This is a genomic window from Tardiphaga sp. GW821-FHT12E02 (assembly GCF_058807155.1).
Genome location: NZ_JBXAQK010000001.1, coordinates 4389431 through 4445399 on the forward strand (window position 1 = coordinate 4389431; position 55969 = coordinate 4445399).

54 protein-coding genes, 1 tRNA gene and 2 pseudogenes (2 of these 57 cut by a window edge) are annotated in these 55969 nt (G+C 60.5%); 30 read left to right on the forward strand and 27 right to left on the reverse strand.

Translation table 11 applies throughout. The annotated features are described in order from the left end of the window. The 4 genes from AC1RQ5_RS20875 to AC1RQ5_RS20890 all read left to right on the forward strand — a co-directional run. On the forward strand, positions 1-19 hold the end of the coding sequence (locus AC1RQ5_RS20875) for a BCCT family transporter (RefSeq protein ID WP_493201475.1). 1925 nt of this gene lie to the left of the window's left edge; the window shows 19 of its 1944 coding nt (coding positions 1926-1944); the start codon falls outside the window, past its left edge; the stop codon is at positions 17-19. Positions 20-143: 124 nt separating this feature from the next. Continuing rightward, complete coding sequence (gene thrS / locus AC1RQ5_RS20880; protein ID WP_493201477.1) at positions 144-2180, forward strand: threonine--tRNA ligase; 2037 nt, start codon at positions 144-146, stop codon at positions 2178-2180. Between the two features lie 3 nt (positions 2181-2183). After that, positions 2184-2396: a hypothetical protein gene (locus tag AC1RQ5_RS20885; RefSeq protein ID WP_493201479.1), complete on the forward strand. Its 213-nt coding sequence runs from the start codon at positions 2184-2186 to the stop codon at positions 2394-2396. Between the two features lie 117 nt (positions 2397-2513). After that, entirely contained in the window at positions 2514-3080 is a 567-nt protein-coding gene (locus AC1RQ5_RS20890; RefSeq protein ID WP_493201481.1) for a nitroreductase family protein, read from the forward strand. Positions 3081-3191: 111 nt separating this feature from the next. Here the strand turns inward: AC1RQ5_RS20890 and AC1RQ5_RS20895 are convergent, their stop codons facing one another. Both AC1RQ5_RS20895 and AC1RQ5_RS20900 read right to left on the reverse strand, forming a co-directional pair. Continuing rightward, the gene (locus tag AC1RQ5_RS20895) at positions 3192-5678 is read right to left on the reverse strand and encodes a putative bifunctional diguanylate cyclase/phosphodiesterase (protein WP_493201482.1); all 2487 of its coding nucleotides are present in this window, start codon (positions 5676-5678) and stop codon (positions 3192-3194) included. Positions 5679-5870: 192 nt separating this feature from the next. Further along, positions 5871-6935, reverse strand: a complete 1065-nt coding sequence (locus AC1RQ5_RS20900; protein ID WP_398474495.1) for an RgsD C-terminal domain-containing protein — start codon at positions 6933-6935, stop codon at positions 5871-5873. Between the two features lie 238 nt (positions 6936-7173). Here AC1RQ5_RS20900 and AC1RQ5_RS20905 point away from each other — a divergent pair, with 238 nt between their 5' ends. Both AC1RQ5_RS20905 and AC1RQ5_RS20910 read left to right on the forward strand, forming a co-directional pair. Beyond that, positions 7174-8238: a patatin-like phospholipase family protein gene (locus tag AC1RQ5_RS20905; RefSeq protein ID WP_398474497.1), complete on the forward strand. Its 1065-nt coding sequence runs from the start codon at positions 7174-7176 to the stop codon at positions 8236-8238. 452 nt (positions 8239-8690) lie between these two features. Further along, a complete protein-coding gene (locus AC1RQ5_RS20910) occupies positions 8691-11084 on the forward strand; it encodes a membrane-bound PQQ-dependent dehydrogenase, glucose/quinate/shikimate family (protein WP_493201485.1) in 2394 nt (797 codons plus the stop codon). 66 nt (positions 11085-11150) lie between these two features. Here the strand turns inward: AC1RQ5_RS20910 and AC1RQ5_RS20915 are convergent, their stop codons facing one another. Together AC1RQ5_RS20915 and AC1RQ5_RS20920 are read right to left on the reverse strand one after the other, a co-directional pair. Next, the gene (locus AC1RQ5_RS20915; protein ID WP_398474502.1) at positions 11151-11579 is read right to left on the reverse strand and encodes a CBS domain-containing protein; all 429 of its coding nucleotides are present in this window, start codon (positions 11577-11579) and stop codon (positions 11151-11153) included. Positions 11580-11813: 234 nt separating this feature from the next. Further along, the gene (locus tag AC1RQ5_RS20920; RefSeq protein ID WP_493203503.1) at positions 11814-12590 is read right to left on the reverse strand and encodes a rhomboid family intramembrane serine protease; all 777 of its coding nucleotides are present in this window, start codon (positions 12588-12590) and stop codon (positions 11814-11816) included. 240 nt (positions 12591-12830) lie between these two features. Here AC1RQ5_RS20920 and AC1RQ5_RS20925 point away from each other — a divergent pair, with 240 nt between their 5' ends. Beyond that, complete coding sequence (locus AC1RQ5_RS20925) at positions 12831-14636, forward strand: FUSC family protein (RefSeq protein WP_493201486.1); 1806 nt, start codon at positions 12831-12833, stop codon at positions 14634-14636. A 30-nt stretch (positions 14637-14666) separates the two neighbouring features. Here AC1RQ5_RS20925 and AC1RQ5_RS20930 read toward each other — a convergent pair whose 3' ends face one another. Next, complete coding sequence (locus AC1RQ5_RS20930; RefSeq protein WP_493201488.1) at positions 14667-14933, reverse strand: PepSY domain-containing protein; 267 nt, start codon at positions 14931-14933, stop codon at positions 14667-14669. A 132-nt stretch (positions 14934-15065) separates the two neighbouring features. Here AC1RQ5_RS20930 and AC1RQ5_RS20935 point away from each other — a divergent pair, with 132 nt between their 5' ends. The 7 genes from AC1RQ5_RS20935 (at position 15066) to AC1RQ5_RS20965 (ending at position 20358) form a co-directional block, all read left to right on the forward strand. After that, on the forward strand, positions 15066-15320 hold the full coding sequence (locus AC1RQ5_RS20935) for a hypothetical protein (protein WP_398474508.1): 255 nt from the start codon (positions 15066-15068) through the stop codon (positions 15318-15320). Positions 15321-15350: 30 nt separating this feature from the next. Next, positions 15351-15701: a PepSY domain-containing protein gene (locus AC1RQ5_RS20940; RefSeq protein WP_398474511.1), complete on the forward strand. Its 351-nt coding sequence runs from the start codon at positions 15351-15353 to the stop codon at positions 15699-15701. 3 nt (positions 15702-15704) lie between these two features. Beyond that, the gene (locus tag AC1RQ5_RS20945) at positions 15705-16370 is read left to right on the forward strand and encodes a response regulator transcription factor (RefSeq protein ID WP_493201491.1); all 666 of its coding nucleotides are present in this window, start codon (positions 15705-15707) and stop codon (positions 16368-16370) included. Then, positions 16367-17719 carry an ATP-binding protein gene (locus tag AC1RQ5_RS20950; RefSeq protein WP_493201493.1) on the forward strand — a complete coding sequence of 451 codons (1353 nt, stop codon included), beginning with the start codon at positions 16367-16369 and terminating at the stop codon, positions 17717-17719. The genes AC1RQ5_RS20945 and AC1RQ5_RS20950 overlap by 4 nt, the downstream gene beginning before the upstream one ends. 411 nt (positions 17720-18130) lie before the next feature. Further along, positions 18131-18688 (forward strand): PAS domain-containing protein, encoded by a 558-nt coding sequence (locus tag AC1RQ5_RS20955; protein WP_398474517.1) that lies wholly within the window; start codon positions 18131-18133, stop codon positions 18686-18688. Between the two features lie 129 nt (positions 18689-18817). Next, positions 18818-19432, forward strand: a complete 615-nt coding sequence (locus AC1RQ5_RS20960; protein WP_493201496.1) for a PilZ domain-containing protein — start codon at positions 18818-18820, stop codon at positions 19430-19432. A gap of 308 nt (positions 19433-19740) precedes the next feature. After that, on the forward strand, positions 19741-20358 hold the full coding sequence (locus tag AC1RQ5_RS20965; protein ID WP_398474521.1) for a transglutaminase-like cysteine peptidase: 618 nt from the start codon (positions 19741-19743) through the stop codon (positions 20356-20358). Between the two features lie 172 nt (positions 20359-20530). Here AC1RQ5_RS20965 and AC1RQ5_RS20970 read toward each other — a convergent pair whose 3' ends face one another. The 3 genes from AC1RQ5_RS20970 to AC1RQ5_RS20980 all read right to left on the reverse strand — a co-directional run bounded on the left by AC1RQ5_RS20970 (position 20531) and on the right by AC1RQ5_RS20980 (position 21758). Beyond that, complete coding sequence (locus AC1RQ5_RS20970; RefSeq protein ID WP_493201499.1) at positions 20531-20719, reverse strand: hypothetical protein; 189 nt, start codon at positions 20717-20719, stop codon at positions 20531-20533. Between the two features lie 235 nt (positions 20720-20954). After that, on the reverse strand, positions 20955-21308 hold the full coding sequence (locus AC1RQ5_RS20975) for a hypothetical protein (RefSeq protein WP_493201501.1): 354 nt from the start codon (positions 21306-21308) through the stop codon (positions 20955-20957). 147 nt (positions 21309-21455) lie between these two features. Further along, entirely contained in the window at positions 21456-21758 is a 303-nt protein-coding gene (locus tag AC1RQ5_RS20980) for a hypothetical protein (protein ID WP_398474527.1), read from the reverse strand. A gap of 104 nt (positions 21759-21862) precedes the next feature. Here AC1RQ5_RS20980 and AC1RQ5_RS20985 point away from each other — a divergent pair, with 104 nt between their 5' ends. Then, positions 21863-22147, forward strand: a complete 285-nt coding sequence (locus AC1RQ5_RS20985; protein ID WP_493201503.1) for a hypothetical protein — start codon at positions 21863-21865, stop codon at positions 22145-22147. A gap of 228 nt (positions 22148-22375) precedes the next feature. Here AC1RQ5_RS20985 and AC1RQ5_RS20990 read toward each other — a convergent pair whose 3' ends face one another. Continuing rightward, positions 22376-22906, reverse strand: a complete 531-nt coding sequence (locus tag AC1RQ5_RS20990) for a gamma carbonic anhydrase family protein (RefSeq protein WP_493201505.1) — start codon at positions 22904-22906, stop codon at positions 22376-22378. A gap of 82 nt (positions 22907-22988) precedes the next feature. After that, positions 22989-23318 (reverse strand): DUF6949 family protein, encoded by a 330-nt coding sequence (locus tag AC1RQ5_RS20995; protein ID WP_398474533.1) that lies wholly within the window; start codon positions 23316-23318, stop codon positions 22989-22991. Between the two features lie 238 nt (positions 23319-23556). On the opposite strand from AC1RQ5_RS20995, the gene AC1RQ5_RS21000 reads away from it, so the two are divergent. Next, positions 23557-24261 (forward strand): hypothetical protein, encoded by a 705-nt coding sequence (locus tag AC1RQ5_RS21000; RefSeq protein ID WP_493201506.1) that lies wholly within the window; start codon positions 23557-23559, stop codon positions 24259-24261. Positions 24262-24323: 62 nt separating this feature from the next. On the opposite strand, the gene AC1RQ5_RS21005 is transcribed toward AC1RQ5_RS21000, so the two are convergent. The 5 genes from AC1RQ5_RS21005 to AC1RQ5_RS21025 form a co-directional block, all read right to left on the reverse strand. Next, positions 24324-25253, reverse strand: a complete 930-nt coding sequence (locus AC1RQ5_RS21005; protein WP_493201508.1) for an exonuclease domain-containing protein — start codon at positions 25251-25253, stop codon at positions 24324-24326. Positions 25254-25375: 122 nt separating this feature from the next. After that, positions 25376-25594, reverse strand: a complete 219-nt coding sequence (locus tag AC1RQ5_RS21010) for a DUF3126 family protein (protein ID WP_211909241.1) — start codon at positions 25592-25594, stop codon at positions 25376-25378. A 175-nt stretch (positions 25595-25769) separates the two neighbouring features. Next, on the reverse strand, positions 25770-26597 hold the full coding sequence (gene cysE, locus AC1RQ5_RS21015) for a serine O-acetyltransferase (protein ID WP_398474537.1): 828 nt from the start codon (positions 26595-26597) through the stop codon (positions 25770-25772). Positions 26598-26830: 233 nt separating this feature from the next. Continuing rightward, positions 26831-27583, reverse strand: coding sequence for an alpha/beta fold hydrolase (locus tag AC1RQ5_RS21020; RefSeq protein WP_493201511.1), 753 nt, complete (start codon positions 27581-27583; stop codon positions 26831-26833). Positions 27584-27633: 50 nt separating this feature from the next. Beyond that, positions 27634-28812 carry a hypothetical protein gene (locus AC1RQ5_RS21025; protein ID WP_493201513.1) on the reverse strand — a complete coding sequence of 393 codons (1179 nt, stop codon included), beginning with the start codon at positions 28810-28812 and terminating at the stop codon, positions 27634-27636. 225 nt (positions 28813-29037) lie between these two features. On the opposite strand from AC1RQ5_RS21025, the gene AC1RQ5_RS21030 reads away from it, so the two are divergent. Together AC1RQ5_RS21030 and AC1RQ5_RS21035 are read left to right on the forward strand one after the other, a co-directional pair. Next, the gene (locus tag AC1RQ5_RS21030; protein WP_398474544.1) at positions 29038-29283 is read left to right on the forward strand and encodes a zinc-finger domain-containing protein; all 246 of its coding nucleotides are present in this window, start codon (positions 29038-29040) and stop codon (positions 29281-29283) included. A 9-nt stretch (positions 29284-29292) separates the two neighbouring features. Beyond that, positions 29293-30459, forward strand: a complete 1167-nt coding sequence (locus AC1RQ5_RS21035) for an FAD-dependent monooxygenase (protein WP_493201515.1) — start codon at positions 29293-29295, stop codon at positions 30457-30459. A 10-nt stretch (positions 30460-30469) separates the two neighbouring features. Here AC1RQ5_RS21035 and AC1RQ5_RS21040 read toward each other — a convergent pair whose 3' ends face one another. Continuing rightward, positions 30470-30874, reverse strand: a complete 405-nt coding sequence (locus AC1RQ5_RS21040; RefSeq protein WP_493201517.1) for a twin-arginine translocation pathway signal — start codon at positions 30872-30874, stop codon at positions 30470-30472. Between the two features lie 127 nt (positions 30875-31001). Between AC1RQ5_RS21040 and AC1RQ5_RS21045 the strand changes: the two genes are divergently transcribed. Both AC1RQ5_RS21045 and AC1RQ5_RS21050 read left to right on the forward strand, forming a co-directional pair. After that, positions 31002-31087, forward strand: a tRNA-Leu gene (locus AC1RQ5_RS21045). A gap of 87 nt (positions 31088-31174) precedes the next feature. Further along, complete coding sequence (locus AC1RQ5_RS21050; protein WP_493201519.1) at positions 31175-32293, forward strand: DUF6538 domain-containing protein; 1119 nt, start codon at positions 31175-31177, stop codon at positions 32291-32293. Between the two features lie 376 nt (positions 32294-32669). Here the strand turns inward: AC1RQ5_RS21050 and AC1RQ5_RS21055 are convergent, their stop codons facing one another. Next, a complete protein-coding gene (locus AC1RQ5_RS21055) occupies positions 32670-33929 on the reverse strand; it encodes a cytochrome P450 (RefSeq protein ID WP_493201521.1) in 1260 nt (419 codons plus the stop codon). A 917-nt stretch (positions 33930-34846) separates the two neighbouring features. Between AC1RQ5_RS21055 and AC1RQ5_RS21060 the strand changes: the two genes are divergently transcribed. Beyond that, the gene (locus tag AC1RQ5_RS21060) at positions 34847-35791 is read left to right on the forward strand and encodes a fatty acid desaturase (RefSeq protein WP_493201523.1); all 945 of its coding nucleotides are present in this window, start codon (positions 34847-34849) and stop codon (positions 35789-35791) included. On the opposite strand, the gene AC1RQ5_RS21065 is transcribed toward AC1RQ5_RS21060, so the two are convergent. Further along, positions 35765-36208, reverse strand: coding sequence for a DUF4440 domain-containing protein (locus tag AC1RQ5_RS21065; RefSeq protein ID WP_493201525.1), 444 nt, complete (start codon positions 36206-36208; stop codon positions 35765-35767). The two genes, AC1RQ5_RS21060 and AC1RQ5_RS21065, sit on opposite strands and share 27 nt — an antisense overlap. A gap of 107 nt (positions 36209-36315) precedes the next feature. Here AC1RQ5_RS21065 and AC1RQ5_RS21070 point away from each other — a divergent pair, with 107 nt between their 5' ends. Continuing rightward, positions 36316-38133, forward strand: a complete 1818-nt coding sequence (locus AC1RQ5_RS21070; protein WP_493201527.1) for a prolipoprotein diacylglyceryl transferase family protein — start codon at positions 36316-36318, stop codon at positions 38131-38133. Positions 38134-39254: 1121 nt separating this feature from the next. Continuing rightward, complete coding sequence (locus tag AC1RQ5_RS21075; RefSeq protein ID WP_493201528.1) at positions 39255-39425, forward strand: hypothetical protein; 171 nt, start codon at positions 39255-39257, stop codon at positions 39423-39425. A gap of 129 nt (positions 39426-39554) precedes the next feature. Here AC1RQ5_RS21075 and AC1RQ5_RS21080 read toward each other — a convergent pair whose 3' ends face one another. After that, positions 39555-40478, reverse strand: coding sequence for an AEC family transporter (locus AC1RQ5_RS21080; protein WP_493201530.1), 924 nt, complete (start codon positions 40476-40478; stop codon positions 39555-39557). Then, entirely contained in the window at positions 40475-41644 is a 1170-nt protein-coding gene (locus AC1RQ5_RS21085) for an aminotransferase-like domain-containing protein (RefSeq protein ID WP_493201532.1), read from the reverse strand. The genes AC1RQ5_RS21080 and AC1RQ5_RS21085 overlap by 4 nt, the downstream gene beginning before the upstream one ends. Before the next feature lie 87 nt (positions 41645-41731). Between AC1RQ5_RS21085 and AC1RQ5_RS21090 the strand changes: the two genes are divergently transcribed. Continuing rightward, positions 41732-42622 carry a LysR family transcriptional regulator gene (locus AC1RQ5_RS21090; protein WP_493201534.1) on the forward strand — a complete coding sequence of 297 codons (891 nt, stop codon included), beginning with the start codon at positions 41732-41734 and terminating at the stop codon, positions 42620-42622. 8 nt (positions 42623-42630) lie between these two features. Here AC1RQ5_RS21090 and AC1RQ5_RS21095 read toward each other — a convergent pair whose 3' ends face one another. Beyond that, positions 42631-43521, reverse strand: coding sequence for an MBL fold metallo-hydrolase (locus AC1RQ5_RS21095; protein WP_493201536.1), 891 nt, complete (start codon positions 43519-43521; stop codon positions 42631-42633). After that, positions 43518-44843, reverse strand: a complete 1326-nt coding sequence (gene hutI, locus AC1RQ5_RS21100; protein WP_493201538.1) for an imidazolonepropionase — start codon at positions 44841-44843, stop codon at positions 43518-43520. Before hutI ends, AC1RQ5_RS21095 begins: the two co-directional genes overlap by 4 nt. 392 nt (positions 44844-45235) lie before the next feature. On the opposite strand from hutI, the gene AC1RQ5_RS21105 reads away from it, so the two are divergent. The 6 genes from AC1RQ5_RS21105 to AC1RQ5_RS21130 are packed head-to-tail and all read left to right on the forward strand — an operon-like array spanning position 45236 to position 50429. After that, entirely contained in the window at positions 45236-45937 is a 702-nt protein-coding gene (locus AC1RQ5_RS21105; RefSeq protein WP_493201540.1) for a TetR family transcriptional regulator, read from the forward strand. Continuing rightward, complete coding sequence (locus AC1RQ5_RS21110) at positions 45934-46701, forward strand: ABC transporter ATP-binding protein (protein WP_493201542.1); 768 nt, start codon at positions 45934-45936, stop codon at positions 46699-46701. Before AC1RQ5_RS21105 ends, AC1RQ5_RS21110 begins: the two co-directional genes overlap by 4 nt. Then, positions 46698-47408: an ABC transporter ATP-binding protein gene (locus AC1RQ5_RS21115; RefSeq protein ID WP_398476812.1), complete on the forward strand. Its 711-nt coding sequence runs from the start codon at positions 46698-46700 to the stop codon at positions 47406-47408. Before AC1RQ5_RS21110 ends, AC1RQ5_RS21115 begins: the two co-directional genes overlap by 4 nt. Continuing rightward, a complete protein-coding gene (locus AC1RQ5_RS21120; RefSeq protein ID WP_398476810.1) occupies positions 47405-48265 on the forward strand; it encodes a branched-chain amino acid ABC transporter permease in 861 nt (286 codons plus the stop codon). Before AC1RQ5_RS21115 ends, AC1RQ5_RS21120 begins: the two co-directional genes overlap by 4 nt. A gap of 5 nt (positions 48266-48270) precedes the next feature. Next, a complete protein-coding gene (locus AC1RQ5_RS21125) occupies positions 48271-49194 on the forward strand; it encodes a branched-chain amino acid ABC transporter permease (RefSeq protein ID WP_493201545.1) in 924 nt (307 codons plus the stop codon). A gap of 11 nt (positions 49195-49205) precedes the next feature. Further along, positions 49206-50429, forward strand: a complete 1224-nt coding sequence (locus AC1RQ5_RS21130) for an ABC transporter substrate-binding protein (protein ID WP_398476805.1) — start codon at positions 49206-49208, stop codon at positions 50427-50429. A gap of 1111 nt (positions 50430-51540) precedes the next feature. Here the strand turns inward: AC1RQ5_RS21130 and AC1RQ5_RS21135 are convergent. The 5 genes and pseudogenes from AC1RQ5_RS21135 to AC1RQ5_RS21155 form a co-directional block, all read right to left on the reverse strand. Next, positions 51541-51819: pseudogene (locus AC1RQ5_RS21135) on the reverse strand (tyrosine-type recombinase/integrase); the annotation flags it as partial. Positions 51820-52026: 207 nt separating this feature from the next. Continuing rightward, positions 52027-52619, reverse strand: a pseudogene (locus tag AC1RQ5_RS21140) (tyrosine-type recombinase/integrase). Positions 52620-52848: 229 nt separating this feature from the next. Next, positions 52849-53883 (reverse strand): D-alanine--D-alanine ligase family protein, encoded by a 1035-nt coding sequence (locus tag AC1RQ5_RS21145; RefSeq protein WP_493201547.1) that lies wholly within the window; start codon positions 53881-53883, stop codon positions 52849-52851. Beyond that, the gene (locus tag AC1RQ5_RS21150) at positions 53880-54647 is read right to left on the reverse strand and encodes a putative zinc-binding metallopeptidase (RefSeq protein ID WP_493201549.1); all 768 of its coding nucleotides are present in this window, start codon (positions 54645-54647) and stop codon (positions 53880-53882) included. The genes AC1RQ5_RS21145 and AC1RQ5_RS21150 overlap by 4 nt, the downstream gene beginning before the upstream one ends. Positions 54648-55274: 627 nt before the next feature. Then, on the reverse strand, positions 55275-55969 hold the 3' portion of the coding sequence (locus AC1RQ5_RS21155; RefSeq protein WP_493201551.1) for an ABC transporter substrate-binding protein. The gene runs 502 nt beyond the window's last position; 695 of the gene's 1197 nt are visible here — the last part of the coding sequence; the start codon falls outside the window, past its right edge; it ends in the stop codon at positions 55275-55277.

The following is a 55969-nucleotide window of genomic DNA, read 5'->3' on the forward strand; positions in this document are numbered from 1 at the left end:
GCAAGATATGGTATTGTAAGGATGGCGCTTCGGCCGGGTCAAAACCTTGCCAGAGTGGTGTTGCAACCTGCGAATCGGCTGCTATACCGCTGTTCCCCGCTTACCTGCGCCCGTGTGCAGGAGTGAGCCACAGGAGAGAAGATATGACTGAGAATGAAGGCTCCGGATTCAAGTTCGGCCTCGCCAACCTCACCCCCGCCGACCAGAGCAGTGCTCATCTGAACCTCACCTTCCCGGATGGCGCCGTGCGCCAGTATCCGCGCGGGACGAGTGGTTTCGACATCGCCAAGGGCATCTCGCCCTCGCTCGCCAAGCGCACCGTCGCCATGGCGCTGGATGGCGTGGTCACCGACCTTAACGATCCCATCGAGCAGGATGCCAAGCTCGAACTGATCAATCGCGACGATCCGCGCGCGCTGGAGCTGATCCGGCATGACGCCGCGCATGTGCTCGCCGAAGCCGTGCAGACGCTGTGGCCATCGACGCAGGTGACCATCGGCCCGGTGATCGAGAACGGTTTCTATTACGACTTCTATCGCGAAGAGCCATTCACGCCGGAAGATTTTGCCGCCATCGAAAAGAAGATGCGCGAGCTGATCCAGCGCGACACGCCCTTCACCAAGCAGGTGTGGGACCGCGAAAAGACAAAACAGGTATTCCGCGACAAGGGCGAGGCCTTCAAGGTCGAGCTGGTCGATGCGATCCCCGGTAACGAGCCGATCAAGATCTATTACCAGGGCGACTGGTTCGACCTCTGCCGCGGCCCGCACATGACCTCGACGGGCAAGATCGGCAACGCCTTCAAGCTGATGAAAGTGGCCGGCGCCTATTGGCGCGGCGACAGCAACAACCAGATGCTGACGCGCATCTACGGCACGGCCTTCGCAAAGCAGGAAGACCTCGATGCCTATCTCAAGCAGATCGAGGAAGCAGAGAAGCGCGACCATCGCAAGCTCGGCCGCGAGCTCGACCTGTTCCACTTCCAGGAAGAAGGCCCGGGCGTCGTGTTCTGGCATCCGAAAGGCTGGACGATCTTCCAGGCGCTGATCGCCTATATGCGCCGCCGCCTCGACGGCGACTATCAGGAGGTCAACGCACCGCAGATCCTCGACAAGGGCCTGTGGGAAACGTCGGGCCATTGGGGCTGGTATCGCGAAAACATGTTCGCGGCGCAGTCGGCCGGCGACGAAGCGGAGGACAAGCGCTGGTTCGCGCTGAAGCCGATGAACTGCCCGGGCCATGTGCAGATCTTCAAGCATGGCTTGAAGAGCTATCGCGACCTGCCGCTGCGGCTCGCCGAATTCGGCGTGGTGCATCGCTATGAAGCCTCGGGCGCGATGCACGGATTGATGCGCGTGCGCGGCTTCACCCAGGACGACGCCCATGTGTTCTGTACTGAGCAGCAGCTGGCCGATGAGTGCCTCAAGATCAACGACCTGATCCTGACCACCTATTCCGACTTCGACTTCGGCGACATCGTGGTGAAGCTCTCCACGCGTCCGGAGAAGCGCGTCGGCACCGACGAGATGTGGGATCATGCCGAGCGCGTGATGGCCACGGTGCTGTCGACCATCGAGGCGCAGTCGGGCGGCCGTATCAAGACCGAGATCTCGCCGGGCGAAGGCGCGTTCTACGGGCCGAAGTTCGAATATGTGCTGCGCGATGCCATCGGCCGCGACTGGCAGTGCGGCACCACGCAGGTCGACTTCAACCTGCCGGAGCGTTTCGGTGCGTTCTACATCGATGCCGACGGATCGAAGAAGGCGCCGGTGATGGTGCATCGCGCGATCTGCGGTTCGATGGAGCGCTTCATCGGCATCCTGATCGAGCACTATGCCGGCAACTTCCCGCTCTGGCTGTCGCCGACGCAGGTGGTGGTCACGACCATCACGTCGGAAGGCGACGAATATGCCAAGGTGGTTGCCGCTGCGGCCCGCAAGGCTGGTCTCCGTGTCGAGATCGACCTGCGCAACGAGAAGATCAACTACAAGGTCCGCGAACATTCGCTGGCCAAGATCCCTGCGCTTCTCGTGGTCGGCAAGAAGGAAGCCGAGAGCCACTCGGTTTCGGTCCGTCGTCTCGGCAGTGAGGGCCAGAAGGTGATGTCCACCGACGAGGCCATCGCCGCGCTGGTGGACGAAGCGACGCCGCCCGACGTGAAGCGTGCGAAAGCGAGCTGAGCCATGAGCGACAATGACGAGATCGAGATCGAAGCCTATCCGCTTCGATCCTATCAGTTGATCCCGGACCCCAACCGGCCGGATGTGGTGGCGCTCGCCCTCGAGACCGAGCAAGGCCATAGCCTGTATCTGGCATCGCGGGCCGTATTGGAGGATCTCGGTCGGGATCTTCTGGACCGGGCCTCCAAGATGCCGGAGCACAAGACGGCCAGTTAGCGATCTGGCTGACGATCACAATCCGTCTAAATGGGGAAGGCCCGCCTCAACGCGGGCCTTTTCGCATGGTAAGCGGTCAATCCAATCCTGCACGTCCTCATTTGCGAGACATTGCCCGTGACCGACACCATCGAATTTCTGAAGACCCGCCGCTCCGTCAAGCCGCGCGAGATGTCGGGCAAGGGCCCCTCTTCCGCCGAGCTCGACACCATTCTGACCATCGGCGCGCGGGTGCCGGATCACGGCAAGCTGGCCCCGTGGCGCTTCATCGTATTCGAAGGCGACGCCCGCAAGCGCGCCGGCAATGTGATCGCCACCGTCTTTGCCCGCAAGAACCCGGATGCGCCGCATGAAACCGTCGAGGCGGAGAAGCAGCGCCTCACCGAAGCGCCACTGGTGATCGCTGTGGTGTCCTCGCTCAAGCAGCACCCGAAGGTGCCGGCCTGGGAGCAGGAACTGTCTGCCGGCGCGAGCTGCATGAACATTGTCGCGGCGACCACAGCGCTTGGTTACGGCGCCAATTGGCTCACCGGATGGTACGCCTTCGATCGCGACGTGCTGACGGGTCTGGGTCTGACGGCCGACGAGAAGCTCGCCGGCTTCATCCATATCGGCGGCAAGCCGGACCGGGTGATCGAGGATCGCCCACGGCCGGCGCTGAAGGATCTCGTGACGCGGTTCTGAAATGCCGTGCCGTAGGGCGGATCAGGCGAAGCCGTAATCCGCTGCGGAGTTTCAACCATGAATTCGGCCGGCGGATTACGCTTCGCTCATCCGCCCTACGGCTAAATTGTCTCACGCTGCCTGCGTGGCGCAGCAGCCGAATTTCTGCAGCAACTGATCCAGTTCGCCGGCCGGCTTCGCGGCACTGAACAGATAGCCCTGCACTTCGTTGCACCCCTCGGCGCGCAGTTGTTCGAGCTGCGCCATCGTCTCGACGCCTTCTGCCGTCGTGGTGATGTTCAGGCTGCGACCGAGCCCCGAAATCGCGCGCACGATCGCCATGCAATCCGGGCGCTCGACCAGATCCTTCACGAAGGAGCGATCGATCTTGATCTTGTCGAACGGGAAGCTTCTGAGATAGCTCAGCGATGAATAACCGGTGCCGAAATCATCCATCGAGATACGGACGCCGAGTGCGCGCAACTGGTGCAGCGTGGCGATATTCGCTTCGGTCTCGGCGAGGAACACGCTTTCGGTGATCTCCAGCTCGAGCCGACGCGGCGACAGGCCGGAATAGGCCAACGCGGCGACAACGACCTGCACGAGATTGCGGCTGCGGAATTGCACCGGTGAAAGATTGACGGCGACCTTTACATCGTCCGGCCACTTCGCAGCTTCCGCGCAGGCGCTGCGCAGCACCCACTCGCCAAGCGCCACGATCAGGCCGATATCCTCGGCGACGGGGATAAAATCGGCCGGCGAGATCATGCCCTTGTCGGGATGCTTCCAGCGCAGCAGCGCCTCGAAACCGACGATGCGATCGGCGGCGATGTCCACCAGCGGCTGATAGTGTAGCTCGAACTCGCCGTCGACATAGGCGCTGCGCAAATCGAGCTCCATGTCGCGGCGCTTCTGTGCCTGACGGTCCATTTCGCGTTCGAAGAAATGATGCACGCCGCCGCCTTCGGCCTTGGCGCGATAGAGCGCCATATCGGCGTTGCGCATGAGTTCTTCACTCGTGGTGCCATCGCCGGGTGAGATTGCAATGCCGATGCTGGCGCCGATCACCACTTCGAGATCGTCGCCCATCTCATAAGGTGCGCTGATAACCCCAATCAGGCGCGCAGCAAATTCATTGACCTCGTTCAGCGTCACGTCCGATGTCAGCACGACGGCGAATTCGTCGCCGCCAAGCCGGGCAACAAGGTTGTTCCCACGAACCTCACCGCGCATGCGCTCGGCCACCTGCTTGAGCAGGCGGTCACCCGTCGGGTGACCGAAGCTATCATTCACATTCTTGAACAGGTCGAGATCGATACACAACACCGCGACATGGCGCTCGGGATCGTTGTGATCCAGCGCCTGAGCGAGACGCTCCTGATAGAAGACGCGGTTCGGCAAATCGGTGAGCGCATCATGATGCGCCATATGGGCGACACGGGCTTCGGCCTTGCGACGCTCGGTGATGTCGACGACGGCGACCAGGAATCCCTCACGGCCGTCGAATGCCACGCGGCGCCCATAAGTCAGCACCTGGATCTCGCTGCCGTCAGCCTTGATATGCCGCCAATTGCGCTCGGACTGATAGCTGTCGTCGAGCTGCGTGATGGCGCGCGTATGCGCGTCCCACTCGTCACGCGGCCAGATTTCCTTCAGCTCCATGCGCAGAAACGCATCGCGCTCATAACCGTAATGCGCCACCGCAGCATCATTGACGCTGATGAAGCGCATAGTCTCGGCCTCGAACACCCACATGGGCATCGGATTGCCGTCGAACAGCAAGCGGAACGAAGCATCGCGGCGCTTGATTTCTGTGACATCAGACACGGTCAGCGACACCAGATCGCCGAACGCGGTTGCCGTCAGACGCAGATTGCGATCGTCACTGTCGATCTCGAGCTGGCCGCTGGCTTCCAAGCCGCTGGCCTTCTTCGCAATCATTGACAGCAGCCAGCGCGTCACGTCCGGCAGACACAGTGCGTGTCCGCCTTCGCTCAGCCTGCGCCACTGCAGATCGGGGAGCGCGACCCGGAGGAGACGCGCTGCGCCCTGATTGTGATGCACGATCTGGAAATCAAAGGCCTGGTTTTCCGAATTGCGGATGGCCGCCAGCGAGACAATGCCCTCGTCCGTGGAGGAGAAGATCGCATCCACCAGATTGTAGCGCGGCCCCTGCTCGTTGATATAGGCGCCCACAAGCTTGACGCCCCAGCGCGATGCGGTTGGCAGCGCCAGAATGTCATAGGTCTGCACCAGACCGTCGCGCACGCAATGCGCAACGGCGAGATGTGGCCGTCCCGTCTGCAGCGCGCAGTTGGCGGCCTCGGTCAGCGCCCGCGCGCAATCCGGCGGAACCACGTCGAGCGGAATGTCCCAACGTTCGTCGCCGAGCCACTGCTGGACGTAGCGCCCGCTGCGCGACACCTCATAGCTGTCGCCCTGGGATTTCAGCAGCACGATGTGATCGGCCATACGGCCGAGGCTGCCGAGCATCACCTCTTCATAGCCGGGCAGCACCTGCCCTGGCCGCACGGCCGCCTGCCATTTGCGTTGAAGCGCCGGGATGTCGTCGAACACTTTGATGTCCGCAGTGGCGGAGAGCTTCTTGGCCGCGATCACGACGCATCCTTGCGAAAACTTGTACCTGTCTTCGCTATTCAGGCTTCGCCGATTAATGCCGTGTAAATGTTTGCAGGTCGCAGGCCGCTATGTCGTCACCCCACGGCGCAAAGTCGCGCGATGGTTAGTTCGCGATTCACAACAATGACATGGGGGTGACAATTCGCCTGCATTTTAAGCGAATGCAGGCGCTCAGCGTGCCACGACCTCGATCTCGCCATCGACGCCATTGACGACGTTGAATGGCTTCTCGAACACCTTGCCTTCGTTCTTGGCGATGGCGCGATACTCGCCTTCGGCTAGCGTCACTTTCGGGAAAGCACCGATGGATTCCTTGATGACATCGCCGGCCGGCGTGATCACGGACCATGCCGTATTGGCCAGCGCCTCGCCGCCCTTGTCACCGACCAGTTTCATGGTGATGACAGCGGCGCGATGGGTGACGGTGACGTCGGTGAGCTTGCTCGCCTGCACGCGGATATCTGAACGCACCACCGAATTGGCGTCGCCATAATTCGAGATGATGTAGTAGGTGCCTTCCTGCAGCATCACCACATCGCCGGCGGCGACACTCGGCAGCAGCGGCGTGCGCTCGCCGCCGTCGAACTGGCTGCCTTTATAGATGCCGAACGAAATCTGGTTCGGCGGGATCTTGCTGGAGCCGACGCGGCCCTCGATGCGCAAACCGCCGGCCGGAAGCAGGAACGCCTCGCGATCGACGTCGGACTTGATGGTCACGGGCCTGACGGCGCTGACGAGACCGAGCGCCACATGGACCACATAGCTTCCAGGCGGCAGCGGGATATTCGGCGTGGCCGTCCGGTCCTCGCGCAGCAGCTTGAAAGCGCCGGTTTCGTCCGGACGGTCGGAATAGACCCGCCACACCAGCCCGCCATTGATGGCCGGCAAATCCTTGCCATAACGCGCGCTCAGGGCCAGCGCGCCCTGTGCTGGCGCGGCGGGGCTGGCCTGGACCTGGGGAGGTGCCTGCAGCGGCACATTGGCCACGGGCGGCTGCAGCAGCGGCGCAGGTAATGCCGGCGCGGCGGCCGGCCCCGACGGCGGCGCCAGACTGATGGCCGGACCCGACGGGATGTCGGGGATATTGGCGGGGGGAACCGGCGCCGGGCGGTCGCTGAAAAACTGGGCGAAGGCGGGTTGGGGCACCAGCGCCGCGTGCGTCAGCACGAGCGCTAGCACCAAAGCCAGCCGCCCGCCCCGGCCGGATGTTTGCAAATCAGGACCCCACGTCTTCATCGCAATGCTTTTCAACGAAAACACGGCAAATTCAAGCCTTGACCACGATACCGCGACGTTCCGCAGGGGCCGCCCACAGCCTCGTGACAGCCTTGGCGTGAATAGTCGTTGAGACGTCGATATGCAGTCATATTCGACGCCTAAGTGTCGGATACATCGCGTAAATGATGAATAATCGATCGTCTGGCATGATGGCTGTCCCGCGCGTATTATGTCTGGAAGCGTTAGGAGCTTTCGTTTGCTGGAGTTATTGATGGGGCGCAGCCAGAACGGCGCGAATGGCCGCGACAAACCTGGCCTTGGTAGTGTCCGCCGTCCCGTGGTCGGCCTCGCGCTCGGCGGCGGTGCGGCCCGTGGATTCGCCCATATCGGCGTCATCCGCACGCTTCTGGCCAATGGCATCGTCCCCAATGTCGTGGTCGGCACCTCCATCGGTGCCGTGGTCGGCGGCTGCTATGCCACCGGCCATCTCGATACATTCGAGGAATGGGCGCGCGGGCTACAGCCACGCAACATCTTCGGTTACCTCGATATTCGCCTCAACGGATCCGGCCTGATCGGCGGCAACAAGCTTGCCGCCCAGCTCGAGGCCTCGATTGGCAATCAGTTGATCGAGGACCTGCCGGTCAAGTTCGCCACCGTTGCGACCGAAGTTCGCACTGGTCACGAAATCTGGCTGACCCATGGCCGCGTCGTGGAAGCCATGCGGGCGTCCTATGCCCTGCCCGGTATCTTCTCCCCCATCCTGGTCGGCGACCGCTGGCTGGTGGATGGCGCGCTGGTCAATCCGGTTCCCGTTTCGGCGGCGCGTGCGCTGGGCGCCGAGATCGTCATCGCGGTCAATCTCAGCAATGACGTGTTCGGGCATTCGATCACCATTTTCGACCATGGCAGCGGCCCGGAGCCGGCCGAGCCCGCTGTCGAGCCGGAAGAGCCGGCCAAGCCGAAGCGCGGCTTCACCAGTTTCTTCTCGGCCGAGCGCACGGTGAAGCGCGAGTTCTTCGGCAGCAGCGAGCGGCCCGGCATCTCCACCGTCATGATCGATGCCTTCAACATCATGCAGGATCGCATCACCCGCGCCCGCCTTGCCGGCGATCCGCCCGACATGCATATCGCGCCGCGCGTCGGCCAATTTGGCTTGTTCGATTTTCATCGCGCCGACGACATGATCAAGCATGGCTCACGCGCCACCGAACGTGCCATCGAAGGCATCCAGGAAGCCATCGAAATGCTGGTGCCCGAGGCTGCGCGATCACCTGCTCCCGCCGTAACTCAGAAGAAGCCGGCTGCTTCGTCGGATTAGCAGACGGTGCATCATGCTGTCCTCGCGACGCGCTCTTGCGTCGTTGTCGTGAGCAACGCCGCGGATGGATTCGCTGCAATCGCGCTTCCCCGGCACGTTTAGAATCTCACTAGCGCGCATCAAAGTGAGGCGACCAATCTGGTCCCGCGCAAGTCTCGATACTTGGTTGAGCGCATCGTCTTCACTGCGATTTCAGCAGAATTTCCGCAGCAGTCGCGTGAAAAATGCATTCGCGCCGCAGAACACTGCACGCCTGAATTGTTGATGCAGCTCAATGCTTATCGACATTTAGATATGACGGCTCTTCCGAAACGCTGTAGCTCGCGACCTATCAAATTGGGCAGCAATGTGATCCACAGGGCGCGGGGGGAAACTGTGCGCGTTGCATGCAGTCGATAACAAACAGTCGATCGCGTGTTTCTTGGAAACGTTACAGTTTTGGAGCTGAATTCGTGAAAGACGTAAATGTTGGCTGGGGGAGCAAAGCATTGCTCGCCTTGCTTGGGCTGTTGTTCGTCGCCTCTGGCATTGCATTCATCTGGGGCGGCGGCGTCCTCATCTCGCGTGGCGGTAGTTACTATTACCTGATCGCCGGCCTCGCACTCGCAGGCGTTGGCATCGGTGTCGCCCTCGGCAAAACGTTCACGCTGCCGCTTTACGCCGTGTTGTTCGTGGCGACTGCCGTCTGGGCCGTTTGGGAATCCGGCTTCGAATTCTGGCCGCTGTTCGCGCGCCTCTTCATCTTCCTTGCCGCAGCTTTCGTCCTCGCGCTTGTGACTCCGTTGTTGCGCGCACGTGCAGGCCTTCCGCGCGCTACCGGCAAGAGCATGGCGGTTGCCGCCGTATTCCTGGTGGCAATGGTCGCAGCCCTCGGCGGCATGTTCGTCGATCGCACCGAGACTTTCGCCGCCGTCGATACGGGCAAGGTCAAGGTCACGCCTGAGACCGAGCAGAAGAACTGGGACAACTGGGGCAACAATCCCGGCGGCGAGCGTTTCGCTGCGCTGGACCAGATCAACCGCAGCAACGTCAACAAGCTGAAGGTCGCGTGGACGTTCCAGACCGGCGACATCGCCGACAATGACGAAAGCGGCCTCGGCTCGGAAGACCAGCAGACCCCGATGCAGGTCGGCAGCACGGTCTATCTCTGCACGCCGCATAACAACGTCATCGCGCTCGATGCCGACACCGGCAAGGAGAAATGGCGCCAGGTCATCAATGCCCGGCACACGCGCTGGATGCGCTGCCGCGGCCTCGCTTATATCGACCTCAGCGGCCAGCAAGCCAATCGCGGCCAGTCCGCAAACCTGACACAGGCGACCGACGCATCCGGCACCGCCTGCACCCGTCGCCTCTACACCAACTCGGTCACCGGGCAGCTGATCGCTCTCGATGCCGATACGGGCAAGTTCTGCGAGGGCTTCGGCGATAATGGCCGCGTCGATCTGCTGGCCGGCCTCGGCAAGACTCCTCCGGGCGTCTACAAGGTCACCTCGGCTCCGACCCTCGCGGGCGATGTGATCGTCCTCGGCGGCTTCGTCGCCGACAACCTTGCGGTCGATGTGCCCTCGGGTGTCATCCGCGCCTACGACGTCGTCACCGGCAAGCAGCGCTGGGCTTGGGACGCCGGCAATCCCGCGATCAAGGGCCCATCCACGACCGAGCTGGCCTACACCCGCGGCTCGCCGAATTCGTGGGCCCCGATGTCCTACGACCCGAAGCTCAATCTGGTCTTCGTGCCCATGGGCAATGCGTCGCCTGACTTGTGGGGCGGCAACCGCACGCCGGAAGCCGAGAAGTATGCTTCTTCCGTCGTCGCGCTCGACGGTTCGACCGGCGACGTGCGCTGGACGTTCCAGACCGTGCACCACGACCTCTGGGACTTCGACGTCCCGATGCAGCCGACGGCAACGGACTTCCCGAATGCCGATGGCAGCAAGACGCCGGCGATCGTCGTCGGCACCAAGCACGGCCAGATCTTCGTTCTGGACCGCGCAACGGGTAAGCCGCTGACCAAGGTCGAGGAAGTGCCGGTCCCGGCGGGCAACCTGAAGGGTGAGCGCTATTCACCCACGCAGCCGCTGTCCACCGGCATGCCGGAGATCGGCCGTAGCACGCTGACCGAAGCCGACATGTGGGGCGTCACGCCGTTCGACCAGCTGCTGTGCCGCATCGAGTTCAAGGGCTATCGGCATATCGGCCTGTTCGACCCGCCGACCGCGGATCAGTGGCAGCTGCAGTATCCGGGTTCGCTCGGCGGCCTGAACTGGGGCAGCATCTCGGTCGATCCGGTCAGCAACCTGCTGTTCCTGAACGACATGCGCCTCGGCCTCTGGCAGAAGGCGTTCGAACGCAAGGAAGGCGAGAAGATCCTGCCGGGCGCCGTGCCGATGACGGGCGCGCCTTACTGGATCTTCAAGGATCGCTTCCTCTCGGCGCTTCGCGTGCCCTGCCAGAAGCCGCCTTTCGGCACCATGACGGCGGTCGACCTGAAGACGCAGAAGATCGTCTGGCAGAAGCCGATGGGCACGGTGCAGGACACCGGCCCCGTGCGCCTGAAGATGGGCCTGCCGATCCCGATCGGCATGCCGACGATCGGCGGTTCGATGGCCACTCAGGGCGGCTTGGTCTTCTTCGCCGCCACCCTCGACTACTATCTGCGCGCCATCGACAGCGCGACCGGCAAGGAACTCTGGAAGGGCCGCCTGCCCGTCGGCAGCCAGGCGACGCCGATCACCTACAAGTCACCGGCGACGGGCAAGCAGTATGTGCTCATCACCGCCGGTGGCGCGCGCCAGTCGCTCGACCGTGGTGACCACGTGGTCGCCTACACGCTGGGCGACTAAGCAATAGCGACACAACGACTGAAAGGCCGGGCATCATGCCCGGCCTTTTTCGTTGCATGTTAAAATTCAAGCGGTGCCGATATATTCGCGCAGCGCTTCCTGTTCGTGCTCATATTCGCTGACGCGCGACTTCACGACGTCACCGATCGAGATCAGGCCGACCACGCGGCCATCGTCAAGCACGGGCACGTGGCGGAATTTGCCATTCGTCATGCGCTCCATGATCCAGCCCACGGTATCGGTCGGCGAACAGGTCACGACCTTGCGCGTCATCACAGCGCCGACATCTTCATCCAGCGCGCCGGCACCGCGCTCAGCGATCACGCGCACGATATCGCGCTCCGAGATGATGCCGTCGATCTGCTGCTTGGTCATGACCAGCACCACACCGATTTTCCGCTCGGCTAACAGCTTGACCACCGAAGACACTTTGTCACTCGGCGCGACACTGACGATGTGATGGCCCTTACCATCGAGAATTGCACTAACCAGCATTTGTCGCCTCCTCACTGACCAAAGCCCCTGAAAGGAGCGCGGTCTTTCGTTCTTGTTGTGAACAAGCGGATCCGGAGGCGTAGCTCGATGGTCTTGAGGTAGGGGTGATCGAGCCAAACCACCGCTCACGCAGAACGGATTCGGCCTCGAGAGCCGAACCTGCCGGCGTGAGTCACCTGTCTTATTCGTAATGATGGGGGAAGTGCAGTGCACCCGCAAGGTGCGTGCGCGCGGTCAATGCAAGTCCGGCATGTCCGCAGGAGATGGCTCGGTATCCCGTCGCGTCCCGCGCGGAATCGGATCAAAGAGCGAGAACAGCAGCAAACCCGCAACGAAACCGCCAATATGCGCCTGCCATGCCACCGTCGCGCCTTCGCTGCCAACAGCAATCGAACCGACGCCGAAAATGATGTTCACGCCAAACCAAACGGCGAGAAAGCCGATGACCCGTGGGTCACGCAATGCGCGGAACAGCGGCAGAGCGGGAACTCGCGCGGCCTGATCGGCATCGCCACGGTTGAAAGACAAGAAACTGCCGCGCACGAAGGCAAAACGGATCGCCGCCGCCATGGCACCGGACACCGAAGCCGATGCACCAATCATCGGTGCGAGTTCATGCTCATGAGTGGCGAGATGCGCGGCTGCGCCACCGATCGCCGTGACTGCCATGAAAAGGAAGAAGCGGACCGCACCGAAGCGCCGTGCCAGCGCACTGCCGAAAGGCAACAGCCACAATATGTTGAAGCCGATGTGGCTGAGATTGGCGTGCAGCAGCGAATAGGTGACGAAGGTCCAGATATCCGCGCCAATCCCGCCGGGGAATGGCATCGACAGCAGTGTCTGGTCGTAACGTTTGGGGATGAACCCGAACAGCTCGATGGTCCAGTATTCCAGATCCACGGGCAGCAGCACGCGGATCACATGAATGACCGCCAGCAGCCCGACATAGGCCGTCAGCGCGCCCGGCAGGGTCAGGAGCGGTTCGCGTGGGGGATTTTCAGAAGGATCCAAGGCGGCACGGTCTGTAACGGCTCTGGCGAGCGATGCTCCAGATAGGCGGTATTGGTGCCGCGATGCAAGATAGCAGCGGTCCCACGGCCACTGCCCGCAAGCAATGCTTCCAACGCACGCGGGCTCCGCAAACTTGGCTATGTTGCATCGCAACAAATTAGGTCAGCATCACTTACCAATCACTCCCCGCGTGTGGAGGACCACATTCCTTCTTTCCGCCGATCCGTTCTGGCTGCCCTGATGCCGCTCGATGCCGGGCTGTTGCAGTTCACGGCAGCCCTGCGCACCAGTCTTGCAACCGTGGCCAGCGCGCTGCTGATCGTGCCATTGCTGCTGCATTTCGGACTGCCCCTGATCGAGGCTTCGCCGGCGATCCTGTTCGTGATGCTGTGCATGCTGTTCACGCGCGACGCCACGCTGGCGAAACGCCAGGGCACCGTGGTGATGGCTTTTATCGCCGGCATCGCGCTGTTCGTGATCGCCAGCGCGCTGGCACACTGGCCGCTGCTCGACGTCGCCGGCTTGCTGGTGCTGCTGGCGGTGGCGACGCTGCTGCAGACGCGTGGACCGCGCGTGGTGGCGATCGGACTCGCGGCGTTGATCGGCTACTATCTCGGCGTGTTTCTGCACCCGCCGCTGCCGAACCAGGGCGTGATCGTCGCGCTCACGATCCCTGCCCTCGCCATCTGCCTCGCAGTGCTGCGCCTGTTTCCCGACAATCCATCCGACGTGGCGCAGCTGATGCTCGCCAGCATCGCCGCACAGGCCGATCGCGTCATACGTGAGGCGCGGCAGGCAAAACCGAATCCGCACCGGATCGAACGGCATCTGCTGCAACTCAACCGCGCCGTCATGGCAGCACAGAGCCAGCTGGCTCTTGGCAATCTGGAAGGTCATGACAGTGCGATTGCGGCGCTGACCGCACTTGAGATCGCCGTCACGCATGCCGTGCTGCAGACTGAGGACGATGCTCGCTGGCGCTCCGCGCTGGCTGCGCTGGCCCATGCGGCAGCAACGCTGCAGCGCCAGCAAAGCACCGCCACCGCGGTCGAAGTCCCACCTGCGGCACCGGCACCGCTGGCCTGGCGACCGGCCTTGCGCGCTGGTTGCGCCGCGGTGATGGCGGCCGTGGTGGGCTATCCGCTATCGCCGGAGCACTGGTATTGGGCAATCATCAGCGTATTCGTGATCTCGCTCGGCACGACTTCGGTCGGTGATACCTTGCAGAAAGGCACGCTGCGGATAGTGGGCACCGCCTGCGGCGCACTTGCGGGGCTATGCGTCGCGGCTTTCGTGCCCGCGCATCCTGCGCTGGTGCTGATCGGCATGACGATCTGCCTGATCGGCTGGAGCTATTATGTGCTGTATAATTACGCCGTCGGCATCTTCTTCCTGACGCTGCTGATCGGTCTCGTCTATGGCGTGCTCGGTGACGACTTGCCGTCAATCGTTGGCCTGCGCCTCGTGGAAACAGCGATCGGCGCTGCGGCGACCTTCATCACTGCGTTGTGGATCGTGCCGCTGCCGACCTCGCATCACGTCCGTGCCCGCGCTTTGACATTGATGGCGCGGCTGCTGGACGTCATCGACACCAGCCGCGACGCGCTGTGCGGCAAGACGGCGACGCCGCTCCTGGCGATGCGCCGTGCCGACCTCGCGATGCAGGAATTGCGCGTCGCCTTGTTGCCGATGCTGGCAGCACGGCAGGTGTCGTTGATCCCGCGCACGGATGCGTTGCCGGATCTCGTCGCCTGCGTGCACTGGGTCCGCGTTCTCGCCGTCAGCGCTGCGGCACATCCGCAGCTCGATCCTGCGGAACGCGATCTGCTGCAGGATCGCCTGATCCGGCTGCGCGACCATGTCAGCGCCTTCGGCAATAGCGACGCGGCCCTGCCGGCCGCCGAAGCCTCGGCCGCGATCATCGCTCACAGCGCCCCCGGCCGCCTCATCGCCGACGCAGCCGACCGTATCGAAGCCGTGCTGCGCAAACTGATCGCCCGCCTCGGCGCTACGCCGCGCGAATTCACCGCTTCATTGATACGATGATGCCGCGCGACGCATGCGATACTGTCACACCTAGCGCCGCACGATCTCGCCGGTGACCGGATCGAGCCGTATCCCGATTTCGGCACCGTTACGGTCGAAGCCTTCGACCTCCCAGCAACCTTTGTCGCGTTTGGCCTTCTTGACGGTGTAACCAAGCGCCAGAGCCTTTTCGATCGCCTTGTCGATCGACAGGCCCTGCCCGTTGGCTGCGGATTTGCAAGCGACGTCATCGGCATGCGCGATCGATGTGGCGAGACCAAGCGATGCGACGATCAAGGCGACGGGTGCGTATTTCATGAGGTAATCCTTTGCATGGGTGGGCGGCCTTGGTGTCACAGGGTGCCCACCAGCTTCCTGACACCGTCTGTCAGGAAGCCGTCAGCGAGACATCGGTAGATTCGGGACATGTTCAATCCACGGAGATGTCCCATGTTGCCCGCCATGTTCCTGCTTGTCGTCACCCTGCCCCTGATGGCTGCGGTGGAATTGCCATTCGACACTTTCGTGATCGTGATGATTTTGGTCTGTGCCGTCGCCGGCTTGACGGCACCGGCAGGTGGAGGCCACGTTGAGGCCAAGCGGCGCCGGCCGATGGACGCCCCCATCGACCCTGCCAGCGAGACTGATGACAAACCACTCACGAAGCCGGCAACGCGCATGCGCGAATCCGCGCTGGTTGGATAAGCGACGAGACGCCATGCCCCGGAGCACGCGATGACCATGCGCGCCAGCATCATCACCCGCAACGCGTTGCTGATTGGCAGCGTGCTCGCCGCGCTGATCGCCAGCAGCGGCAATACGCATGTGGCTGTTGCAAAAGACGACAAATCCAACTGCAAGAAGGAGCAGGACTGCGCCTTGCAGGCGCTGAAAAGCGGCGAGATTCGCCCGCTAACCGACGTGCTGGCAGTCGCTCGCGAGAAGCTGCCCGGCGAGGTCATCAAGGTCGAGCTCGATCGCGACGATGGTGTGTGGGTCTATGAGATCAAGGTGCTCACCGAATCCGGCAAGCGCCGCGAGATCGAGATCAATGCGCAGACCCTTGCTGTCATCAAGATCGACTGACCCATGCGCATTCTGGTGGTAGAGGACGAGCCACGCATCGCAGCAGACATCCGCCGCGGGCTGGAAGCTGCAAATTATGCAGTTGAAACCGTCGCCGATGGCAAAGAGGCTTGGTTCAAGGGCGAGACCGAAGACTACGATGCTATCGTGCTTGATCTCGGATTGCCCAAGCTCGACGGGCTCTCGGTACTACGCCGGCTGCGCGAAGCGGGCATCGTGACGCCGGTGCTGGTGCTCACCGCGCGCGACGGCTGGCGCGACAAGGTGGAAGGCATCGATGCCGGTGCCGACGACTATCTGGCGAAACCATTTCAGATGGAGGAGCTGCTGGCACGTTTGCGGGCGATCACCCGCCGCGCTGCGGGTCAGGCGTCCGCGCTGATCAAGGCCGGCCCGCTCGAGCTCGACACGCGATCGCAGACTGCGACCATCGATGGCCGCGCGCTCGCACTCACCGCCATGGAATATCGCCTGCTGGCCTATCTGCTGCTGCATCGCGGGCGCACCATGTCGCAGGGCGAATTGCTCGAGCACATTCATGCTGGCGATACCGACCGCGATATCAACGCGATCGAAGCCATTGTCGCACGGTTGCGCAAAAAGCTTGGCTTTCCGCTGATCGAGACCCATCGGGGTCGCGGATATTGCATTCCGGCGGAGCCATCGTGAATACGCGTTCGCTGTCATTCCGACTGAGTTGCGCGGCTGCACTGGCGATCGCAATCGCGTTGAGCCTTGCCGCATTCGGGCTTCGAAGCATCTTCAACCAGGAGATTGAACGCCGCGCCGCATCCGAACTCGGTCAGATCGTCGTGGCGCTTGCGGGTCAGGTGAAGATCGACGCGAACGGGACGCCTTCGCTGGAAGCGCCGATGTCCGATCCGCGCTTCGAGAAACCTTATGGCGGCCTCTACTGGCAGATCAGCAATGGCGACAACCGCGCGCGCTCGCGCTCGCTCTGGGACTATTCGCTCACTGTCCCCGCCGCGCAGCATGGCGACACCCGCTGGACCACCGATCTCGCCGGCCCCGATCATGCGAAGCTGCTCGCTGTCGTGCAGACCATCGCGGTGGCATCGCCGTCGGGCTCCGATGTGCGTCTGCAACTCGTCGCGGCGCTGGACAGGACCGACCTCGCCAAATCTCAACAGTACCTGTTCAGATTGCTGTTGCTGTCGCTGAGCGCCCTCGGCCTCATCCTCATTGTCGCGATGTCGATCTTCATCCGCCTCGCTCTGCGTCCTTTCGACGAATTGGGGCGCGGGCTGCGGCGCATCCATGCGGGCAGCAGCCGCTCACTCGACGGCCGCTTTCCGAACGAGGTTCAGCCGGTGGTGAATGATCTCAACCGGCTGATTGCGTTCCAGGATGCAGCGCTGGAGCGCGCGAAAACGCATGCTGCGGATCTCGCGCATGGTCTGAAAACACCGCTGGCAGTTCTTGGCGCAGTAGCGCGACAGGCCCGCCATGATGACAGCCACGAACTGGCCGACCCTATCGACGAACAAATCTTGTTGATGGGCAAGCAGGTAGACCGCGTGCTCGCACGCGCGCGCGCCGGTGTCTCGGCCGCCCTGAGCCGCGGCGCCATTCCGGTCGCGCCCGTGGCCAACAAGATCGTTCGCGCGCTGCGCCGCCTGCCCGATGATCGGGGCCTGCAATGGGACTGCGATGTCGCTGGAGACGTCAGTTTCCCCGGCGATGAAGGCGACCTCACCGAGATCCTCGCCAACCTGCTCGACAATGCCCGCAAATGGGCGGCGACACGCGTGAGGCTCACCGTGATGCAGACCGGTGATCATACCTTGCTGCGCGTCGAAGATGATGGGCCCGGCTTGCAGACAGAGCAGATGCAGACGATCGGGCGCGGACAACGCTGGGACGAGACATTGCCCGGCACCGGCTTAGGTCTCGCCATCACCCGCGATCTCGCCGAAGCCTATCGGGGGCGGATCGAACTGGAGCGCTCGGCGCTCGGCGGGCTTAGCGTCGCGGTGATCGTGCCGCGGCCGGCCTGACAACGATCAGGCAAAGAAAAAGGGAGAGCCTCTGAGAAAGGCTCTCCCTGGTCTGATCGATCTTCTCGCGCCGGGCGACATGTATCGACCGCAAGGCCGACATCCCCACCCCTCCCCGCGCGGTGACCGTCTTGTTTGACGACAACCCTGTATATCGAAGCGCGCGAAACGAACCGCTGGAGACAGCCCGCTCCGCTCTGGAGTGCAGCCAGAATACTAGTTGTCCTCCGAACCGCAAGAATATGGTGAAGATAACGTTAACGCGGAAAAGCCAAAGCGACTCAGTGGAAAACGCGGTTTCGGCATGGACGCTGCAATGACCTCTCTGCACAACATGTAGCGGTCGGTATTGGATGGATTCGGGACAGACTTGTCCCTGTTCGCCTGCTGGCCGGGTCAGGATCAGCGCGCATGAAACATCCTTCGAACCGGAAGTTTTTCGCCTATTGGGACGAAAAGCGCGGTTTTGCGCGTGCGCCCGATCGCAGCGAGATCGAGCCCGGCCCGATGCGCGAATTGCTCGGCGACATCTTCGTGCTCGGCTATGACAAGGCCGCCAATTTCCCGTTCCGTGTCGCCGGCACCAGAGTTTGTGCCCTGCTCGGCCGCGACCTGAAGAACAAGCCGTTCCCAGAACTCTTCAGCCTCGCCGGTCGTAGCGAGATCGAGGAGATGGTCACCGTCGTTTCCGAGGAATTGCTGGTCGCCGTCGCCGGCGTCACGGCCCACACCGAATTCGGCGACAAGGCCCATCTGGAGCTGCTGCTGCTCCCCTTCGCCGCCCGCGCGCATACGCCGATCAGCCTCACCGGTCTCCTGGCGCCAATGACGCCGTTCAACGGGCGCCTCGGCCCGATGCAGGTCACATCCTATCGCTATCTCGCCCATCAGCCGCAGCGCTTTGCGCCGCGCGTGATGCGCAAGCTGCAGGCCGCGCGTGGCCTGATGGTCTATGAAGGCGTGAGCTGAACGACCTCTACGCGACCAACTCTTAGACTCACCCCAAAGGGTTGCGGAAAAGTGGTATATGTAACGCCGCATTAACCTTGTGCGCCGTACGGTCAGTGCGAATTTCTCCGCAGGACCGGCCTGACACCGATGGCGCTCGCCCAGACAAAATCGATTCTTCCTTCTCCTGAAGAACGGCGACGCTTCCAGCGCGTGAAAGTCCATCTTCTCGGCCGCTATATGCTGCCGGATCGCCGCGAATTCCCCTGCCAGGTCATCAACATGTCTCCCGGCGGACTCGCGCTGCTCGGCCCCGGCATCGGCCAGGTCGGCGACCGCGTCATCGCCTATCTCGACCATATCGGCCGCGTCGAAGGCAAAATCACGCGCATTATCGACAATGGCTTTGCCATGACCGTGGGTGCCACCCCGCGCAAGCGTGACAAACTGGCGGCGCAGCTGACCTGGCTCGCCAATCGCGACATTCTCAATCTGCCGGAAGATCGCCGCCACGACCGTATCGTGCCGCGCAACCCGATCGTTGTCCTCACGCTCGAGGACGGCATCCAGATGAATGTCCGCATCATCGACCTGTCGCTGTCCGGCGCCGCCATCGCGGCGGAGAAGCGTCCGCCGCTGAATGCCCAGGTCATGCTTGGCCGCATCTCCGCGCGCGTCGTCCGTCACCTCGAAGACGGCTTCGCGCTGGAGTTCGCGCATGAGCAGTCTCCGGAGACACTGGAAGACAGCGTCAACGCGCGGTAAACGCGACAGCGCACCAAATCCCGATTTTGCAGTGTTGTGAGTGTGCTATCTGCACCAGCAGATACCGCACGCGCGCGGTCAGGTTAATCGCCGCAGTTAACACGCGCCAAGACGCGTCGCGCCCGGTTCCTTGTTTTCCAGCATTTCGACGATTAACACGCGCGATTTTACGCAAACCCGAATGCATAAAATTTGAATCAATTTTTCCGCGTGTTTGAATTGTAGTCGTCTCAATTGCACTTCGCCGACTTAGCGGCGACGAAAATCCTTCCTGCCAATGATGGTCCCAACAAGAACGGGGGCCAACAATGGCTGGTAACACGGGGCGTATCACTGGATTTGTCGTTGCGGCAATCCTGTGCGGACTTTCTGCGACAGCGCATGCTGCTGGCGAAAAACTTTATGCAAGTCTCGGCGACACGACACGTGCGCCGATTGGTTGGGTCGAATTCTGCTCGGAGAATCCGGGCGAGTGCCGCGGTGGTGCCACGCAGCCACGCGACATCGTAATTACGCAGACGGCGTGGAAGGATCTGGTGCGGGTCAATCGTTGGGTCAACGAGACGATCAAGCCGATCACCGACATGGATCATTGGGGTGTGATCGAGAAATGGTCACTGCCCGACGACGGCTACGGCGATTGCGAAGACTACGTCTTGCTCAAGCGCAAGATGCTGATCGAGGCCGGTTGGCCGCGTGAAGCACTGCTGATCACTGTGGTGCGCGACAAGAAGGGCGACGGCCATGCCGTGCTCACCGTGAAGACCGACAAGGGCGAATACGTGCTCGATAATCAGAACGAGAACGTGCTCGCCTGGACCGAGACCGGCTACCGCTTCGTCAAGCGTCAGTCGCAGAGCGATCCGAACCAGTGGGTGTCGCTCGGTGACAACCGCCCGGCCACCGCGACTGCCAGCGCTCGCTGATCACAACAGGAATTGGAGACACGCGACCCGGTCACATCCCCACCCCTCCCCGTCCCAGACCGGATCGCGCGCGGCCGAACCTCCCCCAAGGTTCGGCCGCAACTTTTTGGGATCAGACGAAAGCACGAGCGCAGCGCACCAGCGCCTCATAGCGATCGCATCATGCAGAGAGTTAGCCGCGGCGAATTCTGTTGGGGTCGCGCGTACCATCAGCCCGGTAACCGAAGCGCGCGAGCGCTGTCGCCGCGATGCGCTGGCCGAAGCGGCGCTCCAATTCGCAGAACATCCAGACAAAGGCCGTCGCGAGCGCGCACACAATCGCCACGAAGAGAAGCGTGAGGTGAGAAATGTCAAAGGTCATGATCATCTGCCCGGATCTGCAAGCCGAAACCTGCAATTGACGAACCAGCCGACCTGACGTCCCCTCGCGCTTATCGGGCTGCGCAAACCTCAAGCGACGCGCAGCACAGAGATACCGCAACAGCGCCCGATTGCGACTTTAGTAGCATAATCGCCGCCCACCTTTAAGCGCCGTGAGCGAAGCGCTCCCCTACGCCGGGCGCATAAGGGCACTCGCGCTGCACGGATCAATTTACCTATTCGCAGACTTCAACGCGGCGAACGCGCCAGCCTTTGGCGGTGCGAACCCGCTGATTGGCCAAGCGACAGCCGCCGAGATCCTCGTAGCGATAGATCGAGGGGTAGCCATAGCCATACCCGTAATACGGGCCGTAGCCGTAATAGCCGGGGTAACCCAGACCGAAGCCGAAACCAGCGCCGCGGTAGAAACCGCCACGATAGAAGCCACCGCCATGGAAACCACCGCCGCGGAAACCGCCTCCATGAAAACCACCACCACCATGGAAGCCGCCGCGTGCAGAGGCCACCGACGGCACCGCAAGTGCAAGCGTTGCAACCGCGACTACTCCCAACATCACCTTGCGTAACATAGCCACTCTCCACCAGCGCCTATCGCGCCACCGTTGGTAGCTATCTAACCCATGACGGAGGGCTTGCGGAATTCAAACACCGTCACTTGTTCGCGACCGGTTGTGATGGTTTTTCAATATTAAAAATGCGGCTCCGCCCCCTGCGGATCAACAGCCCTTGCAGATATTCTTCACCTTGCGGTCGACGTCGCGATCCTGCTTGTCGACGAGATCGTTGCCGGTGCTCGGCTTGCCATCAAGGGACTGCCCGGTGCCGCTGGCACCGGTTGTGATACCGGCTGGCGCGCGGCCTCCGCTTGAATTCGCGGTGCCAGCACTATTTGTGCCCGCAGCGCCGCCAGTTGCACCACCACCGCCTGCTCCGCCGGCGCTGCTCTGCGCAAAGGCCAGTGTCGATGACATCAGCGTAACAGCGGCAGCGATTGCGATAAATTTCGATGTGTAAGCCATCGGAGATCTCCCTTTCGAGGGCAACGACAGTTGGACGCACCAGTTCCCGCATCCGGAACGAATCCGCCATGCGAGGCTTGATTCGCACAACACGGATTCATGCCATGCGAAAGCTGATCGGCTTCGACGACGACACGCTGGACAAGCTCACCCAGCTCGGCCGCGATCGCATGGCAACGATCCAGGAGCTTGCCGATGAGGCTTTCGCCGATCTTCTCAAAAAGCACGGCGTGCCGATCGACCTGCCGGATGCGCTGCGCAAGAGCGTGAAAAATGCCGGTCAGCCGCCATCACCGCGCCGGACGAAAGTGCGTGCAAGCAAGTCACCCGCAACAAGGAAGCGACCACATGCCAAACGAGCCGCAAAAAGATCCGTTCGTCGAGGGTGAAGGCGCCGCGGAAAAGAATATCCCCGCCGAAGCCAATCCGTATCAGGAAGGGACTGAGGACTTCGCACTATGGAGCGCCGGCCATGAGCGTGTGGCCAGCGCGATAGAAGCGCGGGAGTCGGAAGGCACGTAACATGTAGGGTGGGCAAAGGTGCGCAGCACCGTGCCCACCGTCTCATGTTCGGGCGAATGGTGGGCACGCGTTGCTTTACCACCAACCGATGTGCTTCAGCCGATTTTTTTCATGCCCTGCTTGAAGCGTGGACCGTTGGCCGCATAGAAGCGCGCGGCGCTGCCCATGGCTGTCACCTGCTCGGGGGACAGCGTGCGGATGACGCGTGCGGGCGAACCGATGATCAACGAGTTCTCCGGAAATTCCTTGCCTTCGGTGATCACCGAACCGGCGCCGACGATGCTGTTCTTGCCGATGCGCGCGCCATTCATCACGATCGACCCCATGCCCACGAGCGCACCATCCTCGATAGTGCAGCCGTGCAGGATCACGTTGTGCCCAACGGTGCAGTTCTTGCCGATGGTGAGCGGAAAGCCCTTGTCGGTGTGGCAGGTGCAGTTGTCCTGCACATTCGAGCCTTCGCCGATCTCGATCCATTCATTGTCGCCACGCAACACCGCGCCGAACCAGACGCTGGCCTGCGATTTCAAACGGATCTTGCCAATTACATCGGCAGTATCGGCGATGAAGTAATTTCCGTCGGCCGGAAGGTCCGGGCCCTGCCCGTCGAGTTCGTAAATTGCCATGAGTGCTTGGTCTCCCTATGCGGATCACACTGCCATGAAGCAGCATGCGGAGACCAGTGCGCGTAAACGCGAAGGTTTATGCTCAGGCGATGATACCGAGGGCCTGCAGCGTCAGGACGATGAAGGTGCCCGACATCAAGCTCCAAAATCCGGCAAGCACTGTCGCAATCATCACGAACTGGATGCGATGCTGATCCGGCGCACCGGAACGCAGCGTGTTGCGCATGATGATGAAGGGCGCCGTGAAGACCAGCAGCGGCACGGCTGCAAAACCTTCCGGGGTCGGACCCTGCTGCAGCAATGCGAAGCTCGGCGGCCGGCTGACAAAAGCCTGGTAAGCGCTGGCGATCGCACCGGCGATTGCAAAACCGATAGCGAGCTGAAGGAAACAGTTGAGTGCAATGGGAGACATAAGAAAATCTTCTGGGTCGATTTGTTGTTCTCTCTCGCAATGCACCATATTGCGACCGAACGCCACAGTTACGTTAAAAAATCGTTAACGCGATCTCTTCAATTTTACGTGGAGGAAAAGAGTACGTCGGTTCCACTCAGCGAACAGCGAGGCGTTAACCATTCAAGTGCATGTTCGACCGGTTGATTCGCCCATGGAGACGCCGTGGGTCTGTTGAGTGGTAGCTGCTTACGCGCGCATGTCCTTGTTGTTTCCTACCCACCCGACGACCCGGCCACGCCGCCAGCGTCGTCAAAGCCATCTCGTGCCAATTCTGTTTGGTGTGGCTCTCGCCGCCCCTGCCGTGGCGGTGGTGGCCTATCTGTTATGGCCGACCTGGCAGAGCCAGAAGGCTGGAGATCCCGACCGCATTCCGGTGAGCGTCGGCTCCACGCTGTTCAACGTCCAGACCCATGCATTCCGCCGCAAGGTGCAAAAGCATTCGGGCCCGCAGGAGCGTGTCGATCTCAGCTATGTCTATCCTTCGCTGGAAGCGAGCGAAGCACCGCGTCATGTGACCGTGGAGAATTTCGACGAGCATGTGCAGCCGATCGACCGCATCTTCCTGTCGATCTCGGCGCATCACAATGCGACATCGCCGGATGCGCGGCTGCGTACGATCTATCCACTCTATGCAGATCAGGCGTCACGCAGTGCCGACGGGCTGACCATTCAGCCCTTCTATGACAACACGCCCTATGCGAAGGAAGACCTCTTTCTGGGCAGCGCGCCGAAGTTAGCCGCGCGTTGCACGCGAGATGGGGCCACTCCAGGTATGTGCATGAGCGAACGCCGCATCGGCGGCGCCGATCTCATCTTCCGCTTCCCACGCGCATGGCTCGACGACTGGCGCACAGTCGGTGAGGCCATGGACCGTCTGTCGACACAGTTGGGCGGACAGTGAGCGAGCTGCTCCTGACTGGACGTCCCAGTCATCGACTGGGACACCTGCTTTACGTTGATGCTTTATCCAACCATCTGCAGAAATTCGCTTTCCCCGACGATGCGGACAGACAAGCCCTCCGCGATCATCTCTTCGACCTTGCGATGTTTCCTGCTCTTCACGTTCCCGCGTGTCAGCCTGAGATCCTGATCGCCAACGACCAGCACTGTGACCTTCCTGCTGACCGTATCGACGACATTGCAGCCTGCCTTTGCGGCGAGGCTGGCCGCCTCGCTTCGATGCATCTGTAGAAAACCGGTGAACAGGACCGTTTCACCGATGAGCAGTCCATTACGTTCACCCGGCTGCGCATAACGCGCAAAGGCCTCATTTCTTCGCGGCACAACCACGCGCGGTGCGTCACGGACAGTGCGCCTGGCAGCCTGTCCGACCACACCGAGCCAATCCTCCAGATCGAGCCCGGAATCCTCAAGCGCCTTGAGCATGATCAACCCACACGCCCGCGCGTCCTCTTCTGCCTCGTGATGACGGAATTTGATCTCGAAGGATCGGCTGAGATTGGCGAGACCGAAACCGCCAGCATCCGCAAATTCGCGCCATGTGCGCCGCGCAACAGCCAGCGTGTCGAGCCAGAAACACTCCAGCTCGGTAACGCCATAACGGGCGGCTGCGCTTGCGAAGGCGCGACGATCGAACGAGCTGTGATGAGTAACAATCGTCCCGTTCAGCGACTGCGCAAGAACGGGAAACACCTGGGCCATTGTCGGCTTGCCGACGACATCGCTCGGGCGAATACCGTGAATGGCAATATTTCCGGGATCAAAGGGTCCTTGCGGATCCACAAGGATCGTCAGCGACTTGAAGATCTTTCCGGCACGAAAGTGCACCAGCCCGATCGAGCAAATGCTGCCCACATCGGCGTTGGCCGTCTCGACATCCAAGGCAATGAAATCGGTAACGCGTGCCATCCCCATCCCCTCGCTGAGGATCACTCAACTTCGGGGCGATCGCAAGCATACTCGCACGCGAAACAGCTTGTGTTCTGCAACTGCATGGCCGGCATCAAGCCGGCCACAAACGCGTAACTGCCCGCACTTGCGGACAGTCGTTCGCTTTACTCGCTGTCGGCGAGATCTTCTTCCAGGATCGCCATCTGGAACTGGAACGAGCGATCATCGTCTTCGTCATCGACAAACAACACGCCGACGAATTCTTCACCGATATAGACTTCGGCGGAGTCGTCCTTCTTAGGGCGTGGCACGACGCGAATCTTCTGGTTGCCGAATACGCGCTTGAGATAGGCGTCGAGTTTTCTGACTTCCTGAACGTCCACAGGCGTCTCCAATGCAGGTGATGTGGGATGGGCTGATGGAGAAACGTTTAATCCGAGATGACGCGTACGGCTAGGCCGTTTGTCGAAAATTCACGTCATCCACCGCGCGAATGAGACGCGCATTTTGCTTGCACATGCGTCGGAATTCGTATTCCGGCACAGACCGCCGCAATGCTTACAAACCGAGTGCGTTGAGCATCTGATTCATGGTGCGCGACGGCTCCGAACACCCCGCCTCGCCCACGATTTTCGCCGGCACACCAGCCACCGTGACATTGTGCGGTACAGGCTTCACGACCACCGAGCCCGCAGCGATACGCGCGCAATGGCCGACTTCGATATTGCCGAGAATTTTTGCGCCCGCGCCGATGAGAACACCGCGACGAATTTTTGGATGGCGATCCTCGTTTTCCTTGCCGGTGCCGCCGAGCGTCACACCATGCAGGATCGAGACATCGTCTTCGATCACAGCCGTTTCACCGACGACGAAGCCGGTGGCATGATCGAGGAAAATGCCTCGACCGATCTGGGCTGCTGGATTGATATCAGTCTGGAACGCGCTGGACGCGCGGCTCTGCAGATACCACGCAAAGTCCTTGCGACCTTTGTTATAAAGCCAATGCGCAAGACGATGCGACTGGATCGCGTGAAAGCCTTTGAAATAAAGCAGTGGGTCGATGAAGCGCGAGGTCGCGGGATCGCGATCGAACACGGCGACCAGATCCGAACGGAAGGCATTGCCGATATCAGGGTCGTCGCGCAGAGCTTCATTATAGGTCTGGCGGATCAGGTCGCCGGACAGCGCCGCATGATCGAGGCGCTCGGCGACGCGATGCACCACGGAATCTTCAAGGCGATTGTGATGCAGCACCGTCGAATAGATGAAGGATGCAAGCTCAGGCTCGCGATGCACGATATCCTCGGCCTCACTGCGGATTCGATCCCAGATCGGGTCCAGAGTTGCGAGTTTCGCAGTGATAGGAACGGTGCTCTGCACGGCCATGGCGGACTCGCAAATTCATCAATTGGGCAGGGACTATAGCACAGTGCCCGACGCTGTCGTAACGGGCCTCATGCCATCGTGAATGCCGGCTTACCCGGTAATTGCGCGTTAACCCTTTGGATTCGCGTGACTTACCAGGAACGATCCAGCACGCCCAATTACCGGGCGTGCGAAAGAAGTGGGCGGTCCTGCGGTGGAATCAAGGCCCCGCATCGCCGCCGGCGATGACGTGATCAGTTCTGCCGCGACAGGAAGTCGAGCACGCCTTCCTTGTAGACGCGGTCCCCAACCGCCCGCATGTGGTCGCGGTTGGGGATATCCAGCACTTCTGAGCCCGGAATGACCTTTTCGAGATCATGCGCGGAACCGGAGACATCGTCGGTGGTACCGACCGCGATCAAGACCGGCACCTTGATCGCGCCAGCCTCTTCATAGGTCATCAGCCGGCGTGAGCCCCGCAGGCACGCAGCGAGGGCGCGGCGGTCCGATCGTGTCTGGTCCGCGAAAGCACGGAAGGTACGGCCCATGGGATCGGAGACGTCATCGAGCGACGCTGCCTCAAGGGCAGTGGCGACATTTTCGCCGGGACCACCGCCCTTGATCAGACCGATGCCGATGCCGCCGAGGATCGCACAACGCAGCACCTCCGGATGGCTATAGGCGATATAGGCGGTGATGCGCCCGCCCATCGAATAGCCCATCATGTCGGTGCGCTCGATATTCAGATGCTTGAGCAGCGCACGCACGTCGGCAGCCATGGTACCAATGCCGTATTGTTCGGAATCGTAAAGTTTGGTGGAATCGCCGTGGCCGCGATTGTCGAGCGCAATGACGCGGCGGCCGTGCTTTTTCAACTCGGACACCCAGGTCGGATATACCCAGTTGACGTTCTTGCTCGAGGCGAAGCCATGCACGAGCACGATGGGCTCGCCCTCGCCTTCATCGAGATAAGCAATTTCGACTGCGCCGTTGTGGAAGCTCGGCATCCAGGATTCCGTATGATTGAGACATGCAATGTGGGTGGGAAGCGGCGAATTTAGCCGTGTGCGAGGACCGGCGCCAGTGCAGGAGGTGACACGTTAGCGCGTGTGGCCATGTTCTGAAGTAATACGTCCTGACGTGCGGCGAGCTCGCGCTTGATCCGGCGGAGCTTGGATCGCTGCAGATAGGACCAGGTGATGCGCTCGGTGGTTGCCTTGATCGAGATGACGAGCCCGATCAGCATCCACAGCGCCCAGAACAGCCATAGACCGAGCTGGAAAGCGCCTGCTGCGAGGGCGACTGCGCCGCGGCCAAATAATTTGATGATCGCCCGCGTCTGACCGCCTTTGGCGACGGCAAGCTTCGATGCACGCGCCACATCCTTCGGCCCTTGCGCGATGCGCAGCGTATCCAGCGCGCCGCGTGTACCCGCCTTCTCGCCAACACGGCCAACATCCTTGGCAAAGCGAACAATGTCGCCCGCTTTCTCGGCACGGAACGCGGTCTTGATCGCAGCCACTGTTTGGCCTGGCCGAAACACCGAGGCGTTCGCCATCGCATCCTTGAGCACCGGCCCATCCACCATGCCGCGCGCCGAACGCGCTGCCCATGTGGTGAGCCCCTCGCCGATCCGCCCGACCTTTCGCGCGTCTTTCACAAGTGTCAGCCCAGCCCGCACCGGCGCGACACCGCCCGCACTGGCATAAGTTGCTGCAGTGACGGCGAGGCCTGCCGCCGCAAGGCCCAGAATCAGGTGATCGGTCTCCTCGCCGAACGCCAGATGCTTGCCTTCCCGGATCGCGTCGCGGATATCGCCGAACACGAACAGATCGCCGGCGACTGTTCCCGACAGGCTGCCGATGTCATCGGCATTGCCGGTCACGAAGCCCGTCGCAAAGCGTTTCGCGAAATTGGCTGCGGATGTATCCACCGCCACCGCATCCCCGACACGCTGGGTGAGATCCTCGGGCAGCTTCACGTTGCGCGCTGCGGCGAGGTCGATAAAACTCTTGGCGAGATCGGCGTCCTTAGCCGCTAAAGCCTCCTCGGCCTGCTTTGCCAGCATATCCGGGTCGCGGCGCAGCGCGGCGCTCACTTGCGCATCAGCCAGCGCCACGGGATCGTCCTGCGCCAGCAATACCGCCCCTGCGTCGCGCGCATGCGGCCACACGAGCAGGCTCACGGTCGCGCAGACCGCAATCCCCGTCAGAGCCGTATCGAGCCGAAAGCGCATTCCGAAACCTTATCCTTGCACCTCTTATCAAGTGGTGCGTCACGGTTCGGACACAACCGCCCCGACGAAAGAAGGGCTATCCGGAAACGCCTAAACTGTGTCGAATTTGCAGGACTGAATGCCAGTTCCGCAGTCTAGGAATCAGCGTCCGAGGCCAGTATGGTGCACCGCACTGAACGGCCGCGCGACGTCAGCGCGCGACTGTTGCAAGCAAAGGTAGATACGATGTCCGACCACGTGGTTCCGCACTTTCACAATGACGCCGGCGTTCCGATCATCGAGATCGGCTCGAAGGAGTTCATGTGCGTGGGCGCCAACCCGCCGTTCGACCATCCGCACGTGTTTCTCGACCTGGGCGACGATAACGAGATCATCTGCCCCTATTGCTCGACGCTGTACCGCTACGCTGCCGATCTGCCTGCCGGCCAGGCCCGTCCGCCGGAATGCGTGGTGACGGACAAGGCGGCCTGATCGCCTGACATGCCGTCGCCGCGCACCATCGTCATCGCTGGTGCGGGCGTCGGCGGGTTGACTGCGGCGCTTGCTTTGGCGGCTAAAGGTTTTCGCGTTATTTTGCGCGAAAAGGCCGAGCGGCTGGAAGAAGTCGGCGCCGGCCTGCAACTGTCGCCGAATGCCAGCCGCATCCTGCTCGATCTCGGCCTTCAACCGCAGCTCGCAGGCGCAGTCGTTTGCCCCGAGACAGTCAGCATCAGGACGGCGCGCAGTGGCGGCGAAGTGATGCGCCTGCCGCTGGCTGCGAGCGCCCATGCCGATGCCCCCTACTGGCTGGTGCACCGCGCGGATCTGCAGGGTGCCCTTCTGGCAGCCGTGCAGAGCCATCCCAATATCGACCTGCGCCTCGCCTCGCCGGTGCAGGTCATCGAGGCTGGCGCCGACGCCATTCGCGTCGACGATCTCGAAGCCGCTGCTCTGATCGGCGCTGACGGCGCCTGGTCGGCAGTACGGCGTAAATTCTTCCCGGGCGTCCAACCGGAATTCTCCGGCCTCATTGCGTGGCGAGGCACCTGCAACGCCGCGGCCTTGCCGAGCGACCTCCGGCCCTCCGGCGTGCAGCTCTGGATGGGGCCGCGCGCGCATCTGGTGATCTATCCGATGTCGGCCGGCCAGCGCATCAATCTGGTGGCCATTGTCCCCGGCGCATTGCTTGCGCCCGGCTGGAGCACGCCCGACGGCAGCGATGACCTCAATGCGCATTTCAGCAAGGCGCGCTGGCCCGCCAATGCGCGCGCCATGATCGCTACCATCGATCATTGGGGGCGCTGGCCGCTGTATACGATGCCGGATGGCGGCGCCTGGCACAGCGGCCGTGTTGCGCTGCTCGGCGACGCCGCCCACGCCATGGTCCCCTTTGCCGCGCAAGGCGCCGGCATGGCCATCGAGGATGCGGCTATGCTGGCAAAATGTCTCGGCGAAACGCGGAATGGTGGCGATATCCCTGCCGCACTGGCACGCTACGCCGCGCAGAGAGAGCCGCGCGTCACCCGCGTTCAGCGCACAGCGCGCCAGCAAGGCCAGATTTATCACCTGCAGGAGCCTTTGGCTTTCGCACGCGATACGGTCATGCGTCTGCTCGGCCCAAAGCGGCTGCAGGCACGGCAGGACTGGATTTATAATTGGCGGCTCTAAAAACGAGAGATCAGTGCCCGCGCGACCGTTTGGCGGGAGCCGCAGGCGCCGGGGCTGGTGGCGGAGCCGACGCCACGCATTTGTTTTTCTGCCACTGCTCGTCGGCCAGCTTGGCCTGCGCGCGGGTCGAAATATAATCGTTGCGATAGGCGACTTCGCCAACCACGCTGCCCGCCGTGCCGGTCTGCGCCTTGTCGATCAGACCTTGCAATTCAGCTGTCCGCGTCTGCAGCCGCTTGCGTTCGGCCTCGAGCTGCGGGCAGTCGGAAAGATCATAGATCGACGGATCGACGAACGCGCCAGACAGCATGCCATCACCCATGCTGGCGCAGCCGCCAAGCTGGACGGTCAACAGCAGCGCAGCCGCCGCAGCGATGCGAGACGGCAGATAAGAGCGAGGGACACGAGCGGTCATCGGAGCTTTCTAGGCGGTCAATGTTGAGGTTGCGTAAAGCAGCGCCGGGTGGCCGGATTGAGGCCGGAACAGCTGCGATAGATCCGATTTGGCGTGGGACGCATTTGCGGCTATGCAGACGCGGCCTGCCCCCTTGATGGAATTGGTAGACATACAAGACTTAAAATCTTGAGTCCTCTGGGCGTGCCGGTTCGAGTCCGGCAGGGGGCACCAGGACCACACTAAACCATTGAAAAAGCTGAAAACTCTTAGTCATCATAGACTTAGAGAGACCGCCTTGCTACACAAAGGTGGTACACATTGGCAGTCATCAGCTACATGCAGCGTCGAGAATCGGGCACTTATGAATTCCGCCGGAGACTGCCTCAAATGCTCGCCGGCAAGCTCGCCCCGGCGCATTTGCGCGATGATTTGAGCGAGCTAATCAACGCCAAAACGAAGCTCTTCAAACGTGAGTACGTCCGGTCGCTGCGCACGAGTGACACGCGCATTGCAAAGACGCGAGATCATCAAGAGGCGTTGAAGTTTGATCGGCTACTGAAAGACGCGCTGGCAGCCTTTCAGCAATCGCCGGAGCCCCATGGCGCACCGAAGCAACTGGACCTCAAAGAGCTTGGCGAATCCGTTTATCGACAGCTTCTTGCCGAAGATGACGCTGAACGCCTGACTGGCGATGATCGTCGAAGGCTGGGCCCGTCCGGCACTGAACGCGCGAACGCGTGGCCGTTGCTTTCGGAGCTACGTCCTGCATCAACGATCGGGATGGAGATTGACCACGCAGAGATGTACGGGCTCCTCAACGAAGACCTCTCTGGCGAGTATCGTGAAGCTTTTGCTCGTAGAGATCCCAGCATCGTATCCACTGAGACTAGCATCGAGCTTAAGCGGCGCGGCATCTTGTGGGACAAGACGTCGGAGGAATTTCAAGCTGCTGCTCTAGTCGTACTCAAGGCTCACGTAAGGGCATACGATGACATAGGGAAGCGTCAGCAAGGTGCTGATATCCCGACACCGATTGAGGCCCCAAAGGGCCATCGAGGCCCCAAAATTAGTGAAGCATTCGCGGTGTGGAAGGCCGGTGGTCGCGGTGTCAGGGGCGCGAAGACTCCTGCGGAGAAAACAATCGCAGAGGCAACACTTGCGGTCCGCTATCTCACAGACCTCTTTGGCGATATCCGGGTCGGTGACATAACGCGCGCCAGAGCACGAGAGTATTCCCAAGCCGTAGAGAAAGTGCCGGCCCGGTTGCCCAAGCATCTTCGCTTCGAGGCAGCCAACCGCATCCGTTTTAGGAACCGTAATCGGCTGCTCCACTTTATGGCATCTGCGTATTACGGCGTTGACCGATTTCCGGCGACACACCAGAGAAACTTTCGATCCTGCTATTTAAGGCTACGAACTCGTTACGGCAGAACATAGATCTTCAGCCTGATTAGTATGTCCAGCCCGCCTCACACTTGGTGCAGCGCGGCAGTTGGAGACGATGCTCGAAAAGGTCCATACTACGTGATCGGAATTTAGGGGCTGCATGAAGCCCGCTCCTGTACAGTACTAAGCAGACGAAGGTCTCTCTGGTCGCGAACGCCCGCTGCACTGGTGCAATGCGGGTTCTAGCGATGATTGGCGAAATCTCTCGATTGGATGCAGAACTCGTCCTTGAAACAGACGGCAGCGTCGATGACTTAGAGCTGGCCAAGGACCTCGCAAAGATGGATCGCGGCACAAGGAGGTGCTGGCCGCGCTCACTCATCATATCGGGTCCAGATCTATGTAGATGAGAGCCTGTGGTATCGCGTCATACTAGCGGATCTACCCGAACAAACGCATCCGCGTCCGGTCTCATCGTTGCTCCTAAGCGGAGGCCACTCGTCTCCTCTTTTCTGATCGAATAAGCTCGCAGGATCGATCTAATTAAACAAGCCGCTTCAGCTTCAGCAAACTTTGCTCCGATACACGCGTATGCACCTGCACCAAAGGGAATAAATGCCAGGTTCGGACCTGAACTACGAGACGCCTTGTGAAATCGTGTCGGCATAAAATCATGAGGAGACTTCCAGTGACTAGGATTTCTGTGGGAAATTAGCGGGCACACGAGGATATTTGTACCAGGCGAGAAATTCTCCTTGGTGGTGACGTGGCGGCTCGTAACGGTTCGATGCATCATGTATGCAGGAGGATAGAGCCGTAAAGTCTCCGCCCAAACGCAACTGAAGCTCTCAGGTACCTCACCTGAAAAGGCAGGCGTCGTAGCGAATTCATGCCGAATACATGCTTGCCAACTTGGATTTTCCGCGAGCAGCGAGGCCATTTGAAAGATTGCGGCCGCGGTGGTCTCAAAACCCGCAGCAACTAAGCCGAACAACTCGTCTACCAAACGGTCGAGGCCGATATCATCTGATCGGCTGACTAGCGTCTGTGCGATATCGCTCGCTTCATCCGATCGTCCAATTCGAGCTTCCAACTCAAGTCGGATAGCGAATTTGGCTTCTGCTACCAGTGTATCGATCCGACGCCGCTCTCTTGATTTTGCCCATTTAGGTAGGTCGAGCACCGCCGACAGGCTGGGGCTTCCGACTACGTCGACGGCAGCAGATACTGCGCTAAAAATTGGCTCGATCACCTCCTCAGATCTAGACGAAAAAATGTACTCGACAATTATTTCCGCGGAAAGTCGCCGCAAGCTTTCAAAGGTGAGCAAACACCCCGACGCCCCGATGCGCGAAATGTAATCCTCGGCGCGGCGGTTGGAGAGATTTTGCAATTGAGGAAACAGGCGTGAATTAATCGCCGCAGCAGCAACCTTGCGAAACGTGTTGCGGTCAGGGCCATCGTCACACAGGATACTATTGCCAAGCAGCAGCCGGAGCGCATTGTTGTGAATATTTCCGCGCTTATAGATGCTGTTTTGCAGCACCTCCCGAATCGTCACGGGGTCATTCAACAGGACAAGTCGTCTACCTAGAACAACAATTTCTGCGCTATCAAAATCAAACTTGCGAGGCCACATCCCGAGCAAGAGGCGCAAAGGCTCTAAACCGTTTCTGAAGCGGAGCATAGCAAGGTCCAACTGTAAGAATCTTGTTGCTGTATGAAATGCATTACTTATAGTTGCACAAATCCTACAAATTACGCCAACCTTTGGTGACGGCGACGTGAGTTATCTTTTACGGAAGTACTACTACGATGCTATCGATCGGAGTGGGCGTTACTTTTATTGTTACGATGCGCATACGCCTCTCTTTCGTGGAAAGATCCAGTTCGATGAATTCTCTTGCCCGCAAGAAGAGTGGTCGCGCTCCAGGGTCTGGTTATCGGCTACGCAAGCTCCTTTGAGCATCACTAAGGGCAACGAAATTCGGCGACATAAACTAGAACTCTCTGCACAATGGACTGGTGGCGATCAAATACCGCCATACGCGGAACTAAACACAGAAACGTTTGACTGGAAGTTAGTACAAGTTAGAAGTGATGCGCGCCTCAGCGGGCCGCATGGGGCGCTGAACAGCCCCTATGGCTACGGGGAATGCCTAACTCTTCGGGCTAAGCCATGGGATCTTGGACTAACCCACCTGTCTTGGGGGCGGTTCATTTGTGACCAAGCTTACTTGGTATGGATTGTCGGCAGAGGCGAGCAGGAAATCAACTTCGCGGTCTCGGATCTAGGGCGAGAAGAAGGCGTTTGCCGAGAAGCGACCTGTGTAACATCAGACAAAAGTACACTCGACCTCCAAGATATGGTTTCCGAATGGCACGAGCCAGATGTTCTTGATACCCGTTCAATTATTATACGAGGCGCAGCGAAAATACTTTGGTCGAAAGTGCCTAAGATCCAGAGATCAAAGAAGTTAGTACGATGCAAGTTGAACCGCGGTGGCCAAATTTTTTCCGGTTTGGCGATCTTCGAGGACCTCAAGATAGGCTGATACGATGCGATCGCGCCTGCTCCCAAAAACAAGCGACCTACGGCCGAGGATGCAGCTCTATATTACAGATTTGATCTTATCTAGCTCAATAGGCTGGTCGCTATTTCTACTCGCATTGTACGATAAAAGCTCTGTCTGGGTAGCGGCACCATCTGCTCTTCTTCTGTACCGATCCTTTATGTTTCTCCATGAACTAACTCATCTGCCAAGACGCGAACGAGAGATGCTCATGCCGCTGTGGAACGCTGTATGCGGGATTCCGTTTCTCTGTCCATCGTTTTTGTACGTAGGTGTTCACGAGATACATCACTCCCCGAAGAGTTTCTCTACAGAAGAAGATCACGAGTATATCGCGATTGGCCACCACCGGCTTATGGGCGTACTTGCTTATATCGTCGGCGCTAGCGTTGCTCCGGTCCTGCTGTTGATCCGGGCCATAGTACTCACGCCCGCCAGCTGGGCAAGCAAACAAGTTCGCGTCTGGACATTGAAGAACGCAAGTGCGCTCACCATGAGACCAGGACAAACCCGTAACCTTGAGAATCTCCGGAAAAACTCGCGCTGGGAATGGTGGGAGAGCCTTACCGCGGCCTTCGCCGGAGCAGCCGTGCTTTCTTGTGCAGCAACGAATTCCTGGTCGTTCATATGGATGTGGCTAATCGTTTCGATTTCTATTGCATTCTCGAACGCGATTATCACAGTAATTTTGCACTCGTATGAGATGTTTGACTATCAACAAACAGGGCGAATTGAGCAAGGATTAGACACTGTTGAGATCGGCGGCGGGATTCTGACCGAAATTATCGCTCCCCTCGGGCTCAAGTTTCACGCCACACATCATATTTTGCCGCGTCTACCCTATCATGATCTCCGTGAAGGCCGACGCCGGCTTGAGCAAGCCGGTGTCTCCCTCCCGCCTGTGCAAGGCGGCATCGTGATGTGCATCGTCAGAATGATGACCGGCTCTTTACACAAGCAACTTCGAAGCAAGTGAAGTTATCTTCGATACGATGTCGCCTCGGATTGGAGTTTCTTGATAGCTGATTTGAAGCCACTTTCTGTTAGTGCTCCGCCATACAGAAGTTATAATAGATTCACCTGCTCCTTGATCTGAGCCTGAGACAAAACTAACAATTGATTGGCCAGCGAATTCGGCCTTGTATGTAGCTTTATAGCTGATAATCGCTACATCTTCAGACGGCCATCGGACTTCAATGTCCGAAAGGTCATAACTAGAGATTGTTATAGACTTCAAAAGACGTTTCGCTTGATCGCGACTAACGCGAAGGCCCGCGGGTGCAATAGAAGTCCAGTTCGGATCGATAAGCTCGTCCATCAAGGTGCTATCTTGCGACTGGTTTATTTCCCAAGCCTTACGCTCCAGGTCTTGAATAACTGAGTCAGGGGGCATTTGAGCTCCTTAAACAGCGCCGTTGCGATGTGTGCAGTCTTGTAATACTCGCTCGGGTTGTCAATTAAATTCTGACTGGTTATCGTCCCCGTCCTTGGGGGTGAGCAATGCGCATCAATAGAGCTGCGGCGTCAAACATCCTATACTGTTCGATGTACATCGTCGGGTTACCGGCGCTACTGATTGCCTCGTCTGGGAGGCACCTTGCATTGGCGGAAGGGATTGAAGCTCCTCGCGTATTGGCTGCCATTGATCTAGTTGGGGGAAGCGTTCTGCTGGCCGCTTCGCTGCTTTCCTTTGTGCAGATGACCGGCAAGCTCCCGAGCAACTACGATCGGCCGTCTGCTGCGGTTGTAAGTGGCCCATACTCTCTATTTGACGACCCGATCTATCTGGGGTTCTGCGTAGCAACTGCTGGCATTTTCGGGCTGGCAAACTCTGGTTTTGGGCTTCTCGTTATCGTGCCGCTGCTTGCATCTGGTGCAATTGCGCTGACGGTCGGATACGAGAATGACACAAGGCCAAGATCTCCGGGCTTTAAGTCTCTAACTGCTTGGCCTGATAACGTCGCAACTACAGCGACACGACGAGACCAAATTGCGGCCTCGTTGCATTTACTGTTCATATGCTATGTCTTTCTCCACTTGAGCGCACTTGGTTTGACACAATTTAGCGCAGTATTTGCAGGGTGTGTGACTGCATGGATCGCATTCACGGCAGCCGTCTTTATGCGTCGAAAGATTACGGCATCGAACCTCGTCAATTACATGCGACACGAGTATATCGCAGCCGTCATCCTCATTATAATGTTCTTCGCGCCGAGCCGGGGTGAGCAACTCTCGCTATCTTGCGCTATGCTGGTGCTCGGCGGATTTCCGTATCTGTCTACTGAGCGTGGACAGCTGAATCGGCTTTGGCACTTGGCTGCAGCACTCACGACAGTTCTCGGCTTCTATTTATATTTTCGAGTTGAGAACGACGGTTGGGCGCTGCCCACTATTGCGCTGGGGCTGCCTCTTACGGTCTCGGCCACTCATCGAATTTTTATCATTGGAAGTCAGCGATTAGCGAACTCGTGGTCGGCAGCGGAGTTTAAAGGGGTTCGTTTTTTAGGCTATGGCGTATACGCTGGTCTCGGAGCGTTAGCTGGAATTCTCATATTCGGCATATTCGCGAACGATCCAAGCGGATGGCAGGCTGCCTATCTAATGATGCTCGTTTTGCTTGGAGCTGGCATCGTCGGGCAAATTCTTGAGTATGGAGGCCAGTTAGCTAGACCTTTCGGCTACTTTGGTGCGGTTGTTGGCGGCACTGTCGGCGTATTGAGTTTTCTTTTTCTGACGTACAGCCATTTTTGGATAGCGGCTGCGGCGCTTGCCGTGTGTACACCTTGGATTCAATGCATCGGACGTCTGCGCTGTCTGGTTCAGGGGTGTTGTCATGGACGCCAGTGTCCTTCGGATGTGAAGGGTATCATCTACCGGCACCCCATGAGCAGGGTAGTACGCATGTCAGAGCTGGTGGGATTAAGTACTTATCCAACTCCAGTCTATTCGATCTACGCAAACTTTTTGATCGGAATTCTGCTACTCAGATTGGCTAAGACCGGCGCCGACGGGGCGTTGATTGTATCGGTGTATCTGATCGGTGCCGGTTTATCACGGTTTGTCGAGGAGCATTTTCGCGGGGAACCGCAGACCGCGTCCATTGGTCCGTTCAAGAACTACCAATTGTTCTGTATGGCTCAATTCTTATTAGGCGTGCTGATTTTGTTTTTTGATGCACATCAGGTGCTCACCATTTCAGAGCTAACGGTGCAGCAAGTAATTGTCGCGACTGTTGGGATGGCTTTGTATTGGTTTGCGATGGGTGTCGACTTCCCGGCATCGAACTCTCGTTTCTCTCGACTAAGCGCTCGGGATTAGCTCAATAAGATGCTGGCGCACAAATGCTTCTCGTTAGAGGCTCTGGAATTCAACTCTGAAATCAACCTCTTTACATCGTTTCTCTGTGAATGCTTGCTCAATGCATCTTCCTCGATATGAATGACTTTGGACGATGCGTCTGCTCCATCCCGTGCTTGATCGTTCCTAAATCAACAGGCGTCGCCTGCTGCCATGAGATCTCATCATACATAGGAGACCTCGCACATCGAGATCGTGGCCGCACATCTCCATGAAGATTGCCAAAGCGACCATGTCGCCATAGGCGTAGTTTGCATGTCCTACAATATCTGTCGCCATTCCCTTGTTTGTAGAAACTACCATAAGCCATAGTACGGTCGCAAAAATAACCGATATTTCAATGCCTTATAACAGGATTTGGCGTTCTCCTCGTGTGCGTAAGCCAGACTTTGGAGGGCAAATTGCGCACCGCAACAGCTATTTTCGGCATGCGATGAAAATGCGAACTCCATACCGCAATCATGAATGCCTTTTGTCTTTGCTTGTTGACGAACCAACAAGACTGGCCGCGCCACTTGACCTCCAAAACGCTGGTTGGGAGAATAACCGGCTTTATGCCCCCAACACTACCTAGCCAAACTAACACATCAGTGCTACAACTGCTCATCAAGGCGCGAAATTCCTCAGCCTTTTCAATGAACTCTGAGCGCCACCTTCGAGTCCGGCAGGGGGCACCAGCGGTTGGTGCGAGGTCGCTTTCCAAGGACAGCAAACCAGCCGAAATCCATCAACAAACCATTGATCTTGTGCAAGTTTGACTGAGGCGCGACGTCCACGGTCGTCCTGGTTGTCCAGCGACATCCACGATTTTTGTTGGTCTTTTTGTTGGTCCGGGCGCCCAATGTGTTGGTCCGGCGCTTTGGATTGCTTGAATGCTCACTGACGCTAAATGTAAAAACGCAAAGGCTAGCGAGTCGACCTACACACTCTCCGATAGCGAGGTCTCCATCTACTTGTCCGCTCTAGTGGCACCAAGGCTTGACGCCTGGCCTACAGCTTCCTTTGCAAACAGAAGTCCCTCGCATTGGGGACCTACCCCGCAATCGGATTGAGCGCAGCGCGATCAGCCAAGGACAAAGCAATTGCTGGCGCGTGGCGCTGACCCATCCCACCAACGCAAGCTTGACCGGAGCGCAATTGAACGATCACACGCGAGCACCTTCGAAGCCATCACGGATGAACTCATCACCAAACTCGAAAAAGAGAACTACCCCGCAGAAAAAGCGATGGCTCGTTTCTTTGACCGAACCTGAGATTGGCAGTCGTGCGGCACGGAAGACCGCGCGGGGCGCGCCTTCGACCTGAGCTCCTGCGGCCGCTTTGCGCCAACAACGGGCTTCGTTTCTAGCCAGTCCTCAGATATGTGAGTATACTCGCGCGTATTAGATTTGACTGTTCAGCAGCAGAAGCACAGCCGGCACTGCAACGATCGCAACGGCGGTCTGGAACGCAACTATGCCCGCCATAAGCTCGGCATCACCACCCAGTTGGCGCGCCATCACATAGGCGGAGGACGCCGTCGGCAGCGACTGGAACAGCACCGCGACGATGATCGCCTCGCGGTCGAGGCCGAGCGCGATGCAGATCACGGCGGTCGCGAGCGGCATCAACACGAATTTCGCCGCCGAAGCCCAGATCGTCGGCGCCAGTCCGCGCCCCAATGCCTTCCAGTCCAGCGCAGCGCCAACGCATAGCAAGCCAAGCGGCAATGACGCCTGGCCGAGTGCCTTGACGCAGCCCTCAATGCCAGGCGGCAGGCCGATATGCGTAACCTGCAGCGCGATGCCGATGACGCAGCCGATGATCAGCGGATTGAGCGCGATGCCGCGCAGGATGCCGCGAAGCGTCGGCTTCGCGAAGCCGTAATGCGCGAACACGATGACGCACAGCACGTTCACCACAGGCACGACCGCCGCATTGGCGACCGCCGCCAGCGGCACCGCATGCGCACCGATCAAACCGACGGCGGCGGTGATGCCCACATAGTTGTTGAAACGCACGCCGCCCTGGAACACCGAGGTGAAGGCCGGGCCGTTCGGCGCGACGATGCGGTTCAGCACGACCAGCACGCCGCCGGCAATCACCGTCGAGCCGATCAGCGCCGCCACCATGCCCCAGACTGAAATGTCTTTGAGATCGGCGGTGGCCAGCCCGTGCACGAACAGCGCCGGCAGCAGCAGGAAGTAGCTGAGCCGTTCGGCCTGCGGCCAGAAACTGTCCGCAAGAAACTGCCGCTGCTTCATGGCGTAGCCGAGCCCGATCAGCAGGACGATCGGGATCAGTGCGATGACGATGGTGCGGATCATGCGTGCACCGCCGCCGCCAGCCGCTCCGCGGCGACCACGATGTCCGCCTTGGCGAGGCCGGCGAAGCACAGCCGCATACGGTCGGCAAACAGCCCGCTGTCCGGCTGCGCGCGAAACGCCGGCCCCGGCGCAAACAGCACGTCCTGCGCCACCGCGCGCTCGAACAGGTCACTGTTGCCCTTGTCGGCCGGCAGGACTGGAAAGATGAACATGCCGCCATCCACCACGGGCACCGTGAAGCCGGCTCTGGTCAGGACAGCGACCAGCGCATCATGCCGCTCGGCGTAGAGACCGCGCACGCGCGCGACATGATCGGTCAGGCGACCGAGTTGCAGATAGTGCCAGGCGACGCGCTGGGCGAGCGCATTCGGCTGCAGATCGCTTGCCTGCCGGGCCTCCTGCATCGCTGCGGCCACGCTCTCCGGCGCGATCAGCCAGCCGATCCGCAAACCGGGCGACATGATTTTCGACAGGCTGCCGAGATGGATCACCGTCGCGCCATCGACCTGCGGCGCCAGATCAAGCAGGCTCGGCGGTGGCGGCGCGCGAAACCAGAGATCGCTATAGGGGGCGTCCTCGATGACCGGGACGCCGTGCCTCGCGCACAGCGCAAGCAGTCTCAAGCGCTGCTCGCGGGTCAATGTCTCGCCGGTGGGATTGCCGAAGGTCGGCAGCGCATAGATCGCACGCACGTCGCCGGCCGTCTGCAGCACGGTCTCAAATTCAGCGAGCTCATTGTCGCCCGCCGGGATCTGATAGCCGACCGGAACGACGCCGATCGCCGCGCATGTCGACAGCACGGCGGGATAGACCGGCTCCGGCACCATCACCTTGCTGCCGGGCTCGGCAAATGTGCGGATGGCGAGATCGATGCCCTGCTGCGCGCCTGACGTGACCAGCAGGCGCTTGCCCGGCGGCAGCGTCGCGACGGTCTCGGCCAACGCGCCGATCAGCGCCGGGTCGCCGGCGCTGGAGCCATAGGTCCAGGCCGAAAAATCCCGGCTGGCGCGACTCGCCGCTTCCGCAAGGCCTTCGAGGTCGTAGGCATCCTTCGACGGGTGGCCGCTGGCGAGATTGAGCATCCCCGGCCTGGCGCCATAGGGAAACAGCGCGCGCAGCGGATTGGTCGGAATGGCGGCGATGAAAGGATTGATCGCAATTGTCACTGGAATCCCGCGTTTCTGGATGACGTCGGGATAATTCTCAATCAGAATGATAGAGAATGATCCAATAACCCAAGGTTATATTACGTGATGGATATGGTCGCAGACATACCACCGCTGGCGCTGCGGCTGCTGCCGCTGCTGGACCAGTCCGGCAATTTCTCCGAGGCGGCGCGGGCGCTGAATGTCAGCCAGCCGGCAGCCAGCAAGGCGATCGCGCGCGCCGAGGAAATCTGCGGCCTTGCCCTGGTCATTCGCGGCCGGCGGCCGGCGGCGCTCACCGCGGAAGGCCGCATCCTCGCCGACCATGCGCTGCGCCAGGACGAACTGGCGCAACAGACCGTGCGTCGCCTGCAGGACAGCCGCGCCCATGGCAGCGGCCTCGTCCGCATCGCCTCCTTCGGCGCCTCTGCATCGACGCATATCCTGCCAGGCCTCGTCGCCGCGGTGGCGCGGCGTCGGTCCGGCGTGCTGGTCGAGATTACCGAACGGACCGATCAGCCGGCGTTGCAGGCGTTACGCGACGGGCTGGTGGACTTTGCCATCGTCATCGAGAACGACGATCCGGATCTGGAACTGATGCCGCTCGCCCGTGATCGCCTCGTCGCGCTGGTGCGCATGAAAGATGCTCTGGCGCAGCGCACGACACTCGACGCCAAGGCGCTGTCGACGCCGCCCTTCATCCTGTCGAAGGGCGGCAGCGAGCCGCTGATCCGCGCCTGGTTCGCGCGCAGCGGGCACGAGCCGGTCATCCATCACGCGATCCAGCAGATCACCTCGATCCTCGCAATGGTGCGCGCCGGCATGGGCGTCTCCATCATCGCCGAGATGGCCGTGCCGGAAACCCATGCCGGGGTGGCCGTGGTGCCGCTGGCGCCCGGCTTCCCGCGCAGCATATGCCTTGCGCGGCGCGCGGGCGGCTTCGCCTCGCATGCCGCCGAGATCGTCTGGCACACCGCCGCCGAACGCGCGGTTGCGTGACTGCGCGTCTATGCGCCAATGCCGCGCGCGACCTTCTTGTCGAAGGCGACATGCTCGCCGAAGCAGAACACGCGGCCAGACTGCTGCTTCACAAAGTCCGGGGTCAGTCGCACTGCCCCGCTATCTGCCCAGATCGAATCCTTGCGTCCGTTGACCCATTCGTCAGGCGGCAGGAGTGTCGAGCCGCGCGTGGTCACATCCCAGATGCCGTAGTGATGTGGCACGATCAGCTTCGCCTTCAGGCGTTCGGCCACCGCATCGACCTGCGCCGCGCTGAGCACGTGATAGGAGCCATCGACCGGCAGCAACGCGACGTCGACCTCGCCGATCATGTCCCAGATGCTGTCCGGCGGATTGGGCCGGTTGTCACCCCAGTGCAGGATGCGCAGGCCGCCGACCTCGATCAGCAGCATGCAGTTGTCGAACGAGCGGCAATTGTCCGGCGGATTGGTCTTCATCGGCGACAGCCGCCGCGTCATCTCGGCCCAGTCATAGGCATTGTGCGTGCTGTCCGAGACGTGCTTGTCGGCGAAGCCCGTGATCTTCACGTCGGCGAATTGATAGGTGCCGATCAGGCGATCGAGGATGGTGTTGGCCGTCAGCACATGGACGGCGTCATGGTCGAAATGCGCGTGGGTCGATAGTGCGATATCCACCGCGACTTTCGGGAAGTCGTAAAGATACCAGTTCCAGGTGCCCCATGGCGGATTGCGCCAGGGATCGACCATCATGGTCAGTCCGGACGGCGACGTGATGCGGAACGCCGAGCCGCCGAAGAAAGCGAGCTCGACCGCGCCATCGGCGACCGGCGCAGGCGGCGTCGCCTGCATCTCGATCATGTGGTTGTGGTTCTCGGTCTGGCGCCACGCCCACAGGCCTTCGTCCATTCTGTCTTTCATGATGCTGTCCGATCGTTGCTGAGAGGCGAATTCCCGGCGTGGACACTGCCGTCCACGAGGATGTTTCCATTCTTGATGACCCACCGCGCCGAGTTGGCGCCGAAGCGAAACGCGAGTTGCCGGTAGTCCGGCACGTCGAACACGACGAGGTCGGCCTGCTTGCCCGGCGCGATCGAGCCGATGCGGTCGGCACGCCGGATCGCCCTGGCGGCGTTGAGCGTCACGCCGAGCAGCGCCTGCTCGGGCGTCAGCCCCGACAATCGACAGGCAAAGCCCATGCTGGCCTGCTGCGACAGATGCCAGCATACCGGACAGAGATCGGTGGCGACCGCGACATCGACGCCTGAACAGACGAGACGCTTGCCGTCGACGGGGCGCGGATGATTGACCGCCCAATCGAAGCCGGGAAAGAACGCGACAGCGGTGCCGGCATCGGCAAGCACACGCAGGTCGTCGTCGCTCAGCATGTTGCCGTGATCGACGGACGCCGCGCGCATTTCGGCCGCGAGTCGCGCACCACCGACATTGACGCGCGCATCGGTATGCAGCTTGGCGCCGAGGCCGAGATCGGCCGCCGCCGCCAGCACCCGACCGCATTCAGCGACGGTGAAGACGTCGGGATCGACATAGACGTCGCAGAAATCGGCCAGCTTCCGTTCGGCGATCGCGGGGATCGTCTCGCGGATCATCGTGTCGAGATAGCGATCGGCATGCTCCGCCGGTCGCGCATGGGCACCGAGATAGGTGCCGACGATGTCGAGACCCGTCTGTGCGGCGATCTGCTGCGCCGCCTCCAGCGAAGCGATGTCGCTCGCATGATCGAGGCCGTAACCGGATTTCGTCTCGATGGTCGTGGTGCCGCAGGCCAGCATGCTGCGTGCCCGCGCGATGGATGCAGCGACGAGATCGTCGACCGACAGGCCGACATTCCGCGTCCTCGACAACGGCACGCCCCATGCGATGCCGGCGGCGGTGAGGCCGCGATCATCGAGCCCCTCGCTGCGCCTGTAGTATTCCTGCGAGCGATCGCCGGCAAAGATCAGATGCGTGTGGCAATCGACGAGGCCCGGCGTCACGATGCCGCCGCCGGCGTCAATCACGCGTGTGCCCGTGCCGTGCAGCGCCGCCACCTCGTCGCTTGCGCCCACGGCAACAATACTGTCACCGCGAATGGCAACCGCGCCATGATCGATGACACCAATGCCATCCGCTCTGGTCGGATCGCAGAGAACAACCTGACGCGCGCCCGTGATGATGAGATCGGCGGGCACCGCATCGGCAAATGACTCCGGTGGCCGGATGCTCATTTGCGAGAGGCGCATGGAAGATTCCAGTTCAGAAAACGTTGCGTGGCCGACGACCGGGTCGACGCATCCTGCTTACAACCCGCTCCGTCCCGCGCGCAAACAAGTGAAAATTCGAACTGTTCGAGTTGAAATACACTTCGTTTGGAAATAACGTAAGTATTAACTAGTGATCACACGCGCGTCTCGTCAGTCACGTCAAGAATTCGGAGGACGTTTTACTCGAATGAACAAATATTAGGCGCATAGAATTGCTGTCATATCGTGAAAGACAACTGATTTATTCTCCGCATGATCTCCGCCGGCATGACGGTCAATGCTTTGAAGAAAAGCTATCGTTCAAAAAACAAGCAAGCACGCCTGCTTTTTTTGCTCCCGAGATTGAAGTGTGCCGTGCCAAGTTCCGGGACATGAACAATACGGCTACCTTCAAGGAAGACCCCGAGGCCACCGATGGCCGCGAGGTCAAAGGCGCGATGATGCGCGCGCGCCTGCGTGCCGCCACAGAGCAATTGATCGCCGAAGTCGGCGTCGAGGCCGCCTCCGCGGCGGCGATCGCCCTTCGCTGCGGCGTCTCGCGCGGCGCGATGCTGCATCACTATCCGACCCGCGATGCCCTGATCGTCGATACCGCCGCGCATTTCTGGCAGCGCGCGCGCGACATCGTGGCCGGCCTCGCCGACGATGTGAGTCATGGCCGCACCGATGTCGCCACCTTTGTCGGGCGCCTCTACGATGAAGTCTTCCGCGCCAACGCGCTGGTCACGATGCTCGACCTCATGGTGTCGGGCCGCTCGGAAACGCGTATCGGCGAAGCGGTCAACCGCATCCTCACCGACCTGTTCGCCTCCTACGAGGACCTCGGGATCCAGGCCTTCCAGTCGTCCGGCCTGCCTCCGGAACGGATCCGCGTCATCATCACGCTGATCGTCTCGACGCTGCGCGGGCTGCGTATCCAGGACAATATCAAGCCGGACGAAGCGCGGGTGCGCGATGTGCTGGCGTCGCTGACCACGGCGATCGAGGCATTACTGCAGACGGAAGCACGCGTCCCTGCCCGCCGCGCCGGCAAGACAACTGCCGTGAAAGCGACAAGGAGCCGCAAGAAATGACCCCGCGCCTCGTGGCCAGCGGCCTCACCAAGAGCTTTTCCGGAACGACCGTCGTCGACAACGTATCGTTCACAGTCGATGCCGGCCAGATCGTCGGTCTGATCGGCCCGAACGGCGCTGGCAAGACCACGCTGTTCAACCTGCTGTCCGGCGTACTCAAGGCCGATTCCGGCACCCTCGCCGTCAACGGCGTGGACGCCATCAACCTGCCGCCCCATCGGCTATCGCGGCTCGGCCTTGTGCGGACATTCCAGCTTGCGCGCGAACTCGACAAGCTGACCGTTCTCGAAAATGTCCAGCTCGCTGCTCGCGGCAATGTCGGCGAATCGCTCACCGCCGCGCTGTTCCGGCCGGGCGCCACGCGCGCCGCCGAACGCGCGATCACCGCACGTGCCCGCGAGGTCCTGTCGCTGGTGTCGCTGTCGGCTCACGAATCCAAGCCGGCCGCCACGCTGTCCGGCGGCCAGAAGAAGCTGCTCGAACTGGCGCGCTGCCTGATGGCGGAGGCCGACACCATCCTGCTCGACGAGATCGCCGCCGGCGTGGCGCCGCATCTGGTCGAGGAGATCGCGCTGCTGATCCAGCGGCTCAACCGCGACCACGGCAAGACCTTCCTCATCATCGAGCACAATATCGGATTCATCCGCAATCTTTCCTCGCGCGTGGTCGTGATGGCGTCGGGCAAGGTGCTGGCCGAAGGCAGCTTCGAACACGTCGCGTCCGATCCCGCCGTCGTCGCCTCCTATCTCGGGCAAGCCGCATGACCCTTCTTCTCCTCAAAGACCTGTGCGCCGGTTATGGCGGTGGCGACATCGTCCACGGTGTCAATCTTGCCCTCGCGCCCGGCGAGATGGTCGCGCTGGTCGGCCCGAACGGCGCCGGCAAGTCGACGCTGCTGAAATCCATCGCGGGTGTCGCCAATGTCACCGGCGGCACGCTCGAACTTGACGGCAAGGACCTGGTCCCGCTGCAGCCTTCGGGGCGCGCACAGGCCGGGGCGGTATTCATGCCGCAGGAGCGCAATGTGTTTCGTACGCTGTCGGTGTCGGAAAATCTTGCCGTCAGCGCCTGGGGACATCGCGATATCGCCGCGCGTCGCGACGAAGTGGTGACGCTGCTCCCCACGATCCGCGACTACATGCACAAGCGTGCCGGCGGCCTGTCGGGCGGCCAGCGGCAGATGGTCGGCCTCGGCATGGCGCTGATGGCGCGTCCCCGCGTGCTGCTGGTGGACGAACCGACCGCCGGTCTGTCCCCTCTGCTGGTCGGCGATATGCTCGACACGCTGCGCCAGCTCGCAGCCTCCGCCAATCTCGGCATCCTGATCGTCGAGCAGAACGCCCGTGCTGCGCTTCAACGCGCCGACCGTGCCCTCGTCCTGGTCGATGGCCGCGTGGTCCGCGAGGGCCCTGCCGCCGCCCTTGCCGACGAACCCGATTTCGGCGCCCTCTTTTTTGGTCACGCCGCATGATACAAATGATCATCAACACGCTCGCCAGCGCCGCCATCGTCGCGCCCGGAGCCGTCGCCTTCACCCTCGTCTTCACGCTGTTCCGCTACGCCAATTTCGCGGTCGGCGGCTTCGTCACCATCGGCGCGTTCGCCGCCTGGACCTTCAACGTCCCCCTTGGCCTGCCGATCTGGCTGTCGGGTATCGGCGCCATGATCGTCTGCGCGATTGCTTTCGCGATCAGCGACCGCCTCGTCTTCCGCGCGCTGCGCGGGCGCAGCGGCGGCACGCTTCTGCTGGTGTCGATCGCTTTGTCCTTCGTGCTCGAAAACATCATGCGCTTCATCTATGGCGCACAGCTCAAGAGCTTCGACCTGCCATTGACCGGACCGATCGTGATCGCCGGCATCCGCATCACGCGCGAAACGATCGCCGTGGTCTCGGTGTCGCTGCTCGCGATCCTGGCCGTGGGTGCCATCCTGATCTTCACCCCGCTCGGCCGCGCGCTGCGCGCTGTCGCCGACAATCCGTCGCTTGCCAATGTGCGCGGCCTGCCGGTCGGCCGCGTCGAAACCTTCGGCATCGCCATTGCCGGCGCCATGCTCGGCCTTGCCGGCACGCTGGTCGGCGTCGATCTCGCCATCGATCCGAACCTGAACTGGGCCGTCACGATTCCCATCATCGCCGCAGCCATCGTCGGCGGCCTCGGCTCGCCGATCGGCGCAGCGCTCGGCGCGATCCTGATCGGCGGCGCCGAAGAACTCACCGTCGCATTCCTGGCGCCCACCTACAAAGGCGCGGTCGGCTTTGCGGTCATCGCAATCGTTCTGATCCTGCGGCCCCAGGGCCTGCTGGGTGACAAGGTGGACCGGAAGTAATCGCCATGGAAAGCTATCTCGTCGCCATCCTCACCGTCGCGGGCATCTACACGATCCTCGCGCTTGCCTTGAACCTGCAATTCGGCCTCACCGGCCTGATCAATTTCGGTGTCGTCGGCTTCTACGGCCTCGGCGCCTATGCCAGCGGCATTGCCACCGAGACCTTCCACATGCCGTTCGTCGCGGGCCTCGCGATCGCGATGATCGTCGGCTCGATCGGCGGCGCCTTCGTCGCGCTGCTGTCTTTGCGGTTATCCGGTGACTTCCTCGCCATCGTCACGCTCGGCTTTGCGGAGACCATCCGCCTCGTCTTCAACAATGAAGACTGGCTGACCCGGGGCCCTGCCGGCTTCAGCATCCTGACCCGCCCGGTGATCGCCGGCCTCTCCCGCCAGGGCAATGCATGGTTCGTGCTCGGCGTCATCTCGGTGGCCGCAATCATCGTCTTCCTGCTGATGTGGCGGCTCGCACGGACGCCCTACGGCCGCGTGCTGCGCGCCATCCGCGAGGACGATCTCGTCCCCTCCACGCTCGGCAAGAACATCTTCGTCTACCGCCTGCAGGCCTTCGTGCTCGGCAGCGCCATCATGGCCGGCGCCGGATCGCTCTATGCCCATTACGTCCAGACGATCACGCCGGACAATTTCACCACGCCGGTCGCCATCCTGGTCTGGATGTCGGTGATCGTGGGCGGCGCCGGCAACATGATCGGCTCGGTGCTCGGCGCCCTCGCCGTCGTCTTCATCTATGAAGGCACCCGCTTCATCGGCCCCTGGCTGACCATGCTGGACGCCGAGCAGATCTCCGCATTGCGTTTCATCATCATCGGCGTCGCCCTGATCCTGATGATCCGCTTCCGGCCGGAAGGGCTCCTGCCCGAAACCTCTCAGCGGCCAGCAGAAGCCGCCTCCCGCACCACCACCTCGTAAGGAATGGATCGATGAAACTCACACGCAGACTGTTCGTTACCGGCTCCACCATTGCGCTCGCCACGCCCGCTCTGCTCCGCTACGGCGTGGCGCAGACCGGACCGATCAAGATCGGCAGCCTGACGCCGCTGACCGGCGGCGGTGCGCCCTATGGCCCGGAAAAGGCCAAGGCACATCGCGCCGTCGTCGACCTCGTCAACGCCAATGGCGGCGTGCTGGGCCGCAAGATCGAACTGATCGCCGAGGACTCGCAGACCAATCCCGAGGCCGCCGTGCGCGCCGCGCGCAAGATGATCGACGCCGACCAGGTCTCGGCCATCATCGGCACCTGGGCATCATCGGAAACCATCGGCATCCAGCCGCTGTGCCAGGAAGCCAATGTCGTGCAGCTGTTCAGCGGCTCGTCAGACAATCTGCCGGACGGCGACAAGAAGCGCCTCTGCTTCAACCTGCAGCCGCTTAACAAAGCCTGGTGCGTCGCGCTCGCCGATCTCGCCGTCAAGCGCGGCTTCCTCAAAATCGCCTTCGCCGGCCCGAAGAACGACTTCGCGGCTTCGATGGGCGCCTCGTTCAGCGCAGCGCTACAGAAAGTGGGCGGCCAGATCGTCGGCGAGCCGCTGTACTACAACCCGACCCAGGTGTCGTATCGCGCCGAAGCCGAGAAGCTGATCTCCAGCAAGGCGCCGGCGCTGTTCCTGGCCGGTTATGTCACCGACATGACTGCGCTGTATCGCGAGCTGATCCGCGGCGGCTACACCGGCAAGGTGTTCGCACTGTCCTTCGCCGTCGGCCCGGACTTCAAGAAGGCCGTCGGTTCAGCAGCGGACGGCATCCTGCACGGCTCGCCGGTGCCGCCGGTCGGCAAAGACACCTATGACGCCTATCTGCGCCTCGTCGGCTCGAAGCCGAACGGCCAGATCCAGTTCCCGTATGGCTGCGCCGCCTATGACGAGATCAACCTGCTGCTGCTCGGCATCACCGCCGCCAAGTCGACCGAAGGCCGCGCCATCGCCGACAACATCATGAAGGTCGCCAACGGCCCCGGCGAACGCGTCACCACCTACGCCGAAGGCGCCAAGCTGATCGGCGAAGGCAAGGCGATCAATTATGACGGCGCCAGTTCGTCGGCCGACTTCCTGCCCAACGGCATGCTGAAGAGCCGCGATTTCGCGCTGTACGAGATCAAGGGCGGCGAGGACGTCGCGATCCTGACGACCACCAGCAGCGCCGAGTAAGCGCGGTCGATTGATCGAAGCAAAGGGCCGTGGGAGATGATCTCCCCAGGGCCCTTTTTCCTTGCATCGACGGGCCGGCGCACGGCCGCAGCGCTCAATCGACGACTTCGACCTGCAGCACGCCGTTGAAGCGGTTGAAGGCGCCGCACAAAGCGACGCGCCAGGTCAGTTCGACGATCTGCCCATCGCTGAAATGTTCGCGTAGGCGTTCGAACATTGCGTCGCGGATGCGATGCCAGTTGCTGGTCACCGCCACCGAATATTTCGACGACGAGGCGATCGATCTCATCTAACTCGGTATGGTTCTCCCATTTCAGAAGATTGGCGGCGCCGTCCGGCGTGATGCCGTCCACCTGCAGCTTGGGCGTATGCTGCGCGATGCAGAAATTGCCCTTATTGACCAGCGACACCGACACCAGCGCGAGTTCGAGATAACGCTTCTTCAGCATGCCCTCGTCGGCGAGGTCGGTCAGCATGCGCCAGGCATGTTCGAAGATCGGCAGGCGATTGGCCATGGCGCCCGACTGCCCCTCGAACGGACCGTAGACGAGCATGCGATCCCACAGGGGCTTGAGGTGATCTGGCAGGTCGTCCCGGCGCTTGAGTGTGACGCGGGCCACGGCAAAACTCCTTGGATGATAGGACGTGCCTGCTCCCGCAGGAAGTGCGGCCGAAGCCGCCAAGCATTAGATAGGTCGAACGCGCAGTCCTACCCAACGGCAGCCTGCATGTAAAAGGCAGAAATACCCAAAATATCAGCCCAAGCGCAGTTGCCGTGCGACCAGACGGCATATCCGAAGTGAATGTTTCTCCGCATCAACGAGCGATGCAGGTCGAAGCCGGGCCGGCCAGGCTCAGGCGCAAATGCGCCGCCACTTGCCGGAAAACGACATCCAACAACCGAACGCTGAAGAAGTGAGGCTCTTCCGGATGTATATGCCACCGAATACTGCTCCCCAAATCTAGACTACAATCCTGCAGAAATACCAATTCTAGTCATTCGAAGCTCCCTTTTTCCTTGCGGGCCCCACGGAGGGGTGGACCACGTCGCAATCCCTCACGTCAGCTTTGCGCCAAAACGGCGCGTCACCATGTGATGCGCCTCATTAGCTTAGAGATCTATTTGCTCCGACATGACTAATGCGTCACCCACCTCGATTCCGAGGTACCGAACGGTGCTTTCAAGCTTGGTATGACCAAGGAGCAATTGAACCGTACGAAGGCTGCCTGTCTTTTTATAAATCTGAGACACTTTGGTTCGGCGTAGCGAATGCGTGCCGTAGCGTCTCTGATCCAACCCCAGATTAACCACCCATCGATCGACGATCCGCCCCTATTGTCGCGTAGACAGATGAGGTTTAGCTGACTTACGGCTTGGCAACAGAAAGTCCAACGAGAGCCACTTCCGTTCGGTTAAAGTGGAAGTTTCTGGTCAATAGTCTGATCTTTGTTCCAAGCGGGCATAAGGATCGCCTCCGATACCAACAGGTCCCACTGCGTCGCTCCAGGCAAGCGAGGAAAGGATATCGGGTCACTCTGAATAACGGCTTTGCGCCAGAAGGACGCATCACCATGTGATGTGCCTTGGTCCGTTCACTTAGAGATCAACTTGTTCTGACATGGCCAGCGCGTCATCCACTTCGATTCCGAGATAACGTACAGTGCTCTCCAGTTTCGTGTGACCGAGAAGCAATTGAATTGCGCGAAGATTTCCAGTTTTCTTGTAGATCTGAGATACTTTCGTTCTGCGCAACGAATGCGTTCCGTAGCGCCGTTGGTCCAGTCCGACGCTGGCTACCCAACGATCGACGATCCGGCCGTATTGCCGAGCTGATAGATGAGGTTTAGCTGAACTTCGGCTCGGAAATAGAAAATCTGACGAGAGCAGCTTCTGTGTGGCGATCCATTTTTCCAAGCTGCCCCTTGTCTGCTCCGAGAGTTCAAATTGGACTGGGCGCCCCGTCTTCTGAATAATTGTCGCTCGATTACGCAACATCCCGGAAATCGTAAGATCTCTAACTTTTATGTAGGTCAGATCGCAAGCGCGAAACTTACTATCGATCGCTAGATTAAAAAGAGCCAAATCCCGAAGGTTCGAAACGACCTCCAACCTGGTCCTTATTCCCCAGACTTCCTTCGGCTAAGCGGGAGTTTCTGACCAACAATTTGGCCTTTATTCCAAACAGGCATGGAGTCGGCTCCGATGCCGACCCGCCCACCTCCTAGCTCCCAAGAGCCAGAAAGCTTAAATCTGGAATGTTCAACGGCAGCTTAGCTCCATAAGCGGACATCCATTCTGTCTGAGATGAAGCCTGATCATCTCATCCGTTCGCTCGACGGGTGTTCCCGGTGAAAGGAGCGGATATATTTTCCATCGAGATCGACAAAGCCGCTTGATAGGCGCCATTTTCGGATCCGCCTAGCCGATCGACGCCCCTGCTTTCGCCCGGCTGATTGCCAAGGTCAAAATGCGCTGCAGCAAGCTCGTGTAATCAATCCCGTCATACAGGGCCGCCTTGGCAAATTCCTGACTCTTCGCGATCTCTGGATTAGGGTTGGCTTCGATGAAGTAGGGCGTGCCATCTGCAGACAAACGAAAGTCGATGCGCGCATACCCATCTAGCCCCAACGTTCGGTAGATGCGCTTTGCAGTCCGCTGGATGCGAGCGGTGACTTCGGGCGCAAGATCATCAGCTGGCCCATCGACGATGCCGACGCGCTCCTGATAGTCGGTATCGTGTTTTGCCTTTTCGGTCGCGATCCGCCGTGCGCCCTGGCCACCCAGATTACCAAACTTCAGTTCCCAGACAGGCAGAGCACGTAGCCGGTTATTGCCGAGCACGGCCACATAGAGCTCACGTCCCTCAATGTACTGCTCAGCGATCGCGGCTGTCTGGAGCCGCTCGTGGACAAAGGCGACGCGCTCCGCAAGTTTCTCGTCGCTATCAACGATTGAGGCCTGCGAAATCCCATTGGACCCATCTTCGCTGAGACTCTTGACGATCAAGGGCAAAGCTAGCCGCGCGGGGCGTTTGACCTTGCGATGCATCGGAAACACACCGAAGGCCGGCACCGCGATTCGGCGATTCTGCACCAGCGTCTTGGACAGGTCTTTGCCACGCGCCAGGATCAGGCCGCGCGGATTGCACCCCGTGTATGGAATCCGCATCAGCTCGAGCAGGCTCGCGATGTGCTGATCGAACGTGGTCGTGTAGTGAAATTCTTCCAGCAACGTATAGACCACATGGGGTTTGAAATTTTCGACCTCGTCGCGGATCGGCCGGATCTCCTCCTGAACGGCGAGCGGACGAACGTCATGGCCGGCCGCGCGCAATGTGCTGACGACGTCAAATTCCGTCTTCCAGAGATTGATCTCCTGTGCGCTGTAGCCATCGGTTGAGTCCGGCGGTACGCAATCGGGATGCATGAGAACGAGCACGCGCAGCCGCCTCATAGCGCAATCCATTTGCGCCTGGACGGACCAAACAACGCGTGCATGGTCTTGGCCGTCAGAAGAATGGTGAAATTGACCAGCAGTTGCTGTTCGGGTCCGGATGCACGTAGATCCAGCTCGCGACACCGTGAGATCATGTCGTCTAAAACGGCATCGAGTGTGAGCTGGTTCTCGCCCGTCCATCGCGCAACCATCTGCCTGACCTGCGCTCGATGCCGCCTGATGAAGGACGCCGCCGGCTGCGCGCGTTGATGCCGAGGATCGGCTGAGAAAAGACGATTGAGGTCGCGATCGTAGGTTGTCTGCGGCGTGAAAGCATAGAACGCCTGTTTAGTCTGATAGTGTTCGCTGAGCGTTTGGCGCAGCTTGGACAGAGCATCGACACGCTCGCGTGTGGTGACCAGCTGCTTTGCGCCGGCGATCTCGCTCATCAGCTCATCGACATATTCAAGCTTCTTCAGCGCCGGCCAGCCGGCATAGCGGGCTCGCCAGTTCGACCGCGGTCGCAGCCACACCGCAAAGGTCTCCGCAAAATCCTCGTCCGGATGACTCTGTGCATACCAGCGCCGTAGGTGCTGAACGTAACGCCGGCTGGCGGGATTTGGCCGATAGTAAAGTGGATAGCGCTTGGACGACAGGCCGAACAGTTGTTGCCAACGACGGCGACGTTGCAACTGGTATGCATGCTGCACGGCGTGGCCCGTCTCGTGACGAAGAATAGCCATGCACTCCGACCGGGTGCTGCCCTCGGCCTCGAACATCATCTTCTTCTCAAGCTTGATCAGGCGCGGATGAGCGAGATAGAACGGGATAGCAACGCCTGGCACATGCGCCGGACTGAACCATTCGCTCGAAATCCACATATGCGGCCGAAGCAGAATGCCGCGATCCCCGAGCTCCTCATACAGAGCGCTGATACAATCCTCGAGCCAGGTGCCTGCGATCGTCACCCTCAAACTGCTGAAGCGTTGCTTGAGCAACTCCTCATCCGACAAATCTTCCCAAGGATGCTTCCGAAGCGGCATAAAAATCCGTGACGATAGAGAACTTTGCTTTGGATGGTGTCATAGGATTCGGATCGCAACAACCAACTCGCCTTCGCGTGCAACTCTCAACACTAATACCATCCAGATTCAGCGACGCCCCCATTGCGCCAAGGGCGGTCATCCCGAATTCGCTTCTTACGGCTCAAACCAGCTGAAACAAGCTTCGCATGCAACATATTCTAGCTTCATGGCTACACCGTCAACGCTTGCGCGCAGCAAGCAGCGCTGATCCGCTACGGCGGCGGCCTCAGTTATTTTGCGAGCTGGCTTCTTGCCTGTGAATTTGCTGCAGCATCACAATGCTGCGCTTAGTCGGCAGCATCGATTAGAGCATGATTATTGTCGTTACTGGATCGGACAGCCTCCCTCACCCTGCGGACGAAAGGCGCGCGCTGCCGGAACACGTGCGATTTGTTTGTAGTAATCATAAGGTCCAACAGATTCTTCGGGACTTTTGACCTGAAAGACATACATGTCGTGCGTAGCACGCCCATCCGTCCGAATGGTCACTGTTCCAAACAGCGTGTTTTCGATGGGAGCACGCCGCATCTCAGCGTAGACGCGAGAGACTTCTGTCGATCTGATCCGTTCTACAGCCTCGAGATAGGCAAGCAACTGTGAATAAACACCAGCGTGATTCATGGTCGGCATTCTACCTTTGTTCTTCGCGGCGAAGCGCCTGCTCCAGGAGCGCGTCGCATCGTTAGTGTCCCAATAAAACGCCTCGCTCAGCACAAAATTCTTGGCGGACGCCAGGCCGAGACCATGCACATCATTGATTGTCAGTAACATCGCAACCATCGTCTGCCTCGGCTTCGGCAAGCCGAACTCGACCGACTGCTTGATCGACGTTGTTGTATCTCCGCCAGCATTGGCCACTGCAATGACGTCCGGGTCCGCGGATGCGGCCTGCAATAAATATGACGCGAAGTCCGACGTATTTATCGGATGGCGAACAGTTCCGATCACGTCACCGCTGGCCTGCTTGATGGCGACACCTAGATCTTTTTCGAAAGCGAGGCCAAACGCATAGTCAGCGG

Coding starts and splice junctions, on each gene's coding strand:
- thrS (WP_493201477.1), top strand. CDS start 144: ATGACTGAGAATGAAGGCTCCGGATTCAAGTTCGGCCTCGCCAACCTC.
- AC1RQ5_RS20885 (WP_493201479.1), top strand. CDS start 2,184: ATGAGCGACAATGACGAGATCGAGATCGAAGCCTATCCGCTTCGATCC.
- AC1RQ5_RS20900 (WP_398474495.1), bottom strand. CDS start 6,935: ATGAAGACGTGGGGTCCTGATTTGCAAACATCCGGCCGGGGCGGGCGG.
- AC1RQ5_RS20915 (WP_398474502.1), bottom strand. CDS start 11,579: ATGCTGGTTAGTGCAATTCTCGATGGTAAGGGCCATCACATCGTCAGT.
- AC1RQ5_RS20925 (WP_493201486.1), top strand. CDS start 12,831: ATGCCGCTCGATGCCGGGCTGTTGCAGTTCACGGCAGCCCTGCGCACC.
- AC1RQ5_RS20930 (WP_493201488.1), bottom strand. CDS start 14,933: ATGAAATACGCACCCGTCGCCTTGATCGTCGCATCGCTTGGTCTCGCC.
- AC1RQ5_RS20935 (WP_398474508.1), top strand. CDS start 15,066: ATGTTGCCCGCCATGTTCCTGCTTGTCGTCACCCTGCCCCTGATGGCT.
- AC1RQ5_RS20940 (WP_398474511.1), top strand. CDS start 15,351: ATGACCATGCGCGCCAGCATCATCACCCGCAACGCGTTGCTGATTGGC.
- AC1RQ5_RS20945 (WP_493201491.1), top strand. CDS start 15,705: ATGCGCATTCTGGTGGTAGAGGACGAGCCACGCATCGCAGCAGACATC.
- AC1RQ5_RS20955 (WP_398474517.1), top strand. CDS start 18,131: ATGAAACATCCTTCGAACCGGAAGTTTTTCGCCTATTGGGACGAAAAG.
- AC1RQ5_RS20960 (WP_493201496.1), top strand. CDS start 18,818: ATGGCGCTCGCCCAGACAAAATCGATTCTTCCTTCTCCTGAAGAACGG.
- AC1RQ5_RS20965 (WP_398474521.1), top strand. CDS start 19,741: ATGGCTGGTAACACGGGGCGTATCACTGGATTTGTCGTTGCGGCAATC.
- AC1RQ5_RS20970 (WP_493201499.1), bottom strand. CDS start 20,719: ATGACCTTTGACATTTCTCACCTCACGCTTCTCTTCGTGGCGATTGTG.
- AC1RQ5_RS20975 (WP_493201501.1), bottom strand. CDS start 21,308: ATGTTACGCAAGGTGATGTTGGGAGTAGTCGCGGTTGCAACGCTTGCA.
- AC1RQ5_RS20980 (WP_398474527.1), bottom strand. CDS start 21,758: ATGGCTTACACATCGAAATTTATCGCAATCGCTGCCGCTGTTACGCTG.
- AC1RQ5_RS20985 (WP_493201503.1), top strand. CDS start 21,863: ATGCGAAAGCTGATCGGCTTCGACGACGACACGCTGGACAAGCTCACC.
- AC1RQ5_RS20990 (WP_493201505.1), bottom strand. CDS start 22,906: ATGGCAATTTACGAACTCGACGGGCAGGGCCCGGACCTTCCGGCCGAC.
- AC1RQ5_RS20995 (WP_398474533.1), bottom strand. CDS start 23,318: ATGTCTCCCATTGCACTCAACTGTTTCCTTCAGCTCGCTATCGGTTTT.
- AC1RQ5_RS21000 (WP_493201506.1), top strand. CDS start 23,557: ATGTCCTTGTTGTTTCCTACCCACCCGACGACCCGGCCACGCCGCCAG.
- cysE (WP_398474537.1), bottom strand. CDS start 26,597: ATGGCCGTGCAGAGCACCGTTCCTATCACTGCGAAACTCGCAACTCTG.
- AC1RQ5_RS21020 (WP_493201511.1), bottom strand. CDS start 27,583: ATGCCGAGCTTCCACAACGGCGCAGTCGAAATTGCTTATCTCGATGAA.
- AC1RQ5_RS21025 (WP_493201513.1), bottom strand. CDS start 28,812: ATGCGCTTTCGGCTCGATACGGCTCTGACGGGGATTGCGGTCTGCGCG.
- AC1RQ5_RS21030 (WP_398474544.1), top strand. CDS start 29,038: ATGTCCGACCACGTGGTTCCGCACTTTCACAATGACGCCGGCGTTCCG.
- AC1RQ5_RS21035 (WP_493201515.1), top strand. CDS start 29,293: ATGCCGTCGCCGCGCACCATCGTCATCGCTGGTGCGGGCGTCGGCGGG.
- AC1RQ5_RS21040 (WP_493201517.1), bottom strand. CDS start 30,874: ATGACCGCTCGTGTCCCTCGCTCTTATCTGCCGTCTCGCATCGCTGCG.
- AC1RQ5_RS21055 (WP_493201521.1), bottom strand. CDS start 33,929: ATGCTCCGCTTCAGAAACGGTTTAGAGCCTTTGCGCCTCTTGCTCGGG.
- AC1RQ5_RS21060 (WP_493201523.1), top strand. CDS start 34,847: ATGCAGCTCTATATTACAGATTTGATCTTATCTAGCTCAATAGGCTGG.
- AC1RQ5_RS21065 (WP_493201525.1), bottom strand. CDS start 36,208: ATGCCCCCTGACTCAGTTATTCAAGACCTGGAGCGTAAGGCTTGGGAA.
- AC1RQ5_RS21070 (WP_493201527.1), top strand. CDS start 36,316: ATGCGCATCAATAGAGCTGCGGCGTCAAACATCCTATACTGTTCGATG.
- AC1RQ5_RS21080 (WP_493201530.1), bottom strand. CDS start 40,478: ATGATCCGCACCATCGTCATCGCACTGATCCCGATCGTCCTGCTGATC.
- AC1RQ5_RS21090 (WP_493201534.1), top strand. CDS start 41,732: ATGGATATGGTCGCAGACATACCACCGCTGGCGCTGCGGCTGCTGCCG.
- AC1RQ5_RS21095 (WP_493201536.1), bottom strand. CDS start 43,521: ATGAAAGACAGAATGGACGAAGGCCTGTGGGCGTGGCGCCAGACCGAG.
- hutI (WP_493201538.1), bottom strand. CDS start 44,843: ATGCGCCTCTCGCAAATGAGCATCCGGCCACCGGAGTCATTTGCCGAT.
- AC1RQ5_RS21105 (WP_493201540.1), top strand. CDS start 45,236: ATGAACAATACGGCTACCTTCAAGGAAGACCCCGAGGCCACCGATGGC.
- AC1RQ5_RS21110 (WP_493201542.1), top strand. CDS start 45,934: ATGACCCCGCGCCTCGTGGCCAGCGGCCTCACCAAGAGCTTTTCCGGA.
- AC1RQ5_RS21115 (WP_398476812.1), top strand. CDS start 46,698: ATGACCCTTCTTCTCCTCAAAGACCTGTGCGCCGGTTATGGCGGTGGC.
- AC1RQ5_RS21120 (WP_398476810.1), top strand. CDS start 47,405: ATGATACAAATGATCATCAACACGCTCGCCAGCGCCGCCATCGTCGCG.
- AC1RQ5_RS21125 (WP_493201545.1), top strand. CDS start 48,271: ATGGAAAGCTATCTCGTCGCCATCCTCACCGTCGCGGGCATCTACACG.
- AC1RQ5_RS21130 (WP_398476805.1), top strand. CDS start 49,206: ATGAAACTCACACGCAGACTGTTCGTTACCGGCTCCACCATTGCGCTC.
- AC1RQ5_RS21145 (WP_493201547.1), bottom strand. CDS start 53,883: ATGAGGCGGCTGCGCGTGCTCGTTCTCATGCATCCCGATTGCGTACCG.
- AC1RQ5_RS21150 (WP_493201549.1), bottom strand. CDS start 54,647: ATGATGTTCGAGGCCGAGGGCAGCACCCGGTCGGAGTGCATGGCTATT.